At 62.9% G+C, this 57,671-nt stretch carries 36 protein-coding genes and 1 pseudogene (2 of these 37 only partly in view); 20 read left to right on the top strand and 17 right to left on the bottom strand.

The window, feature by feature from the left end; genetic code table 11:
• The 11 genes from EV664_RS03040 to EV664_RS02985 all read left to right on the top strand — a co-directional run.
• A protein-coding gene (locus EV664_RS03040; RefSeq protein WP_133494156.1) for a tryptophan halogenase family protein crosses the window boundary here: on the top strand, positions 1-666 show its 3' portion. 894 nt of this gene lie to the left of the window's left edge; 666 of the gene's 1,560 nt are visible here — the last part of the coding sequence; the start codon falls outside the window, past its left edge; its stop codon occupies positions 664-666.
• On the top strand, positions 663-1,376 hold the full coding sequence (locus tag EV664_RS03035; protein WP_133494155.1) for a SapC family protein: 714 nt from the start codon (positions 663-665) through the stop codon (positions 1,374-1,376). Before EV664_RS03040 ends, EV664_RS03035 begins: the two co-directional genes overlap by 4 nt.
• A 454-nt stretch (positions 1,377-1,830) precedes the next feature.
• Entirely contained in the window at positions 1,831-4,503 is a 2,673-nt protein-coding gene (locus EV664_RS03030) for a TonB-dependent receptor (protein ID WP_133494154.1), read from the top strand.
• A gap of 81 nt (positions 4,504-4,584) precedes the next feature.
• Complete coding sequence (locus EV664_RS03025; protein ID WP_211338451.1) at positions 4,585-6,084, top strand: tryptophan halogenase family protein; 1,500 nt, start codon at positions 4,585-4,587, stop codon at positions 6,082-6,084.
• A gap of 35 nt (positions 6,085-6,119) precedes the next feature.
• Entirely contained in the window at positions 6,120-7,910 is a 1,791-nt protein-coding gene (locus EV664_RS03020; RefSeq protein ID WP_133494251.1) for an alpha-amylase family glycosyl hydrolase, read from the top strand.
• Positions 7,911-7,975: 65 nt separating this feature from the next.
• Positions 7,976-10,495 carry a glycoside hydrolase family 31 protein gene (locus EV664_RS03015; RefSeq protein WP_229668058.1) on the top strand — a complete coding sequence of 840 codons (2,520 nt, stop codon included), beginning with the start codon at positions 7,976-7,978 and terminating at the stop codon, positions 10,493-10,495.
• 208 nt (positions 10,496-10,703) lie between these two features.
• A complete protein-coding gene (locus EV664_RS03010; RefSeq protein ID WP_133494152.1) occupies positions 10,704-11,717 on the top strand; it encodes a LacI family DNA-binding transcriptional regulator in 1,014 nt (337 codons plus the stop codon).
• Positions 11,718-12,220: 503 nt separating this feature from the next.
• Complete coding sequence (locus EV664_RS03000) at positions 12,221-12,703, top strand: MarR family winged helix-turn-helix transcriptional regulator (protein ID WP_133494151.1); 483 nt, start codon at positions 12,221-12,223, stop codon at positions 12,701-12,703.
• A 14-nt stretch (positions 12,704-12,717) separates the two neighbouring features.
• Complete coding sequence (locus tag EV664_RS02995) at positions 12,718-13,575, top strand: SDR family oxidoreductase (protein WP_133494150.1); 858 nt, start codon at positions 12,718-12,720, stop codon at positions 13,573-13,575.
• Positions 13,576-13,730: 155 nt separating this feature from the next.
• A complete protein-coding gene (locus EV664_RS02990; protein WP_133494149.1) occupies positions 13,731-15,533 on the top strand; it encodes a copper resistance system multicopper oxidase in 1,803 nt (600 codons plus the stop codon).
• Positions 15,533-16,513: a copper resistance protein B gene (locus tag EV664_RS02985; RefSeq protein WP_133494148.1), complete on the top strand. Its 981-nt coding sequence runs from the start codon at positions 15,533-15,535 to the stop codon at positions 16,511-16,513. Before EV664_RS02990 ends, EV664_RS02985 begins: the two co-directional genes overlap by 1 nt.
• A 201-nt stretch (positions 16,514-16,714) precedes the next feature.
• Here the strand turns inward: EV664_RS02985 and EV664_RS02980 are convergent, their stop codons facing one another.
• The 5 genes from EV664_RS02980 to EV664_RS02960 all read right to left on the bottom strand — a co-directional run bounded on the left by EV664_RS02980 (position 16,715) and on the right by EV664_RS02960 (position 33,543).
• Positions 16,715-18,850, bottom strand: coding sequence for a winged helix DNA-binding protein (locus EV664_RS02980; protein ID WP_133494147.1), 2,136 nt, complete (start codon positions 18,848-18,850; stop codon positions 16,715-16,717).
• On the bottom strand, positions 18,847-20,034 hold the full coding sequence (locus EV664_RS02975) for an HlyD family type I secretion periplasmic adaptor subunit (RefSeq protein WP_133494146.1): 1,188 nt from the start codon (positions 20,032-20,034) through the stop codon (positions 18,847-18,849). Before EV664_RS02975 ends, EV664_RS02980 begins: the two co-directional genes overlap by 4 nt.
• A complete protein-coding gene (locus tag EV664_RS02970) occupies positions 20,031-22,202 on the bottom strand; it encodes a type I secretion system permease/ATPase (RefSeq protein ID WP_229668056.1) in 2,172 nt (723 codons plus the stop codon). Before EV664_RS02970 ends, EV664_RS02975 begins: the two co-directional genes overlap by 4 nt.
• The gene (locus EV664_RS02965; RefSeq protein ID WP_133494145.1) at positions 22,199-23,533 is read right to left on the bottom strand and encodes a TolC family protein; all 1,335 of its coding nucleotides are present in this window, start codon (positions 23,531-23,533) and stop codon (positions 22,199-22,201) included. Before EV664_RS02965 ends, EV664_RS02970 begins: the two co-directional genes overlap by 4 nt.
• A gap of 110 nt (positions 23,534-23,643) precedes the next feature.
• A complete protein-coding gene (locus EV664_RS02960) occupies positions 23,644-33,543 on the bottom strand; it encodes a BapA/Bap/LapF family large adhesin (protein ID WP_133494144.1) in 9,900 nt (3,299 codons plus the stop codon).
• A gap of 623 nt (positions 33,544-34,166) precedes the next feature.
• On the opposite strand from EV664_RS02960, the gene EV664_RS02955 reads away from it, so the two are divergent.
• The 4 genes and pseudogenes from EV664_RS02955 to EV664_RS02935 all read left to right on the top strand — a co-directional run bounded on the left by EV664_RS02955 (position 34,167) and on the right by EV664_RS02935 (position 39,235).
• On the top strand, positions 34,167-34,457 hold the full coding sequence (locus tag EV664_RS02955) for a hypothetical protein (protein WP_133494143.1): 291 nt from the start codon (positions 34,167-34,169) through the stop codon (positions 34,455-34,457).
• Between the two features lie 350 nt (positions 34,458-34,807).
• Positions 34,808-35,355 (top strand): annotated as a pseudogene (locus EV664_RS02950) (IS5 family transposase); the annotation flags it as partial.
• Between the two features lie 371 nt (positions 35,356-35,726).
• On the top strand, positions 35,727-37,793 hold the full coding sequence (locus EV664_RS02940) for a phosphocholine-specific phospholipase C (protein WP_133494140.1): 2,067 nt from the start codon (positions 35,727-35,729) through the stop codon (positions 37,791-37,793).
• A 161-nt stretch (positions 37,794-37,954) separates the two neighbouring features.
• A complete protein-coding gene (locus tag EV664_RS02935) occupies positions 37,955-39,235 on the top strand; it encodes a POT-type proton-dependent oligopeptide transporter (RefSeq protein WP_229668055.1) in 1,281 nt (426 codons plus the stop codon).
• On the opposite strand, the gene EV664_RS02930 is transcribed toward EV664_RS02935, so the two are convergent.
• The 11 genes from EV664_RS02930 to EV664_RS02880 all read right to left on the bottom strand — a co-directional run bounded on the left by EV664_RS02930 (position 39,211) and on the right by EV664_RS02880 (position 52,915).
• Positions 39,211-39,966: a DeoR/GlpR family DNA-binding transcription regulator gene (locus EV664_RS02930; protein ID WP_268237611.1), complete on the bottom strand. Its 756-nt coding sequence runs from the start codon at positions 39,964-39,966 to the stop codon at positions 39,211-39,213. The genes EV664_RS02935 and EV664_RS02930 overlap by 25 nt on opposite strands.
• A 108-nt stretch (positions 39,967-40,074) precedes the next feature.
• Complete coding sequence (locus EV664_RS02925; RefSeq protein WP_229668054.1) at positions 40,075-43,011, bottom strand: TonB-dependent receptor; 2,937 nt, start codon at positions 43,009-43,011, stop codon at positions 40,075-40,077.
• A gap of 401 nt (positions 43,012-43,412) precedes the next feature.
• On the bottom strand, positions 43,413-44,516 hold the full coding sequence (locus EV664_RS02920; RefSeq protein ID WP_229668053.1) for a sensor histidine kinase: 1,104 nt from the start codon (positions 44,514-44,516) through the stop codon (positions 43,413-43,415).
• 462 nt (positions 44,517-44,978) lie between these two features.
• Positions 44,979-45,701 carry a response regulator transcription factor gene (locus tag EV664_RS02915; RefSeq protein ID WP_133494136.1) on the bottom strand — a complete coding sequence of 241 codons (723 nt, stop codon included), beginning with the start codon at positions 45,699-45,701 and terminating at the stop codon, positions 44,979-44,981.
• Positions 45,698-47,185 carry a DUF4153 domain-containing protein gene (locus tag EV664_RS02910; RefSeq protein ID WP_229668075.1) on the bottom strand — a complete coding sequence of 496 codons (1,488 nt, stop codon included), beginning with the start codon at positions 47,183-47,185 and terminating at the stop codon, positions 45,698-45,700. The genes EV664_RS02915 and EV664_RS02910 overlap by 4 nt, the downstream gene beginning before the upstream one ends.
• 193 nt (positions 47,186-47,378) lie before the next feature.
• Positions 47,379-47,576, bottom strand: a complete 198-nt coding sequence (locus tag EV664_RS02905; RefSeq protein WP_133494134.1) for a hypothetical protein — start codon at positions 47,574-47,576, stop codon at positions 47,379-47,381.
• A 133-nt stretch (positions 47,577-47,709) separates the two neighbouring features.
• On the bottom strand, positions 47,710-50,028 hold the full coding sequence (locus tag EV664_RS02900) for a xanthine dehydrogenase family protein molybdopterin-binding subunit (protein ID WP_133494133.1): 2,319 nt from the start codon (positions 50,026-50,028) through the stop codon (positions 47,710-47,712).
• Positions 50,025-51,008: an FAD binding domain-containing protein gene (locus EV664_RS02895; protein ID WP_133494132.1), complete on the bottom strand. Its 984-nt coding sequence runs from the start codon at positions 51,006-51,008 to the stop codon at positions 50,025-50,027. The genes EV664_RS02900 and EV664_RS02895 overlap by 4 nt, the downstream gene beginning before the upstream one ends.
• Complete coding sequence (locus EV664_RS02890; protein ID WP_133494131.1) at positions 51,005-51,514, bottom strand: (2Fe-2S)-binding protein; 510 nt, start codon at positions 51,512-51,514, stop codon at positions 51,005-51,007. Before EV664_RS02890 ends, EV664_RS02895 begins: the two co-directional genes overlap by 4 nt.
• A 72-nt stretch (positions 51,515-51,586) precedes the next feature.
• The gene (locus tag EV664_RS02885) at positions 51,587-52,024 is read right to left on the bottom strand and encodes a MarR family winged helix-turn-helix transcriptional regulator (protein WP_133494130.1); all 438 of its coding nucleotides are present in this window, start codon (positions 52,022-52,024) and stop codon (positions 51,587-51,589) included.
• A 141-nt stretch (positions 52,025-52,165) separates the two neighbouring features.
• Positions 52,166-52,915, bottom strand: a complete 750-nt coding sequence (locus tag EV664_RS02880) for an SDR family oxidoreductase (protein WP_133494129.1) — start codon at positions 52,913-52,915, stop codon at positions 52,166-52,168.
• Positions 52,916-52,973: 58 nt separating this feature from the next.
• Between EV664_RS02880 and EV664_RS02875 the strand changes: the two genes are divergently transcribed.
• Complete coding sequence (locus EV664_RS02875) at positions 52,974-53,918, top strand: AraC family transcriptional regulator (RefSeq protein ID WP_229668052.1); 945 nt, start codon at positions 52,974-52,976, stop codon at positions 53,916-53,918.
• Between the two features lie 236 nt (positions 53,919-54,154).
• Here EV664_RS02875 and EV664_RS02870 read toward each other — a convergent pair whose 3' ends face one another.
• Positions 54,155-54,937, bottom strand: coding sequence for an AraC family transcriptional regulator (locus tag EV664_RS02870; RefSeq protein ID WP_211338450.1), 783 nt, complete (start codon positions 54,935-54,937; stop codon positions 54,155-54,157).
• A 93-nt stretch (positions 54,938-55,030) separates the two neighbouring features.
• Here EV664_RS02870 and EV664_RS02865 point away from each other — a divergent pair, with 93 nt between their 5' ends.
• The 4 genes from EV664_RS02865 to EV664_RS02855 all read left to right on the top strand — a co-directional run.
• Entirely contained in the window at positions 55,031-55,486 is a 456-nt protein-coding gene (locus EV664_RS02865) for a pyridoxamine 5'-phosphate oxidase family protein (RefSeq protein WP_211338449.1), read from the top strand.
• Positions 55,483-55,641 carry a hypothetical protein gene (locus tag EV664_RS19390; protein ID WP_211338448.1) on the top strand — a complete coding sequence of 53 codons (159 nt, stop codon included), beginning with the start codon at positions 55,483-55,485 and terminating at the stop codon, positions 55,639-55,641. The genes EV664_RS02865 and EV664_RS19390 overlap by 4 nt, the downstream gene beginning before the upstream one ends.
• A gap of 494 nt (positions 55,642-56,135) precedes the next feature.
• Positions 56,136-57,326 carry a CobW family GTP-binding protein gene (locus EV664_RS02860; RefSeq protein WP_133494128.1) on the top strand — a complete coding sequence of 397 codons (1,191 nt, stop codon included), beginning with the start codon at positions 56,136-56,138 and terminating at the stop codon, positions 57,324-57,326.
• A gap of 62 nt (positions 57,327-57,388) precedes the next feature.
• Positions 57,389-57,671, top strand: partial view of a hypothetical protein gene (locus EV664_RS02855; protein WP_133494127.1) — the 5' portion only. Its footprint extends 86 nt past the window's final position; 283 of the gene's 369 nt are visible here — the first part of the coding sequence; the start codon lies at positions 57,389-57,391; its stop codon lies beyond the right edge, outside the window.

Below are 57,671 nucleotides of genomic sequence, written 5' to 3'. Positions count from 1 at the left end.
TGCGATGATGAGCGCGCGGAAAAAATGCTGCGCGACTATATCGGCCCGGCTGCGAAAGACCTCACGTCCCGCAGGATCGACATCGATGCAGGCTATCGCACCCGCTTCTGGCAGAATAATTGCGTGGCGGTCGGTCTGTCGGCGGGGTTTCTCGAACCGCTGGAGGCAAGCGCGCTGATGCTGGTCGAAACTTCGCTCGACGCCATTGCCGAACGCCTTCCGCAGAACCGGCAGGCGATGCGCATCGCGGCTCGCCAGTTCAACACGACGTTCCTGCACCACTGGGCGCGGATCATCGAATTTCTGAAGCTGCATTATGGCATTACCAGACGGCGCGATACCGATTTCTGGCGGGACAATGCCGATCCGGCGAGCTTTCCGGACGAACTGGCCGAGCGGCTGGAATTCTGGCGCCATCATTCCCCGAATGCGCAGGATTTCACTCATGCCCGTGAAGTATTCGGCTGGCCGAGCTATCAATATGTGCTGAACGGCATGGGATTTGCCGCAGATCGCAGCAGCCTTGGCGACGGTTCCCCGAATGCGGCGGTGGCGCGCGGGCTGCTGGAGCAGCTGGACCGGCTGCGCAGCGAAGCTTTAACGCGCCTGCCCGCGCATCGCGATCTGATCCGCGCGATCCGCGAACATGGGCTGCAGCGGATATGAGGGTGCGTCCGCTCGACCTTGCCGCCCATGGCGACCTCCGGTTCGATGCGAGGAAGGCAGGCGCTCTGCGCCGGATCGTGCCGCTGGGGATGGCTGAGATCGTCTATGCCGCGGCGGACATGCCGATCTGTCTGGCAAAGGATGAGCAGACCGGAAAATTCGACCTTGTCGGGCTGATGGGGCTTGTCGAGCCGGTGAGCCTGTTTGCTTTTCCCGAAGGGTTTCAGGCCACTTACATGCCGCGCGCCGCCCGGCTGAGCGGCTTCAGGCTCGACGGGCAGAGCGTGTCGGGCCTGGCCATCGATAGGGATGATCCGGCCTTCGGGGAAAGCGGAGAAGCGCTATTCGAAGGTCAGCGACCCGCTCCATGGCTCAGCAATATCGCTCTGGAGCTGAAGAACCTGATCGCCGATATCGAACGCGCCCGCGAGCTGGCAGCTGCCTATGCCGATCGCGCTGTGCTGCGCCCGCTGCGCATTCGGCTGGAGCGCCGCGGGGCGGGCGAGCATGAGGTGGAGGGGCTCTATACCTTCGATCAGGATGCGCTCGGCGCTCTTGATGACAAGGCGGTGCTGGCCATGCACCGGGCCGATCAACTCGCGCCTGCAGCCGTGATGAGCGCATCGCTGGCGCAGGTCGAGCGGTTGCGCCAGCTCCATAATGCCCGGTTCACGCCGGTAATCGAGAGTTTTGCGTTGCAGGTCCGATAGTCGCGGCCGGTCGGGCGGGAGCGATTGGCAAGACCATCTTTGTCCTCACCTTCGAAACAAGGACCGTGTACCCGAAGGGCGGCGGTTTCGCTCTCAGCCGCAAACCGCGTTTCGGTTCATCGCAGAACTTCTTTGTGAGGATATCTGAAAGTCGACAGGCTTGGCGGCACGCCGGAGCAGGTTGTTAAAGCGAAGCGCTGCCCGGCCTCTATGAGCAGGCGTCGTTGCGGGGAGCGGCGGCCGAAGCACGCATGCTGAAAATAATTCATGCAATCGATTGCGCGCGTAATCGATTGCACGTATGGCGCTGCTTCGAATCAATTCAATGAAGTCAATTAATTCCACCCGCGGCAAGGCGGGGGAGCATTTGGGGAGGAAGACGATGAAACGCGCAGCCGCGTCCAATATCCGTGCAAAACAGCTATTTTCTTTGGGTGTGAGCGCTATTGCCCTAATGATCGCACCGACGGTGCGGGCGCAGTCGGCGTCGTCTGATGGCGGGCAGGGGCAGCAAACCGATACTTCGAATCAGGACGGGGCAACGGCGCCGGGTGCAGTCGAAGACATTATCGTCACCGGCTTTCGCCAGTCGCTCGAAAATGCCGTAGCTGAAAAGCGGCTCAGCAATCAGGTGGTCGAATCAGTCAGCGCCGAAGACATCGGCAAGCTGCCCGACGCGTCGATCGCGGAATCGATTGCACGTCTGCCGGGTCTGACATCGCAGCGGGTGAGCGGCCGGTCGAACCAGATTTCGATCCGCGGCTTCGCGCCGGACTTTTCGACGACATTGCTCAATGGGCGCGAACAGACGTCGACCGGCGACAATCGTGCGGTAGAATATGATCAGTATCCATCCGAAGTCATCAATCAGGTGCTGGTGTACAAGACCGCCGACGCCTCGCTGATCGGTCAGGGGCTATCGGGTACGGTTGATCTTCGCACCATCCGTCCGCTGGAATATGGCAAGCGCGTTTTGTCGATCGGCGGGCGCGGCACCTATGCCGATCTGGGCAAGCTGAATGCCGGGTCGGACGATAAGGGCTATCGCGTCAACGCGACCTATGTCGATCAGTTCTTCAACGATACGCTGGGCGTGTCGCTCGCCGCATCCTATCTCCACGAACCCTATCAGATTCAGGAGTTCAACAGCTGGGGCTATGCCCAGACGGCTGACGATAATGACGTGATCGGCGGATCGAAATCCTATGTCACCTCAACCGTGCTGAAGCGTATGGGGCTTCAGGGAACGGTGGAATGGCAGCCGACCCCGCAGCTGAAGATGACGCTCGACGGCTTTTATTCGGACTTCAATGACGATCAGGTGAAGCGCGGTATTGAATTGCCGCTCGGCTATGGCGCGAACGGAACGTCGTTGCTGACCGGAGCAACGGTCGAGGACGGGCTGGTCACCAGCGGTACCTTCAACGACGTCGAAGGCGTGGTCCGCAACGACAGTTTCCAGCGCAAGGCGAAGCTGTATTCGTTCGGCTACAACACGACCTGGCACGACGACAATGGCTGGACCGCCCAGCTCGACCTCAGCTATTCGCGTACCGATCGTCAGGAAATCGTGCTGGAGAGCTATAGCGGCACCGGCTATGGTGCCGGCAATGGCGCGACTGACGATATCGGCTTCACGACCTCGCAAACCGGTACTGTCTTTACTCATACGCTCGATTATTCCGACCCGTCGCTTATCCTGCTCACCGACTCGCTTGGCTGGGGCGGCGATACTAAGCAGGCGGGCTATTATAACGACCGTGACATCAAGGATGAGATCAACCAGTATCGCCTTGAGGTAGAGAAAGAGACGTTCGGCAGCCCGATTTCCAAGGTCCGGTTCGGTATGAACTATACCAAGCGGACCAAGCGCCTCACCCCGACGCAATATTTCCTCACCCTCGCCGACGGTTCAAGCGAAGCGGTGCTGCCCGATCAGTACCGGCTTGATCCGACGAGCATCACCTATCTGGGGCTGGGGCCGATCCTCAGCTATGATCCGCGCGACCTGCTCTATGGTGGCATTTATTCGCGCGTCGTGAATAACAGCAACGACGTAGTATCGACCGCCTTCCGCGTGCAGGAAGACGTGATGACGACCTATTTGCAGGGCAATATCGATCAGCCGATCGGTGCATCGACACTGACCGGTAATATCGGTGTGCAGGCGGTGTTTACCGAGCAGAAATCGTCGGGTCTCGTGTATAACGGTACGACGTTCGGCGAAGTAATGCGCGGCGATAACTATGTCGACGTTCTGCCCAGCCTGAATCTGTCGCTTCGCCTGCCCACGCAATGGGTGTTCCGCGTCGCGGTTGCGCGGCAGATGCAGCGTCCGCGCATGGACGATATGCGGGCGGCGAACAAATACAGCTACAATGCGGCAGAAGGCATCCTGACGGGTGAGGGGGGCAACCCATATTTGCGTCCGATCCGTTCGAACTCCGCCGATTTCACGGTGGAGAAATATTTCGGCAATACCGGCTATCTGGCCATTCAGACCTTTTACAAGGATCTAAAGAGCTTTGTGTACACGCAGGAGGCGCCGTTCGACTTTTCCGGCTATCAGCTTCCTACCGGTATCACTGAAGATGACCTTGTCTCGCGCATCGGTCGTAACTCCGTTCCGGTTAACGGCGATGGCGGAAGCATCTACGGCGCTGAGCTTGCCGGTACCCTGCAATTCGGCGAACTGTTTGGTGAGCTGGACGGCTTCGGCGCGACCGGCGGTCTATCCTATACCAAGACCAAAATCCGGCCCAGCCCGGGCACGCCTGCGGAGGATATTCCCGGCTATTCGAAATGGGTAGCGAACGGCACGGTATTCTTTGAAAAATGGGGCCTGAACGTGCGCGGCAGCGTGCGCTATCGCTCCAGCTTTGTCGGCGAATTGTCGGGCTTCGGTGCGCAGCGCGTCCGTCGCCGGGCACGCGATGAAACGATCGTCGATGCGCAGATCGGCTATGACTTCAAGGCAGGGCCGTTCGAAAACGTGTCGGTGTTCCTGCAGGGCCAGAATCTGACCGACGAGCCGTTCGTCACGATCAACGGCGACAATCAGCGCGAAGTGATCGATTATCAGACCTATGGTCGTCGCTTCCTGGCGGGTGCAAGCCTGCGCTTCTGATCTCCCCCGAGGGTGAGGGAAGCAGGGGGTGCCCTGCCGACCTCACCCATTTTTACGAGGGAAACGACCATGGGCAGCCCCATGAACAGGCATATGGTGATCGCTGGCGGTGGCACCGCGGGGTGGATGGCGGCAGCTGCGCTCGCTCGCTTCCTACCCAACACGGTGCGGATCACGCTGGTCGAGTCCGAAGCGATCGGGACGGTCGGCGTGGGCGAAGCGACGATCCCGCAAATCCGGCTGTTCAATCAGCGATTGGGCATTGCCGAGGATCAGTTACTCGCCGCGACGCATGGCACCATCAAGCTGGGCATCGAGTTTGACGGGTGGAACGGACCTGAAAGCCGGTACATCCATGCATTCGGCACGATCGGCCGTCCGCTGGGCAATGTCCCCTTTCACCAGCATTGGCTGCGCCATTGCTGCACGGGCAGGGCGGGGGCGTTGCACGAATATTCCGTTGCGGCGTGCGCTGCGCACCAGAACCGTTTCGCACCCGATTTGGGACGACCCGAACTGCCGACCGGGCTCGCCTGGGCCTATCAGTTCGACGCTGCGCGCTATGCCGCCCTGTTGCGCGCTCATGCCGAGCAAGCCGGGGTTACGCGCCTTGAGGGGCGTATCAATCATGTTGCTGTCGATGATCGCGGCCATATCGCGTCGCTGCACCTTGACGATGGCCGTGCAGTTTCCGGCGGTTTCTTTATCGACTGCACGGGATTTTCCGCGCGCCTGATCGGGGACGCGCTGGGTGTCGGCCATGAAGACTGGAGCCGCTGGCTTCCCTGCGATCGCGCGCTAGCGGTGCAAAGCGCTGCCACCGCGCCGCTCGACCCCTATACCCGCGCCACCGCCCGCACGGCTGGCTGGCAATGGCGTATCCCGCTTCGTCATAGAACCGGCAACGGCATGGTGTGGTGCAGCGCCTATCAGGAGGAGCAGGATGCCGCCGATCTGTTGCTCGCCAATCTCGACGGCGCGCCGCTGACCGACCCGCGTCCGCTGCAGTTTGCTACCGGGCGCCGCAAGGCCGCGTGGCAGGCCAATTGCGTGGCGCTGGGGCTTGCCTCTGGGTTTCTCGAACCGCTTGAATCGACGAGCATTCATCTGATCCAGTCGGGCATCGACCGGTTGCTGCAACTGTTTCCGGCAGGCGATCCGATCCCGGCGGAGGTCGCGGAGTATAACCGGCAGACGGCGCGCGAATGGGAATGCGTCCGCGACTTTCTGATCCTGCATTACCATGCCGCGAACCGGCCTGAGCCCTTCTGGGCGGCATATCGCAATCAGCCCGCGCCTGATCGCCTTGCCCACCGCATCGAGCTGTTCCGCGCGACGGGGCGGCTGTTCCGCGACAGCGACGACCTGTTCACGGATGTGGGCTGGCTTCAGGTGCTGATGGGGCAAGGGATTATGCCCGAACGCCATGACCCGTTGGCCGACACGGTGCCGGAGCGCGATCTCGACGAATTCCTCACACTGGCGCGGCGGCATGTCGCCAATGTGGTTTCGCGCATGCCGGACCATCAGGCCTATCTGATGCGCGAAGCTGCCCCCGGAAAAAACGGAGAGCCGAATTGAAAAACCGTCTGATTTCGCTGCTCGCGTTCGGCGCGATGCTGGCTCCCGTCGGAGCGGCGGCGCGACAGCCGCAGGCAGCGCCGAGCGCTGATTATCGAACCCGCGTGCCGCAGGATGAGGTGATCTATTTCCTGCTGCCCGACCGCTTTGAAAATGGCGACCGGTCGAACGATCGCGGCGGCCTTTCAGGTTCGCGCGACGTGACCGGGTTCGACCCCGCAGAGACGGGCTATTATCATGGCGGAGACCTGAAAGGACTGACCGACCGGCTCGGCTATCTTCAGGACATGGGGATCACCGCCATATGGGTCGCGCCGATCTTCAAGAACAAGGCGGTTCAGCGCAGCGGAAAATACCAGTCGGCGGGATATCACGGCTATTGGATTACTGATTTCACGCAGGTCGATCCGCATTTCGGCACCAATGAAGATTTTGCGCGACTGGTGAATGCGGCGCATGCGCGCGGCATGAAGGTGTATATGGACATCGTCGTCAATCACACGGCGGATGTCATCCGGTATCGCGAATGTCCGGGGGGCGATTGCCCCTATCGAAGCATTGCCGATTATCCCTATCAGACGAAAGGCGACGTGACGGGCGAGAAGATCAACCCGGGCTTTGCGGGCGATGCCGTGGCCACCCGCGACAATTTCGCGAAACTGACCGATCCCGATTTCGCCTATATGCCCTTCGTCCCGCCCGCTGAAGCGAAGGTGAAGGTTCCGGCATGGCTGAACGATCCGATCTATTACCATAATCGCGGCAACACGACCTTTTCCAACGAAAGCTCGACCATGGGCGATTTCGCCGGGCTCGATGACGTGATGACCGAAAATCCGCGCGTGGTGGACGGGATGATCGACATTTTCGGCGGCTGGATCGACCGGTTCGGCGTGGACGGATTCCGTATCGATACGGCGCGCCATGTCGATAAGGGGTTCTGGAAGCGTTTCGTCCCCGCGATGCTGGAGCGCGCGAAAGCGAAAGGCATCCCGAATTTCCACATCTTCGGCGAAGTCGCGCTGTTTTCCACCGATCCGGGCGGACTGGCGCTCTACACCCGCTATGGCCTGCCCGCCGTGCTTGATTTCGCCTTTCGACAGGCAATTGTGGAAACGGTCGCGGGCGATGCCGGTACCGACAAATGGGAGAGGCTGTTCGACGGCGATGCGCTTTATGCGGACGGCTATGCGACCGCGATGACGCTGCCGACCTTTGGCGGCAATCATGACAATGGCCGGCTGCCGACGATGATCGCGCGCAATTTTCCCGATGCCGGTCCCGAAGAGGTGATGGCGCGGGTTCAGCTAGCAAATGCGATGCTGCTCACGCTGCGCGGCGTGCCCACCATCTATTCAGGCGACGAACAGGGATTTGTCGGCGATGGCGACGATCAGGGCGCGCGGGAGGATATGTTCCCGAGCAAGGTCGCAAGCTATAACGACAATCATCTGCTCGGCACCGATGCGACCACGGCGGTGAGCAATTTCGATGAAGACCACCCGCTTTACAGGCAAATCTCTCGCCTCGCGCATCTGCGCACATCGACACCCGCACTGACGCGGGGACGGCAAGTGCTGCGGCATCGGGGAGAGAAGCCGGGCCTGCTTGCCATATCGCGCTTCGATCCCTCTACGGACGACGAGATATTGCTGCTGTTCAATACCGCGCGCGCGCCCGTCGACCAGATGGTGCAGACCGAGGTCGCATCACGGCGCTGGCAGAGTCTCGCCGGAGAATGCGCGCCGCAATCGGCAGCACCCGGCAGCGTCCGCGCGCGCCTGCCTGCATTCGGCTACGCGGTATGCAAGGCAGTATCGGACTAATCCTAAACACGAACATCCGTTTTCCCGGCCAACGGGACATCATTCAGGCGAGGAAGGAAGCAACAATGACCATGAGCCGAAAGATCCGATTGCTGCAAGGCATCGCCGGTGCGGCAATGCTGTGCGTGCCGATGGCGGCACAGGCCGCGCCCAAACCGGCAGCCGCAGCTTTGCAGGCGCAAGGCACATTCGAGCATTTGGAAAACGGCATCGCGCTTCGCAAAGGCCAGATGGTCCTGCGCGTCACTGCGGTTACCGATGACATTTTGCGGGTACGCATCGCGCGCGACGGGACCTTCCCCGAAGACGCAAGCTGGGCGGTTTCGCCGGAAATGCGAAAGCAATCGATCAAGGTGTCCGCGACCGATACCGGCTTTGCGACGCCCACCATGCGCGTGCGGATCGATCCGGTCAGCGGGGCGATGACGATCACCGATTCCGCGGGCAAGGTCATCACCGCCGACCGATCCGACCCGATCAGCATGAACGGCACCCGCTTCACCCTGCGCAAGCAAATGCCGCAGTCGGAACATTATTTCGGCATGGGCGACAAAACCGGTCAGCTTGACCGGCGCGGCTATAGCTATGTCGACTGGAATACCGACGCCTTTGGCTTTTCGAGCAGCGCCGATCCGATCTACAAATCGATCCCCTTCTTCATCGGTGTCGGCGGGGAGGGCGGCAGCTATGGCATCTTCCTCGACAATACATGGCGCACCTGGTTCGATTTCGGGCATCGCGAAGAGAATGTGCTCGCATTCGGCGGGCCCGACGGGCCGATCGACTATTATGTCATCAACGGCCCCAGCACGGCCGAAGTCGTGCGCCGCTATACCGATCTGACCGGAAAGGCGCCGCTTACCCCGAAATGGGGGCTCGGCTATCAGCAGTCGCGCTACAGCTATATGAGCGCCAAGGAAGTGCGCGATGTCGCCGACCGGCTGCGCAAGGAGCAGATCCCGACTGACGTTATCTGGCTCGACATCGATTTTCAGGATCGCAACCGCCCCTTTACGGTGAACAGCGAAACCTTTCCCGACCTGAAGGGCCTCGCCGCCGATATGAAGGATGAGGGGATCAAGCTGGTCGCGATCACCGATCTGCATATCGCGAAGGTCGATGACGGCAGCTACGCACCCTATCGCACCAACGACCGGTGGGTGCGTAAGGCGGATGGCAGCACCTATGTCGCGCCGGTGTGGCCGGGCGATTCAGTCTTTCCCGATTTCACCACGAAGCAGGCGCGCAAATGGTGGGGCGGGCTGTACCGCGAATTTCTGGACGACGGCATTGCCGGTTTCTGGAACGACATGAACGAACCGGCGATTTTCGAAACGCCGACCAAGACCATGCCGCTCGACAATATTCACCGCATCGAAAGCGACGATTTTGCGAGCCGCGATGCAAGCCATGCCGAAATCCACAATGTCTATGGCATGGAAAATACCCGCGCGACGTTCGAGGGGCTGAAGGAATTGCGCCCCGATCTGCGACCCTTCGTCATGACGCGGGCCAGCTATGCGGGGGGACAGCGCTATTCGGTGACCTGGACGGGCGATAACAGTTCGACCTGGGACCATCTGAAACTGGCGGTCCACCAGCTCATCAATCTGGGCCTTTCCGGCTTTTCGTACAGCGCCGCCGATGCGGGTGGTTTTGCCGGTGGGCCGAGCGCCGATCTGCTCACCCGCTGGTTCGAAATCGGCGCGTTCATGCCGATTTTCCGCGACCATTCGGCAAAGGATACGCCGCGCGCCGAACCATGGGTCGACGGCGAAAAGCATCTCGCCATTCGCCGCCGGTTCGTCAACGAACGCTATCGGCTGATGCCCTATCTGTACGAGCTTGCCGAGCGCAATGCGCGCACCGGCGACCCGATCATGCGTCCGATCTTTTACGACTATCCCGCCGCGATCAACGCGCCGTGCGATCAGTCGATGGTGTTCACAATGGGTGCGAACCTGATGATCGCGCCGCCGCCCAATCCGGAATCGCCGCGAAGCTACGACGTCTGCCTGCCCGCCGGTGGCTGGTATGATTACTGGACGGGCAAACCCGCCGCTGGCGCAGACGGCGCGGAAGCACGGGCGCGGCTTGCGGCGGGCGACGTGCAGGGGCAGCAACAGGGGGTTACCCGGGTCGAGGAAACGCCGCGCATCGACTATCTGCCGGTCTTCGTTCGGGCAGGCACCATTCTGCCGCGGCAGCCGCTGGTGCAGAGCACAGCGCAGACGCCCGATGGTCCGCTATCGCTCGACATCTATCCGGGCGCGGACTGCAAGGGCACGATCTACGCCGATGACGGGGTGACGATGGGGTATGAGAAGGGCGAATTCTTCCGTCAGCAGGTGCGCTGCACACAGGCTGCGGACGGGTCGCTGACCATCGCCTTTGATGACCCGCAGGGCCGCTATACGCCCTGGTGGAAGGAGATCGCGGTCACCGTCCATGGCTGGAGCGGCAATGGCAAGGTGCTGGCCGCGAACGCTGCGCTCCCCGTCAGCAGTGATGCAGCGGCGCAGACGCTCAGCTTCACGCTTCCTGCGGATCAGGCGCGTGGTCGGGTGCAAGTCAGCCTGCGCTGACGATCCGGCACCCTGAATGTCCTCACAGCCTGCACCGCTGCGTCTTGAGAAAGGTCAGCGGTGCGGGCGGGGGGTTTTTCCGTGCGGAGCGATTTGCGCTTACCCCCGGTGCCGTTTTCATTATGCTGTGCCTTGCGAAACCGGTGGCGACGCCGCCCGGCAAATATCGGGAGCACGCTCGAACTCTTGAGGGCGGAACAGGGAAGCAATGTCCAAACCGGTTGAAACCCTTGCGGATATCGCGGCGCTTGCGGGAGTGACACCGGCAACGGTTTCCCGCGCGCTGGCCGACAGCCCGAGGATCAGCGAGAAGACGCGGGTCCGCATTCGCAGCCTTGCCGAACAGCATGGTTTTCACATCAACCAGACTGCGCGCAACCTTCGCATGGGGCGTACCCGTTCGATTGCCTGTGTCATTCCGCTGGGGCATGAGAGCGCCCAGCGGGTCTCGGACCCTTTTTACACCGCGCTGATCGGCAATCTCATGGACGGGCTCGCCCAGCGCGAGCACAATATGTTGCTCTCCGCCGTTGCCCCGGCGGATGAAAACTGGCTGACCAGTATTTGCCGCGGCGGCAGTGTCGATGGCGTCATTGTTCTCTGCCAGTCCAATCAGGAAGCGGTGCTCGAACGGGTCGGCGAACATTATCAACCGCTGGTAGTGTGGGGCGAAGCGTCGGCGCAAAGCAACTATTGCTGTGTCGGCACCGATAATATGCTTGGCGGCAAGCTGGCGACGAAGCATCTGCTGGATCAGGGGCGCCGACGGATCGCCTTCGCCGGAATGCACGACATTCCCGAACTGTCGGCGCGCTGGTCCGGCTATCTTTCTGCGCACCGTGACCATGGCGTCGAGCCCGGCCCGCATATTCCGGTCCCGCTCGCGCTCGATCAGGCATCGCCGGTGCTCGCTGAAATGCTGGCGGAGATGCTGAGCGATGAGGTCGCCCTCGACGCGATTTTCGCGGCTTCGGACGTGATCGCGATGAGCCTGTTGCGGGCACTGCAACAACTTGGGCGCCGTGTGCCGGAGGATGTTGCGGTGGTCGGTTATGACGATGTCTCGCTTGCCGCCTACAGCTTTCCGCCGCTGACAACGGTGCGGCAGGATCTGAAACTGGCGGCGGAAACTTTGCTCGACTGCCTGTTCGCGCGAATGGAGGGCGAACCGGCAGAGACTGTGAAGATTCCGCTCAGCCTGATCCGGCGCGCCAGCGCCTGAGCGAGCGAACCGGGGGAGATAACCATCGCTCACCCGCTTGCCGGGTGCCGTGCATGGGTGACGCTCCGAACATAGGGCGATATTCGCCTGCGAGCTGCGAAACACTCGCATATTCGACCGAGAATGTCGCCATATCGGCGGTAGCTTCGCCGGTCAGGAGCAGGCTTAAAGTCGCAGCGTCTTGTGATATTCACGGGCTTCATCCCGGTCGTTGCCCTGAATCCTCTCGCCGCGGCTGGCTACAGGCACTGTGCGCGATCCGAGCTTCAGGATCGTCCCCGCATCGATCGCCCGAGCGCAGACGAGATCATCGTCGATGAAGTGAAGCCGTTCCGGTTCGCCGAGCGCGACGGAACGGTGAGCGATCTTCTCTCAGCCATGACTCCTGCCGACTAGCCGGGCACCCCGGATCGTCAGGTCCGACACTTGCGCTCCGGCGTGGGAACCATTTGCCGTTGAGAAGATTTCGACAATATATTGTCCAATGGGTGATGTGCTGTCTTATGCCGAACCGGAAAACTGATGTACGCGAACTTGCCCTCACCGTCTTCGCAACCAGCGGAAGGCTGATCGCGACCGGAAATGAACTGGTCGCCCCGCTGGGGCTGACCAGCGCGTGGTGGCAGGTGCTGGGCGCGCTGCGCTACTCGCCCGTGCCGCTTCCTACCGCTTCGATCGCAAGGAATATGGGGCTGACGCGGCAGGCGGTGCAGCGCATCGTCGACCTGCTCGCCGAGCGCGGAATGGTCGAATTCCGGGACAATCCGCACCACCGCCGGGCCAAGCTCGTCCTCCTCACCGAAGCGGGAATCGAAGCCGTTATGGGTGCTGAGCAGGCGGTAGCGGCGCTCGACGAGGAGATTGCCGATCGCGTCGGCTCAGCGCGAATTCAGGAGGCGGTGCGAACTCTCGACGCGATGAACACCATTCTGGCCGAATGGCTGGACCGTGCCGCCGCGCCTTCCGACCCAAACCCCAACTCTTAAAAGGAGCTTCTGTTATGATTCTGGTATCAGGTGCAACCGGCGGCATTGGCGGCGAAATCTGTCGGATTTTCAAGGCTGCAGGAACGCCTTTCCGGGCGATGTGCCGCAAGGAAACGCAGATCACGAACTTCCGCAAGCAGGGCGTGGATGCTGTGCTGGGCGATTTCGACCGGCCGGAAACGCTGTCCTCCGCAATGCAGGGCATCGATACAATGTTCCTCATCACCCCGCCCACGCCGCAACAGGTCGAACAGGAAACCACGGCGATCGATGCGGCGAAGGAAGCCGGTATCGGTCGCATCGTGAAGATTTCCGCCTCGGACAGTAATGTCCGCTCGCCAGTGCCCTGGGCGAAGGCACATGCGCTGATCGACCATCATCTCCGCGCCTCCGGCGTCGACTGGACGATCCTGAAGCCCACCGCGTTCATGCAGAATTTCCTGTGGTTCAGGGATCCGATCGCCAAGGGCTTTTTGCCGCAGGTAACGGGTAGCGGCTCGGTCTCCTGGGTCGATACGCGCGACGTCGCTCGCGTTGCCGCAGCCGTGCTGACGCAGGATGGTCACAAAGGCGCGACCTATTTCCTGACCGGGCCGGAAACGATCGACATGAAGGAAGCCTCTGCCCGCCTGTCGAAAGCGCTGGGTCACAAGGTGCGCTATCTCGACCTGCCTTCGCCGGTGTTCCGGGCGATCCTGCGCCTGACGGGCAACTCGAAATGGATGGCAAACGGGCTCGTTGTGCAGTTCGACGATGTCGTCGTCGGGCACCACGACATCGACCCGACCTTCGAGATCGAACGCCTGACCGGCAAGCCGCCGCACGATTTCACCGATTTCATTCAGGACCATCTGAAGCAGTTTTCGCGATAGACCATTGGCCCGGACGAAGCGCTGTCACGCCAACCCTTTCAGGATGATGGTTGAATGCATGCCGTGATCGTCTTGGTTCATCTCTGGTCTGGCGCTCGTCGCAGGGCAATCGTTCCGTCCTTGAAATACCCATGGGGGGTATATATTCGGGAGATATGGGAAGACAGGAAATACATGATCAGCTTACGCTTTCCCGCCGTGGGCTGATTTCCGGGACCGCCGCCCTTGCCGCCGCCGTGTCATTGCCGATGCCTGCCTGGGCGCGCGGAGATCTGCGGCACGCCGCGAAGGGTTTCGACACGCTGCACGGCGACGACATCCGGCTGACGGTGTGTCGCAGCCATTTTGCCGCAGGCGGTCGCGCCGGCCACGCCGTCACCATCAACGGGACGATCCCCGGCCCGATGCTTCGGCTGCGCGAAGGACGGACGGTCCGGCTCCATGTCACCAACGAACTCGAAGAAGACACTTCGATCCACTGGCACGGATTGCTTGTACCGTTCCAGTTCGACGGCGTGCCCGGTGTGAGCTTCCCCGGAATCCGGCCGGGGGAGACCTTCACCTACGAAATTCCGGTGCGGCAGGCAGGGACGTACTGGTGGCACAGCCACTCGGGGCTACAGGAGCAGATGGGGCACTACGGACCACTGATCATCGATCCGGCGGAGCCGGAGGATCGCAGTTATGACCGCGAATATATCATCCTGCTGAGCGAGTTCACGCCGCTCCACCCGCATGAGGTGATGCGAAAGCTCAAGATTTCTGATGGGTATTTCAACTACAACCGGCAGACTGCAACGGCAGGCAAGCAGCCGTTGGCCGAGCGGATCCGCTGGGGCCGCATGCGCATGGATCCGCGCGACATTTCGGACGTCACCGGCTCGACCTATAGCTTCCTCGTCAACGGTCACGCCCCCTCAGACGATCTCGAGTTCCTGTTCGTACCCGGCGAGCGGGTGCGGCTGCGGATCATCAACGGCAGCGCGATGACCTTTTTCAACGTTCGCATTCCCGGCGTGCCGCTGACCGTCATTCAGTCCGACGGGCAGGACGTGCGCGATTTCGAGGTGGACGAGCTTCAGATCGGCGTCGCCGAAACCTACGATCTGATCGTGGAGCCCGACGCGGGCGCGCACACGATCGTTGCTGAGGCGATGGACCGGTCTGGCATGGCCGTAGCTTCGCTGACCTCTGCCACCGGCGAACGCGCTGCGATCCCGCCGCTGCGTGATCCGGTTACGCTCACCATGGCAGACATGGGCATGGGGAGCATGGACGGCGCGAACGGCGGCGCGATGCGCCCCGATGCCCGTGCGGAGGGGCCGGGAATCGGGCATGGTTCGGCTCCGGGTGCTCCGATGAACCGGGGGGCGACGGCCCGACACGGAATGCACCATTCGATGCGGGACCTGTCGAAACTTCCGCCTGATGCGAACGGGACAGGCGTGGACATGGTCGCGCCGATGCCGGTGGATCGCATGGACTTCCCGGGGCTGGGGCTCGATGCGGTGTCGCATCGCGTGCTGCGCTACACCGATCTCGTCGCGCGGCACCCACGAGCGGTTCGCGCGCCCGAACGCAGCCTTCAGATCCACCTCACCGGCAATATGGAACGCTATATGTGGTCGTTCGACGGCCGGAAGTTCTCCGCCGTGACCGAAGATCCGATCCGCTTCGGCTATGACGAGCGGGTGCGTGTGACCCTGGTGAACGACACGATGATGGCGCACCCCATTCACCTGCACGGACATTTTTTCGAGCTGGTCAACGGGGTCGATGCCGCGCGCCAGCCCCTGAAGCACACGCTGATCGTGCAGCCGGGCAGCAGGGCAAGCTTCGATCTCACCGCCAACGAGCCGGGTGACTGGGCCTTTCACTGCCATCTGCTGTACCACATGCATGCCGGCATGATGCAGGTGGTGACGGTGCGCCCGTTCCCCGAAGCGGGAAACCTCTGATGCGCGCGGTGCTCTTCGCCGCTGTGGCGCTGCTCGCGACGCCCGCCGCCGCGCAGGACCACGGGCATAGCGGCCATTCCGCACCGGCTGACGAGCGGGACGCTGCTGCCGCCATGGCAGAGCCCCCCTCGGCGCATATCGGGCATACCGGACATCATACGATGTCCCACGGCGCGATGGATGAGGGGGCGCACGGACCCATGGAGTATATGGACCATGACGGCGTGACGCCCGCGCCGCCGGCATCCGGTCCCCCGCCGCGCGCGCTGCAAGGGCCGCGACATGCTGCCGAGATGACCTACGGCGCGGCCGCCATGGCACCCTCGCGCGATGAACTCGCCACGATGGACGATTTCGCGCTCGCCACCATCATGTTCGAACGATTCGAAGTACGCAGCGGTGAGGGCGAGGATCTGTACCTGTGGGATGCGCAAGGATGGTACGGCAATGACGCTGACAAGCTCTGGGTCAAGAGCGAGGGCGAAGGCGTATTCGGCGGCGGTGTTGAAAGTGCGCAGATACAGGCCTTGTGGAGCCACGCGATCGGCCCATGGTTCGACTTGCAGTCCGGAGTGCGCTATGACTTCGAACCGGATAGCCGCGGCCACGCCGTGCTCGGGGTGCAGGGCCTCGCCCCTTATATGTTCGAGCTTGACGCCGCCGCATTCCTTTCGGACCGGGGCGACCTGACCGCACGGATCGAAGCGGAATATGACCAGCGCATCACGCAGCGCCTGATCCTGCAGCCCCGGGCGGAACTTTCCTTCGCGGCACAGGACATCCCCGAACGCAGGACCGGCGCGGGAATCACGACCGTCGAGACCGGATTGCGGCTGCGATACGAATTTGCGCGCGAGTTCGCGCCCTATATCGGCGTCGGATATGAGGCGAAGATCGGTGACACTGCCGACTTCGCACGGGCTGCCGGCGAAGACACGGACAGGGTCTCACTGCTGCTCGGCCTCAGGGCATGGTTCTGATGGCGCACGATCGCACGCAGTGCGGCGGCACAACACCGTTGCAGGTCCGGTGCGGCGATAGCTGCCGTTGAATTTGCGGCTGTCTTGTTCACGGCTCGTCGGCGAAACGCTCGTTGCGGCAGGGTCGTTTGCAGCATATGCGGGTAGACGCCACTCGTCCTCAGTCGGTGAGGGCAACGGCGCTGAGCGGAGGCTTGCGGTTCAGGTTCGATATTCATTTTCGGCACGGGAGCGTACCGCCTTTGCATCGACCGGGCCCAGCGAAAACATGTCGCGAAGCAATCCGGCGAAGGCGGCATGGCCTTTCGGGGTCAGCGATACGTGAATGCGGCGCTGATCCTGATTGTCGGCATGACGACGGACCAGACCGGCCTCGGTAAGGCCGTCGACCCGCCGCGCCGCACCGGCGGGCGTTTCACTCGCCGCCAGCATGACATCCTTCATGCAGAGACTGCGCCCCTCTTCATGCGCGATCATCAGCTCGATCATCATGTCCCAGGCGCTGTCGCGAAAGACGTTTTTCGGGAAATCGGCAGTATGCGCATCGCGCGCGGCGCGGACCTTCCTTGCAAAATCGAGCAGCGAGAACTGGGGGGAAAAGCCTTTTGGCGGCTGCGGTGACGCGAGAGCGCATCCTGCCTGCCGCGGCTGGGGACGAGGCGAGGATTCGGGACTGTCCGCGACCAGATGGCCGCGACAGGCGATTGCGCTCGATACATATTGCCCGACATCGTCGATCCGCACGCGAAACCCCTTGTTCCGAAGGAAAAAACTGCCCGTAATCTCGCCGGGGCTGGGGAAATACATCGCAAGTTCGGGCCAGAAATGAGCATTCATCAACGCCCGTTCGCAACGGTGCAGCCTTCGATCGAACATGGCGCGATCGACCATATCGACCAAATGGCGGTGTTCGGGCGTGGCGCTCAGCCGGTCCAGCAGGTCGCGCCCGGCCAGCAGCGTTTCCAGCAGCGCAGGCGAGGGGGACGCCGCGCGTTCCCCCGTATCCGGATGCGCAGCGATCATGTCGATGCCGAGGCGGAAATAGCGCTCCTCCGGGCGATAGCGTACCAGCTCCGCCAGGCAGCGGGAAAGGCATGGATCGGGTGCGCGCTGATATTCGGTGCGGATGAAATGGGCGCAGGCATGTTCCACCGCCGCGATCAGCCGCTTGTCGCCGGTCAGCGCATATAATCGCATGAGAGCTAGGGCCGCTGCTGAGTCCTCATCAGGATGGCGGGAACGCTGCTGTATCGCTGGTGAGCGATAATCGAGCATCCGGGTGAAATTGCCGGCCCCCGGGTCCTGCATCGAAAGAATGCTCTCGGCGAGGCGCACCATCAGCGCGCGATTTTGCGTCGATCCGGTCCGTTCGGCATGGCTGATCAGCGCAAGCAGGCAGGCAGCGGTGCCGCCAAGCTGCACCTCACCCTTTTCCCCGGTCAGAAACGCAACCTCGCTTCCCGATTCAAGTACAGCAGGGCGGACGAGCCGGTCGAGCAGATATTCCATCGCGCGATCGATCGCCGCGTGGCACAGCGGATCGCGGGTGAGGTCCCATGCCTCGACGAGTGCCTGCAGCGCCACGGCATGGTGGCAGGCATTATAGCTTGGCATTTCGCGCCCCGAACAGGGTTCGCGCCCATAGACGAAGCGACCGTCGCCGCTGACCTGCGCGGCGAGATAGCGCGCGCTTTTGGCGATCAGATCGCGCAGCAGGTCGGGCGTCGGCCCGGCGATATCGCGCCGCCCCGCATCGCGCCCTTGGGCGGCGATGGGATGGACCAGCCCGTCCTCTGCCGCGAAGACCGCTCTGGTCGAAAACAGCCAGAGCGGTGTCGAATCGCCGAAATCGACATGGCCCAGAATATGCCGGCGACAGGCATAGCGCGTAAAAGCGGCTTCGTTCACCTGCGCCGTTTCGCTGTCCGCGCCGCCGCACAGCATGGCATTGGCATTGAGCTCGGTTTCGAGGAAAGCATGTTCGAACCGGCTGTCGAGCGAAATGCCGAGCCGGAAATGGTTGCGCTGCACGCGGTTCAGTCGGGCGCGCAAGGCGTGCCAGCTGCTCTCGTCCACCGCCTGCACCATGTCGAGGCGAAGCCAGTCGAGCGGCGCGTCGATCTGTTCGATCCGGGTCATCGCCATGTGCCATGCGGAAGCGCCGTCAGGGCCGGTACCGGTGACTACGGTGGCGCGGGCGTGGCCGTTGCTTGCCGATACGAACAGGATGCAGCGCGGCTTCCCGGCGATGGTGAGGACGGGGCAGGCCAGAGCATGCGGGGCAAGCAGAGCGAGGCGGTCGGCCCCGATCCGGGTGGCGGAAACTATTCGGGTCATCGTTCGCGCAGCGCCTCATTCGCCCGGTTGAGCGGTTTCAGAAGATATTGGAGGACGGTCTTGTTGCCGGTGTGGATGTCGACGGTTGCCACCATGCCCGGAGCGATCGCGAATTTGCGTCCTTTGTCATTGACCAGCGCATCGCTGTCGGTGCGCACGAACACGCGATAATAAAAGATTTCCGGCTCCAGTTCGTCGCGGATCGTGTCGGGGGAGATGCTGGAAACCTCTCCCTCCAGTCCGCCATAGATCGAATAATCATAGGCCGAGATTTTGACGCTCGCCCGCTGACCCGGATGGATGAAGGCGATGTCGCGCGGCGAAATCCGCGCTTCGATCAGCAGGCGGTCGTCGCGCGGCACGATGCGCATCACCTCGCCATTGGGCGGGACGACGCCGCCCACGGTCGCGACCTCGACGCTTTTCACCACGCCGCGCACGGGCGAGCGCAGGGTGAGCCGGTTGAGCGTGTCCGAACGCCCGCGCACCACGGGGGCGAGCGATTCGACATCCTCGCTCACCTTCGCCAGATCCTGCCGCGCCTCGACCAGATATTGCGAGCGCAGATCGGCCTTTTTGAGCGCCATCTCGGCACGGTCGCGCTTCAGGCGAATGACCTCGACATCGCTCGCTGCGCCGACCTTGCTCAGCCGTTCGCCGATCGCGAGCTGATCGTTGATCAGCGCCAGCGACTGGTTGATGAGGTGGAGCGAATCCTCCAGCGCGGCACGGCGAGTGCGATAGAGCCGGGCTTCGCTCTGTTTGATCGCATCATAGCCGTTCAGTTCGTCGGGGAAACTGAGCGTCGTTCCGTTCACTTCGGCGGTGAGCCGCGCCTGTGCGGCAAGTGCTGCGCGATATTTGGCGGCGCTTTCATCGACGGTCGATCCCGCCTGCGTCGGGTCGAGCCGGGCGAGCACCTGCCCGCGCTGTACCAGATCGTCCTGACGGACGTTCATTTCGGCGACGATGCCGCCTTCGAGCGACTGGATGATCTGTTCATGGCTGGTCGGTACCACCTTGCCCGTGCCGGTCGCGACTTCGTCGAGCTGAGCGAAATAGGCCCAGCCAAGCGCGGCAGCGAACAGCGCGGCGAGCACCCAGATCAGCCTTTTGGTGCCGGTCAGCCGGTGGCGCTCGCCATCGCCGGGCAGGTCATCGTCGAAGGTCGCGGCCGCGCTCATGCCGCGCTACTCGCTTTTGCCTGCTGCCCCTTTGCCTGCTGCATGGTGCGCAGCGCGGCGTCGCGCGGCTGATCGAGGACGATCCGGCCCGAATCGATGACGATCACCCGATCGACCATATCGAGCACCCGCATGCGATGGGTGGCGAGGATGACAGTGCGCTCGGCTGCCCAGGGTTTGAACCGCTGAATGAACTGGCGCTCGGCTGTCTCATCCATCGCGGCGGTGGGTTCGTCGAGCAGCACAACGGCGGGATCGCGCAGCAACAGCCGGGCGAGGAGCAGCGTCTGCACCTGCCCGCCCGACAGCCCCTTGCCGCCTTCCAGCACGACATGTTCCAGCCCGTCGCGAAGCTGCTTCACGAACGGCGCGGCACCGACCATCGCGAGCGCCTGCCAGATCGCCTGCGCGCTTGCCTGCGGGGCGCCGAGCGTCAGATTTTCGCGCAAGGTGCCGTGGAACAGGCGGCTGTCCTGAGTCAGCACGCCGATATCGCGGCGCAGATCGGCAGGATCGACCTGATGCATGGCGAGATCGTCGATCAGCACTTCGCCCGCAACCGGGCGCATCAGTCCCGACAGCCCCTGCAACAGCGTCGATTTGCCCGCGCCGTTGCGGCCGAGCAGGCCGACCTTCTCCCCCTGCGCGATGTCGAGTGCGGCGATGGTCAGCGCCGGCGGCGCGTCCGGTTCGCCATATGCGAACGCCGCCTGACGCAGCGCGAAGCTGCCTGCAATGGCGGGAAGGGGGATGCGCTGCTCGGCCTCGGGCGCATCGACGGGCAGCGCCATAATCTCGTCCAGCCCCTGCGCGGCGATCCGTGCCTGCTGAAAGCGGCTGAGCAGCTGGCTGACCTGCGCCATCGGGGCCATCATGCGCGACCCCAGGATCGAAACCGCGACCAGCGCGCCGGTGGTGATATCGCCCGCAATGACCATCGGCGCGCCGACGAACACCACGCCCGCATAGACGCCGTTCTGCACATTGCGGGTCCAGATGGTCAGCCCGTTGGTCAGCCCTCGCAGCTTCAGCTGAGCCTCGCCCGAGACAGAATTATAGTGATTCCATTGCTGCTGGAACCGATCCTCGGCCTGCAGGGTCTTGATATCCTCAATCCCCTGCACCGATTCGACGAGCAGCGCGTTGCGCAACGAGGATTCGCGCATCGCCTCCGTCGCATAATTGCGCATTCGGCGCTGGGCGAGGATACCCGGCACGACCAGCAGCACCGCCGCGCCCAGCGGTACCAGCGCGAGCACGCCGCCGATGAACCATAAAATGGTGAGGAACAGCAGGAAAAAGGGCAGGTCAGCGATGGCCGCCACGGTAGTCGATGTCAGAAGATCGCGCACCTGATCGAGGTCGCGCAACTGCGCGATAAAGGTGCCGGTCGAGCGCGGCCGCGCGCTGGTCCGCACGCGCAGCGCATGGCCGAAAACGCGGTCCGACATGCGCAGATCGGCGCGCTTGCCCAGCACGTCGACGATTTCCATGCGCAGCCGCTGCAGCAGAAAGTCGAACCCGATCGCCAGCAGTACCCCGATAAAGAGGATATAGAGGGTCGGCATCGATTTGGCCGGAACGACCCGGTCATAGACCTGCATCGAAAACAGCACGGTCGCGAGCGCAAGGCAGTTGGCGATGATCGATGCGACCATGACATGCCCATAAGCAGGAGCATCGCGCAGCAGGATGCGGCGCAGCCAATGCTCCTCATAGGGGCGGATATAGGCATCGACGCGCGGATCGGGTGCGGAGCGCGCGGGGCGGGGGATCACGAAGAAAATCGTGCTTTCGAGCAGCTGGTCCACCGGCATCCGGCTTGCCATGCCGTCATCGCCCGACAGCGTGACGCTCGCCCCGCCTTCCGCTTCGAGGGCGGTAACGAGCGCCAGTTCGCCATCGTCGAGCCGCGCGATCAGCGGCAGGCGCCAGCGGGTGAGCCGCATCTCTTTCGCATCGGAAAACCGCACGCCGAGTCCGCTCGCGCGGGCGATGGCGCGGACCATTTTTTGCTCGCTCTCGCTGCTTTGCCATGCACCCGCATTGCGCGCGCTCTGTTCGGAAAGCGGCAGGCGATATTGCCGCGCCACGATCCGCAGCATGTCGACCCATCGGGTCAGGCTATCGCTTCGGGCCTCGCCGTCGCTTTGCACCGTAACTTTCAAGACGCCATCTCCGCAACCAGCGGGTCGAGATCGAAGGCGGTGCGCAGCGCGCCGTCATTATACAGGCAGTCGAGTTCGAGGCGGCGCAGATCGTGCGCGGTGTTCGCTGCGTCGAAACCGACCTGATGCAATTCCTGTTCGGCATTGAGCAGGTCGACCAGCGTTCGTGTCCCCATCTGAAGATATTGCATCCGATAGAGCCGTCCGGTTTCCGCCATATCGGCGCGGCGGGTTTCCAGCGTGGCGAGCAGATCACGCAGCAACGGCACCTGCGTGCGCGCTTCGGCAAGGTTGCGCCGCGCCTCCAGCTCGGCGCGCGCAATACCCGCATTGGCCGATCCCAGAGCATATTCGGCGCCGCGTGCCCGCGCCTTGCGCGCGCCGCCGCTGAAAATCTCGCTCGAAACGTTCAGGCCGACGCTGTAGATGCTACGGTCTGAGGTCGGCGAAAATATATCGGTCGAGGCATCGCCGCCGATCGACAGGGTCGGCAATTGATCGGCATGGGCGCGATGAAGGTCGGCGCGTGCGCGGTCGCGCCTGGCCCGCGCCACCATCACCGCCGGTATCTCGTCCGGATGGGTTCCCGTGATCGAGCAGGCGCGCTTCAGCCAGTCGGGCTCCTGCATCGCCACTCGCTCGACCGGCAGATCGCGCCCCATCAGATAGGCAAGCGCGCTCGCCCAGCGCTGATGCGTCGCTGATATCTGCGCCAGCGTGGCGCGCGCATCCTCGACCCGCGCCTTTGCCTGAAGTGCATCGGAACGGGTCGCGGCACCGGTCTGATAGCGATCGGTGACGAGGCGGCTGATATCGGTGACGCTTGCCAGCTGATCGAGCGCGACCTGACGCAGCGCCGCCGAACGCTGCAATTCGACCACGGCATAGGCGGTTTCGCGGACCAGATCGTCGATCGCCAGAAACAGTTGCGCGCGCCCCTCGCGCGTTCCCGCCCGCGCCGCCTCGACCGCGCTCGCCACCTTGCCGAAATCGTACAGCATCTGATCGGCGGAGATGGTGGGGCGGGGGCGCCATGAGGCACGGATGCGGCTGTCATACCCGCCGGTAAGTCCCGCGCTGATCCGCGGATAATAGCCCGCGCGCGCTTCGTCGATTTCCTCGCGGCGCGAAGCGAGCGTGCCGCTCGCCTCTGCGATGCGCGGATGCGATGTCAGCGCCGCCAGCGCCGCGCTGCGCAGGGTAACCATCGCGCCAGTCGGGGGCCGGGTATCGGGGGCCACCCGGGGACCGGCCTGCGCATTCGCCCCGTTGAGCGGGATCGATAATGCCAGGCCAGCCAGTATCAGGACGCCTCCAGCGCCTCTTATCATTGTCTAACTCCCCTTTTTTCCCAATGGGATGGCAGAGAAGCTAAGAATCTATTAAAATGCAAGAATTTCGTCCTAAAGTTGATCCATATCAGTCCTATTGATCTTGCCGGTCAGAATTGATGGTGAGAAACCAGATGCTGGTCGTCGTTAACCGTCATGGTGTCGAGATAGTCGAGCGGATCGGCGGACATATCGCTGGTGGCGCTCAGATCGGAGTCGCTGCTTTGCGTTACTGCAGCGCCGGTCGTTACACTATCGACATCCAGTGAATCGAGGTAATGAGACAATAGCGCATCGCCCTCATTGCTTTGACCGAACAGGTCAGCAAGCGATACCTCGGCCATACCGTTATCATATTGGAGTTGGTCGAAATTGAGGCTTTCGGTCGTCATGGCGACCGCTCCACTTTGGGGCGTGTCACTGTCGATCGTGATGTCCAGCGATGCGGTCACGCTTGTCCCGCCGGGCTGCACGATCTGATAGGTGAAGCTGTCCACCAGATCGGTCGACGAATGGGCAAGGCCGGGCGTCACTTCGTAGTGATAGGTCCCGGCATCGTCGATGGTCAGCGTGCCATATTGCCCGGTGATCGTACGGCCCGCATCGCCGACATCTTCGAACCCGGTGCCGGTATCGATGCGCAGCGTCACGAAGTCGGTGCCCGGCGCGTCATTGCCCAGCACATTGCCGTCAGCGCTGGTCGCTCCGGTAAAGTCATACTGGTCGAGATGGGTGACCGTCTCCCCCAGATAGACCGTCGTGCCATAGCCGGTTCCGACATTATTGGTGCTGGACACGGTATAGGTGTAATTGCCGGGTCCAAGATCCTCGATCGTCACCGATACGCCCGAACCGAGCGGCAGCCCCGCCACGGCAGTCTGAGTCACCGAACGGACGACATCGCCATCGGCTTCGCGGACCGTGATCGTGTAACTGGGCAGCAGCGACAATATGCCGCCGCGGATCGCGGTGATGGTTACATCGCTTACGGTGTCGGCCGCGACCGTAAAGCCGTCATTGCCCGACCGGGTCACCGAACCGATCAACGTGCCGGGTGTATTGAACGTGAATTCGGTCATCGGCGCGACGGTTTCGACCACATTGTCGTAATTCGCGGTGACCATGGCCATATCGTCGGTGGCGACCGGCATTGCCGTTACATCGTCGCTGCCGATGGTTACGGCCAGGGTCGCGCTTTCGGTCTCGCCATCGGCCCGATCGATCAGCGTATAGGTAAAGCTGTCGGTCCTGCCGATAGCATTCGGGTCGGCATCGGGCGTATAGCTATAGCTGCCGTCGAGATTGATGATGAGCGTGCCGTACTGGCCGTCGACAATGGTGCCGTCCGCATTGACCGCGACCACCGTTCCGTTGACCGTGACGCTTTGCACCACCGTATCGGGGCTGACGAAATCGAGCTCGCCGCCCGGTCCGGGATCAGTGATGACATTGCCGCTCGTCGCCTGCGGGTCCGCCCCGCCGATCGCGGTATAATCCGCATCCACTCCCGCAACGTCGAGATCGCCGAGCAGGCCGACGCCCGCTGCACCGTCGAAGGTCAGAAATGCCCGATAGGTGCCCGCATTGAGCTGCGCCCCCGCGACGAGATCGCCGTTCAGCAGGCCGAGTTCGAGCAGCGAACTGCTTCCCTGTCCGTCAAGGCCGACCCACTGCGTGCCGTTCCATTGCTGAACCACCACGCTGTAGCCGGCGGCTACGCCGATATTGGCAAGCGCGTCATAGGTGAAGCTGGCATCGAGCGTATGGCCTGGCTCGACCGTAAACCGGACATTGGGGACCGAAAGCACCTCCGCCTGAAGGTTGACCACGCCAAGCGATACGAGCGCGAGATAATTGGCGCTTCCGACCGTCACATTGCTCGTTTCCGGGGTCAGGTCGATCCCGGCGGTGGCCACGTTATCGAAGGCGGTGATGTCATAGGGCGCCGATACCATCGCCACGCCCGATTCATTGCCGGCAGGATCGGTCAGCAGGACATTCAGCGTTTCGCCGGCAGTCTGCGGCGGTATCAGCGTGACGGCAAAGCTGCCGTCCGTGCCGACGGTGCCGACGCCGATCACTTCGCCCAGCGCATCGGTGACTTCAACCGAGGCGCCTGCCTCGCCCGTGCCGGTCAGCGTCGTGCCGTCATCGGCAACTGCGAGATTATCGGCGGCATCCGGCGCGGTGATGTCCGGTGCGGGTGCATTGGTGACGGGCGAGACATTGCCCGCCGGATCGGCCTGAGTCACCGTCAGCAGCTCGCCATTGGCCTGTGCGCTGCTCAAGGAGACGGTGTAGCTGCCGTTCGGCTGCACCAATGCAGTGCCGATCGGATTGCCATCGGGATCGCGTACAGTGACGGTCGCGCCCGCCTCACCCGTGCCGGTAACCGTAAGCCCGTTCGCTCCAACGGTGGCGATCGGTGCATCAGGCGCAGTAAGATCGGGGGCGATCGCGGTGACCGGGGGCGAAGCGTTGCCGCCGGTATCGGTCTGGCTGACGGTCAGCCGCTCGCCGTCGAGCTGTGCCTCGGAAAGCGCGACCGTATAGGTGCCGTTCGCCGCCACGGTGGTCGAACCCAGCGCAACGCCTTCCGGATCAGTGACGGAAATGGTCGCACCTGCCTCGCCCGTTCCGCTGACCGAATTGCCGTCGCCTGCAACCACTGCCGTGGGGGCGGGCGGACCGGTATAATCGGGTGCGGTCACGTTCCGGTCGGGCGAGACATTGCCCGCCGCATCGGTCTGAAACAGATCAAGCGCTTCGCCATCGACCTGGGGCGGGCTGATCTGCGCGGTATAGCTGCCATCCGCCCCGACCTGCGCGGTGCCGAGGACGGTGCCGTCGGCTGCGCTGACCGTAACGGTCGCGCCCGCCTCGCCGGTGCCGGTGACCGATGCACCGTCGGCCGCCACGGTTCCGGTGGGAGCAGCGGGCGCCGTCAGATCGGGCGCGATGACATCGGCCGCGCCGGAGACGTTGTCCGAAGCATCCGCCTGAACCACGTCGAGCTGCTCGCCATTGCGCTGCGCAAGGGTCAGCGTCACGCTGTATGTGCCGTTCGCATCGACCTGACCGGAGCCGATCAGCCGGTCGTCGGGATCGAAGACGCGGATCGTGGCACCCGGCTCACCGGTTCCCGAAACGACTGCGCCATTGCCGTCGATCGCTGCGGTCGGCGCCGCCGGAGCGGTGATGTCGGGCGCGACGGCGACCGTGTCGGGCGAGACATTGCCCGCCGGGTCGCTCTGCACGACGCTCAGCATTTCACCGTTCGCCTGAGCCGGGGTCAGCGGCACGGTGTAGGTGCCGTTGCTGTCGACCAGCGCCGAACCCAGCGTATTGCCGTCCGCATCGGTCACGGTAACGGTTGCGCCCGCTTCGCCGGTACCGGTCACGGTCGTGCCGTCGGGAGCGACGGTCGCGACCGGAGCGGGAGGCGCGGTGAGATCGGGCGCGGTCAGCGCCGTGGTGCCCGAGACATTGCCAGCCGCGTCGCTCTGCCGGACGTTCAGCAGCTCGCCATCGGTTTGCGCCACGCTGAGCGGGGCGCTGAAATTGCCGTCGCTGCCGACCATGGCGGACCCGATGACATTGCCGTCCCCGTCGAGCACGCGCACCATCGCGCCCGCTTCGCCCGTCCCGGTTACCAGCGTGCCGTCACCCGAAATCGTTGCGACGGGCGCATCGGGGGCGGTGAGGTCCGGCGCGGCAGAATTGACCGCCGGTGACATATTGCCGCCCGCATCGGTCTGAACCACCTGAAGCACTTCGCCATCGGTCTGGGCGGTGGTGAGTTCGGCAGTATAGCGACCATCGGCGCCGACCGTCGCCATGCCGATGATCATACCGTCGGGATCGGTGATGCGGATCATCGCGCCCGGTTCACCGGTGCCGGTGACCTCGCTTCCGTCCGTTGAAACGGTTGCGGCGGGGGCGTCCGGCGCGACCAGATCGGGGGCAGCGACCGTCACGGCGGGCGAAACATTGCCGCCCGCATCGATCAGCGTGACGCTGACCGTTCCGCCATTATCCTGCACGGGGCTTAGCGGCACGCTATAGCTGCCGTCGCCGCCGACCATGCCGGTGCCCAGCAGATTGCCGTCATTATCGGTGATGCGCACTTCGGTACCGGGCTCGCCGGTTCCGGTAACCGCCGTACCGTCCGCCGCGATCGTTGCCTCTGGCGCATCGGGAGCGGTCAGATCGGGCGCGAGCACTGCCCTTGCCCCCGAAACATTGCCCGCGCCGTCGGCCTGAGTCACGGCAAGCGTCTCGCCATCGATCTGTGGCGGGGTGAGCGTCGCGCTATAGGTGCCGTCCTCCAGCACGATCGACGAACCGATTGGATTGCCTTGCGGATCAGTGATCGTAATGCGTGCGCCCGGTTCGCCGGTGCCGCTGACCGAATCGCCGTCACCGGTGATCGTCGCAGTCGGCGGCTGCGGCGCGGTACTGTCGGGCGCGGTGACCGGGGTCGCCGCCGACAGATTCCCGGCATTGTCGCGCTGGGTGATGCTCAGCGCTTCGCCGTCCTGCTGTGCCGGGGAGAGGGTGACGCTGTAAGTGCCGTCGCCGCCGATGGTGGCGGTGCCGATCGGAACGCCGTTCGCGTCGGTGACGCGCACAGTCGCACCGGGCTCACCCGTGCCGGTAATCGTATCGCCCGCCGCGTCGATCGTCGCAACCGGCGCATCGGGGGCAGTCAGATCGGGGGTGAGCGCGGCAGTGGCGGGCGAAACATTGCCGCCGCCATCGGTCTGAGTCACGCTCACCGGATCGCCGCTCACCTGAGGTGGGGAGAGGGGGATGCTGTACTGACCGTCAGGGCCGACGGTTCCGGTGGCGATGATCGTGCCGCCCGAATCGCGAACCGTGATTGCCGCGCCCGCCTCGCCCGATCCGGCGATCAGCGTTCCGTCCGGCGATACCGACGCGTCCGGCGCTGCCGGCGCGGTGAGGTCGGGTGCCGTTGCGGAGGTCTGGGGCGAGACATTGCCCGCATCGTCGGTCTGGGTAGCCGTCAGCGTTTCGCCATTGGTCTGCGCGTCGGCAAGCGCTGCGCTGTACGTTCCGTCGCCGCCGACCAGTGCGGTGCCGATCACCGTACCGTCGGTATCGCGCACCGTGACGGTCGCTCCCGCCTCGCCAGTGCCGGTGACCGTGGTTCCGTCGGGACCCACCGCAAGACCCGGCGCATCGGGCGCCGTCAGATCGGGTGCGGTGAGCACCGCCTGCGGAGAGACATTGCCAGCAGCATCGATCTGCACGATCGACAGCGTCTCGCCATTCGTCTGCGCCGTGGAAAGGGCGAGAGCGTAATTGCCGTTTTCTTCCACCGTGCCCGTGCCGATCAGCGTTCCGCCGGCGGTGCGGATCTCCACCGTGGCTCCGGGCTCGCCGGTGCCGGTAACGATCGTTCCGGTCGCATCGAGCGTCGCGACCGGCGCGTCCGGCGCGGTCAGGTCGGGGGCGATCGCAACGGCGGGGGCGGAGTTCGGGCCGCCGGGCCGCGCCTGTGCGACGCTCAGCACTTCGCCGTCGCGCTGCGGCGTATCGAGCGTGATCGCATAATTGCCGTCACTGCCGACCAGGCCGCTGCCGATCATCACGCCGTCCGGATCGGTCACGGTGACGCTCGCTCCGACCTCGCCGGTGCCGGTCACCGTCTCTCCGTTCGGACCTACGGCGGCGGTGGGGGCGTCCGGCGTGTCGTTCAACACCAGATCGGGCGCCGCCGCGGCGGTAGCGGGCGACACATTGCCAGCGGCGTCGGTCAGCGTGACGCGCAGCGTTTCGCCATTGGTCTGCACCGGGGTGATGCTGACCGCATAATTGCCGTCGATCCCCACCGTGCCCGTTCCGACCGTCCGGCCCAGCGGGTCGGTGATCGTCACATCAGTCCCCGGTTCGCCGGTCCCGATAATTGCCGCGCCGTCGCCCGAAACCGCCGCGTCCGGAGCATCGGGTGCGGTCAGATCGGGGGCGGTCAGCGCGATCGTGTCGGAGAGGTTCCCGGCAATATCGGTCTGCGATACCGTCACGGTTTCGCTATCCACCTGTGCCGGGGTCAGCATCGCGGCATAATCGCCCGCCGCGTCGACGGTGGCGGTGCCGATAATGCTGTTGTCCGGCCCGCGAACCGTGATCGTCGCGCCTGCTTCGCCGGTGCCCGTCACCATCGTTCCGGTGGCGTCGATAACAGCTGTCGGCGCATCGGGCGCGGTCAGATCGGGCGCCTCGGCGCTTGCCTGAGGCGAGATATTGCCCGCTGCATCGCTTTGCGTAATGCCGAGCGTTTCGCCGTCCACCTGTGCCGGGGTCAGCGGTGCCGTGTAATTGCCGTCCGCTCCCACCTGCGCCGCGCCGATCTGATTGCCGTCGGCATCGAAGATCCGCACGGTCGCGCCCGCTTCCCCGCTTCCGGTGACGCTCGATCCGTCGCCCGAAACACTGGCGGTCGGAATATCGGGAGCGGTAAGGTCGGGTGCCGTCACCGCGATTGCGGGCGAATCGTTCCCGGCATCGTCGGCCTGCGTCACCTGAAGCAGTTCGCCATTGCGCTGATCGGGCGTCAGATCGGCGGTATAGCTCCCGTCGCTTCCGACGATCGCGGTGCCCAGCACCGTCCCGTCGGGATCGGTGACGGTGATCGATGCGCCGGGGTCGCCGGTGCCGGTGACCTGGCTGCCGTCGGCCGCAATGATCGCGGTCGGTGCATCGGGCGCGGTCAGATCGGGGGCGAGTGCACTGGTCGCGGGCGATACATTGCCGCCCGCATCGGTCAGCGTCACGCGCACCGTTTCGCCGTCACTCTGCGCCGGGGACAAAGTGACGCTATAGCTCCCGTCGCCATTGACCTGACCGGTGCCCAGCAGCGTGCCGCCGGAACCGGTCACGCGAACTTCGGTTCCCGGCTCACCGGTGCCGGTGACTGCGCTGCCATCGGCAGTAACGCTTGCGGCGGGGGCATCGGGCGCACTCAGGTCCGGCGCGGTCAGGGACGTCGGTGCAGACGCATTGCCCGCCGCATCGCGCTGCGTCACGCCGAGCGCTTCGCCATCGGTTTCGGCGGGGACCAGCGCGACGCTGTAATTGCCGTCCGGGTCGATCATAGCAGTGCCGATGACCTTGCCGTCGGCATCGGTAACGCGAACCGTTGCGCCCGCTTCACCGGTGCCGGTAATCGTGTCGCCGCTCGCATTGATCGTCGCTGCGGGTGCATCAGGGGCGGTAAGGTCGGGCGTCGGGGCGGAAGTTGCCGGGGATATATTGCCGGCGCCATCGCTCTGGGTGACGGAGAGCGAAATGCCGGTGATCTGCGGCGGGGACAGCGCGATGCTGAACTCGCCCTCCGGGCCTGCCGCACCGGTGGCAAGGACCGTACCGCCGGAATCGCGAACGGTGATCGTGGCGCCGGGTTCGCCGCTGCCGCTGATCAACGCCCCGTCAGGCGATACCGATGCGTCGGGCGCGGGGGGCGTGACCAGATCGGGCGCACTGGCGAGCGTCGATGGCGAGACATTGCCCGCAGCATCGCTCTGCACGACGCTCAGCGCTTCGCCATTGGTCTGGGCGGTGCGAAGCGTGGCGCTATAGCTGCCGTCCGACCCGACAATGGCGGTACCGATCGGCACGCCCGCAGGATCGCTGATCGTGATCGTCGCGCCTGCCTCGCCGGTGCCGGTCACGACCGTACCATCATTGCTGACCGTGGCGGTCGGGGCATCGGGCGCGGTCAAATCGGGTGCGATGGCACTGGCGGGCGGCGAGACATTGCCTGCCGCATCGCTCTGCGTGATGCCGAGCGTCTCGCTGGCAATCTGCGCGGGCGAAAGCGCCACGCTGAACGCGCCATCGGCTCCGACAATCGCTGACCCGATGGCAGTGCCGTCAGGATCGGTGACGGTTATTGTGGCACCGGGTTCGCCGGTGCCGGTGACGACGGTGCCGTCATCGCCAACGGTCGCGATCGGCGCGTCCGGTGCGGTAAGGTCTGGCGCGGTCACGTCGATCGCAGCGGAGCTGTTGCCCGCAGAGTCGGTCTGGGTGACCTGAAGTGCCTCGCCGTTGCGCTGAGCCGGGGTCAGGTCGGCGCTATAGGTGCCGTCACCCCCGACGATGGCCGTACCGATCGCAGCGCCGTCGGGGCCGCGAATCGTGATCCGCGCGCCGGGTTCGCCCGTGCCGCTGATCTCGCCGCCATCGGCGGAAATGATCGCATCGGGCGTCGCGGGGGCGGTGACATCCGGGGCCACAAGGTTGACCGCAGGCGAGCTGTTGCCTGCTGAATCGGTCTGCACGACGCCGATCGTTTCGCCATTCGCTACGGGCGGGGAAAGGGTGAGGGTATAGGTGCCGTCGCCGCCTACCGTAGCGCTGCCGAGCGGATTGCCGTCGGCATCGGTCACCGTCACGGTCGCGCCGGGTTCACCGGTACCCGTAACCGCGCTGCCGTCGGGCGCAACGCTTGCCTCCGGCGCGTCGGGTGCGGTGGTGTCCGGCGCGACGGCACTGGAGGCAGCGGACACATTCCCCGCCGCATCGCTCTGCACGACGCTCAGCGTTTCGCCATTGGTAAGTGGCGGATCGAGCGGCACGGTGAAGCTGCCATCGGCCGCGACCACGGCGGTACCAATCACCGTGCCGTTGCTGTCGCGTATTTCGACGGTGGCGCCGGGTTCGCCCGTACCCGTAACGGCGCTGCCGTCGGTCGCAACCGTAGCATCGGGTGCCTCGGGGGCGGTGACATCCGGGGCCGCAAGATTGACCGCAGGCGAGCTGTTGCCTGCTGAATCGGTCTGCACGATGCCGATCGTCTCGCCATTCGCTACGGGCGGGGAGAGGGTGAGGGTATAGGTTCCGTCGCTGCCTACCGTAGCGCTGCCGATCGGATTGCCGTCGGCATCGGTGACGGTCACAGTCGCGCCGGGTTCACCGGTACCCGTAACCGCGCTGCCGTCGGGCGCAATGCTTGCTTCGGGCGCGTCAGGCGCGGTGGTGTCCGGCGCGACGGCGGTCACGGCAGCGGACACATTCCCCGCCGCATCGCTCTGCACGACGCTCAGCGTTTCGCCATTGGTAAGTGGCGGATCGAGCGGCACGGTAAAGCTGCCATCGGCCGCGACCACGGCGGTACCGATCACCGTGCCGTTGCCGTCGCGTATCTCGACGGTGGCACCGGGTTCGCCCGTGCCGGTAACGGCACTGCCGTTCGCCACGACCGTGGCATCGGGCGCATCGGGTGCGGTCAGATCAGGGGCGGCGAGCGCGAGTGCATCCGAGACATTGCCCGCTGCATCGCTTTGCGAGACGGCGAGCGTTTCACCATCGACCTGTGGAGGGTTCAGGGAAACCGTATAGGTGCCATCGGCAGCGACGGTTGCTGTCCCGATCACGGTTCCGTCAGGGTCGGTTACCCGGATCACTGCGCCGGGTTCACCCGTTCCGGAAATGCTCGATCCGTCGCCGTTGATCGTTCCGGTCGGAGCCGCCGGCGCGACGGTGTCGTCATCGCCATCCGCGCCGCCGACGGTTCCGCCGTCCCCGGCGTCGCCGTCGGTGCCGGCGCCCGTATTATCGTCATTGCCGCCGCCGGAAGCCGCCGCCGCGATCCCGCCGATCCCCGCTACGCCGCCGATGATACCGGGCACCAGCAGCGACGATCCGCCGCTCGCTGCGCTCGTCGCGGTCATCAGTTCGTCGAGATCGTTGAGCAGCGTATAGCGCGGCGTTCCGCCTTCCGTAGCGGCAAGCCATTGCGTGCCGTCCTGCTCCTCAAATACCAGATCGTTGGCAAGCTCACCCGGCGTATTGAAAAAATCGGCGATCCGGATCGTGTCGCCGTCCTTCAGCTGGACAATCAGATCATCACCCTGACGCTGCATCCCCTCTACTGCCGTGCGGGGAATGTCGAGGCGAACGATGCTAGGTGCGTCGAGATCGATGGCATCGATCGGTACTTGCTGTTCGGCGCCGTTCGATTTCAGGATGATGTCCGCAGGCATTGTCTTCCCCTTTTCGATCCCGTGAACCGGGCTCGTCAGGTACGAAGCAGCAGGGACGCTGTGGCATCGATAAACCGACGATCACGGTACGCGACTGTTAATGGAGAGAAAACTGACGGGCTTATTAAGACGTTGCAAATGTTTCGTTTTCGAAAACAATTACTTAGCTTAATCATAATGCAAATTTATTTAAGCGTTAGTGGATCGTCGGTTCCGGCCATTTCAGAACGAGCGCGTCAGGTCCGGAGAAAACATTGCCAGAGTAGTTACCCTGGAATTGAAAAAGCCCGTCGTCGACCCGATCGTCCAGTGTCCGGTCTGACCGGTTAAGCTGACGCGTCGCCGAGTATTTCCGCATACGCATGAAGCGCATTTTTGAGGATGTGCTTCCTGGAGAGCAAAAGTGCGGGCCGGGCACCACGAGGAAGCCGCGGTTCAGCATCTGGCGCGCAATATCACGTGCGTCGGTCTCTTTCCTGCAATCGGCTCAGAGGAATGTCCCTCGGACCGCTGGCGCCACGACCAGCTGATTTGCTCCTGCCGAGTGGCCCGACTGGTTTGTTATACAAAGGAGCGCGAAGTCTGACTCACGGTTCGCTGGCGCGAGCGGAAGGAGGCTCGCGATGGCAGCGGCGATCGAGGTTCGAAGGCATATCGCGGCGGCGCAGTTGGGCGGGATGAAGCGGCGATGCGCCGATGGCGATCAGGTTCGGCGCCTGATGGCGATCGCCCTGATCCTGAACGACGAACAGCGCGCTCAGCTCGTCGATCAGCTCGGGGCAGGGCCGATCGCGGAGGTGCAGGGTGTGGTGCGCTGGCGGTTGATCGACCTGACGCAACGGGTGTGGGCCGAGTTCGGCCTGTCGCTCACCCGCTATACCCTGAGCCGTGCGCTTCGAGCGCGGGTGGGCTGAGCGTCGATAGAATGGACCTAAATCCGCCAAATTCGGCCAAAAAGGCTCGAAAATGGTGACCCCTACGGGAGGGGTAAGCCGCAAGATAATCTATGCAATGTCAGCGTGTTAACTGCATGTCATTATCGCGTTTTGTGCCACTCTTGTGTCACGTAACACGGCCTTTCTGGCACGCTCTCGCCTGACCGCCAAGGGCTAATTATTTTTGCCGTAACCAACCGAGCTCAACACCTTTTGCCAAGGCGCTGGGTTCTGCACTGCACAAGGTGACTTCTAGGCTCCGGACCGATTAAATCGCTTCCACGAGAGGCGATTGGTTGAGTCAATTACGGCGCGAGGAGGCGCTGCTGTTGTCCGAAGTCTGGTTGCTGAGCGAGGCGCAGATGCGTCGGATCGAGCCCTATTTCCCGTTGTCGCACGGCATCCCGCGGGTCGATGATCGCCGGATCGTGAGCGGCATCATTTTCGTGATCAGGGACGGGCTGCGCTGGCGCGATGCGCCGGCCGCCTATGGTCCGCACAAAACGATCTACAATCGCTTCATCCGCTGGAGCCGCCTGGGTGTGTTCAACCGCATCTTCGCCGAGCTCGCTGCCAAGGGCGGGAAGCCGGACCGACTGATGGTCGATGCCACCCATCTCAAGGCGCACCGGACGGCGGCGAGCCTGCTAAAAAAGGGGCTCTACCCCGAAGTATCGGGCGCACCAAAGGCGGGTTGAACTCCAAGCTCCACGCCGTCTGCGACGGCCAAGGCCGCCCGTTGACCATGCTGCTCAGCGAAGGGCAGATGAGCGACTACAAAAGGGCGGCGCTGATGATTGATGCCTTCCCCAAGGCCAGGGCATTGCTCGCCGACCGGAGCTATGATGCCGACTGGTTCCGTCGCGCCCTGGCCGATGGCTCGTCAACCGGTTGGTCACTGCCCATGCCGGCCACTGGGGCCAGACCAATTTCGAGCCAATCACCAGATTGTCTTAAGCTGCCCTACATTCATGCAACTGAAAATTGATCAGGGAATGACCGAGCGGTCGGCTATATGGAGCGGCAGCTTTCAATTCTGCAAAACGTTCAGGCCTTCCGTGAAGTGCTGACAATGCACCGTCGCCGACATCGCCAATGTTGCGACCTTACGGCGAAACGTACTCTGATTTAATCAACTGTGTGCAAAATGACCGATTCCGTCAAAATAACGTATGATTTTTCGTCCTGTCACGGATTCTGAACATTTCAGGCTTAGCCGTGCGATCATCACAGGATGATTGGGCGGACATGAGCGTAGATCGACGAACTTTCCTTGCAAGCGCCTCCGCAATGGTTGCCACTCAGGGCGGAACGACGAGCGCGTTTGCGCATCCATCACAGCGCGGCTCGATTCAAGATATCGAACATGTTGTGATCCTGATGCAGGAGAATCGTTCGTTCGATCATTACTTCGGTGCGTTGCGCGGGGTTCGTGGCTTTGGTGACCCACGACCGATCATGTTGCCTACGGGGCGAACGGTATGGGGGCAGCGCCGTGCCGATCGCGATGGCGGACAGGTCGCATGGCCGTTTCGGCTGGATTACAACCACAGCAATGCGCGTTGTTTCACTGGGCTTGACCATAGCTGGAAGGACAGTCAGGCGCGCTGGCGCAACTGGGATTGCTGGGCGGCGCAAAAGGGGCCGCTTACGATGGGACATCTGACGCGGGCGGACCTTCCTTATTACTACGCACTCGCCGATCAGTTTACGATCTGCGATTCCTATCATTGCTCGCTACAGGGTCCGACCGGGCCCAACCGCCTGTATCATTTCACCGGCACCAACGGCCTGAGTGTTGGGCTGGAAGGCGAATATTGCGTCACCAACGGCGGCAGCGATCCCAATCCGGGCGCCGATATGGCGCTGGACGACGATAGCGAAGGACTGCCCTGGCGTACCTATGCCGGAAGGCTGGAAGAGGCCGGTATATCCTGGCGTGTCTATCAGGAACTGGCCAACTATTCGGACAACCCGCTCGGCTATTTCAGCGAATTTCGCAAGCTCGACCGCGATTCATCGCGCTACAAGCGTGGTCGCGCATATGTCGATTGGATCGACGGAAAACGCCCCGAAGATCCCGAAAAGACGCAGGCCCGCCATCTGATTGCCGCGTTCGCCGAAGATGTGGCCGCCGATCGCCTTCCTCAGGTGTCGTGGATCGTGCCCATGATGCAGATGAGCGAGCATCCCGATGCGCCCGTTCCGTTCGGCGAAGTGATGATCGGTCGCCTCGTCGCTGCGCTTGCCGCTAATCCTAAAGTCTGGGCGAAGACCGCGTTCATCCTCAATTATGATGAGAATGACGGGTTTTTCGACCATGTCCCGGCTCCGATGCCGGGGATTTCGCCGCAATATGGTGCGAGCAATGTCGACGTTCGCAGCGAAACCTATCAGGGCGAACCGGTCGGCCTTGGCCCCCGCGTGCCCATGATCGTGATCTCGCCCTGGACGCGGGGCGGGTGGGTGAATTCGGAACTTTTCGACCACACATCGGTGCTCCGCTTTCTCGAGAAGCGGTTCGGCGTGGCGGAGCCGAATATTTCTCCCTGGCGACGCGCGACGTGCGGTGACCTGACCTCGATATTTGATTTCGATATTCCGTATGAAGCGCGGTTGGACACGCGCTGGGCTGCTGCGCTTCCGTCGGTTGCCGATTATATCGAGGAAACTGAGGAGTTGTGTGCACACGCGCCGCCGCCCGCCATCGCGACCAGCGAGGGGGTGCCGGAGCAGGAGCATGGCACCCGGCCTGCGCGCCCGCTTCCCTATCGCTTTTCGGTCGAACCTGTCTGGGGCGAGGGCGAATTAACGCTGCGTTTCGTCAATGACGGACCGGTTGGCGTGATATTCGGCGTTCAGGACGAAATTGCCTTTCCCGGCTGGCGCTATTTCACCGTGGCGGCACGATCGCGACTGGAGGAGGCATGGCCGCTCCGCGAGGACGCTCCCCATGCGATCGTGGTGCGTGGACCCAATGGTTTTCAGCGCGATTTTCGTGGGAAGGCGGGACCTGGCCGAATCGAGGCTATGCTGATCTGGTACGATTCCGGGCGCAGCGCTGTACTCCGGCTCCGTAACCAAAGCGGCTCGGCGAGCGAGGTTTCGGTCCATTGCGCCCATACCGGCAAGGTCCTGAAGCAGCGTGTCGAGTCAGCAACAAGTGCGAGCTTCCCGATCACGGTTGCCGGGCATCGCTGGTATGATCTTCAGGTCGATGGGAATACCGGCACGCGGCTTCGCCTTGCAGGCCATATCGAGAACGGGCAGCCGGGGGTCAGCGAGCCAGCGGCGGCATTCCCGCATCCGGTCTAACATTGTTGACGCCGCGCGCGGTTGCCCCGCCAGACCGTCAGCATTGTCATTTCGCTGTTGCGAAAGGGGGATAGCACCGGCGCGCAATGGCCGCGCCCGATTCTCTCTCTGCGATGAAGCGCTCCCCCCTACGCTCGCGGCGTTTTCTTGCGGTCGCGGCGATGGAGTTCTGGGAACGGTTCGCCATGTACGGCGTGAAGTCGCTGCTGGCGCTTATCCTGATCGACCATGTTCTTGCCGGGAACCTCAGCCATGTCGCCGGCGCAGCCATGGTGCGCGAGCTCAGCGCGTCATTGTTCGGCCCGGTATCGACCACAGGCCTTGCGTCTCAGCTTTACGGCTATGCGAACGCGCTGATCTATCTTTCCATCCCACTTGGCGGCCTGTTCGGTGATCTTCTCGATAACCGGCGGGTGATGGTGCTTTTCGGCGGCATCGCGATGCTGGCGGGGCTGGGGATGATGCTCCAGGAGAGCAGTTTTCTGATCGGACTCATTCCATTTGCGGCGGGAACGGGCCTGATGAAGGGGAATCTTTCCGTGCAGATCGGTCTGCTGTTCAGCGACGAGGCGGAGCGGCAACGCGGCTATACGATCTATCTGGGATTTCTGAATGCGGGTGCGATAGGCGGACCACTGATCTGCGGCGCGGTTGCGCTGTATGCGGGGCCCATGGCAGCTATTGGCGTTGCGGCGTTAGCGGTATTGATCGGCCTTGTTCTGTATGGACGATATGGTGAGCGCGACCAAGCTGGCCGTATCGTTTCAACGCCGGGTACCACGGTCCGCGCCGCCCCCGTCATCAACACCGCGCTGCTGATTGCGGCGCTGGGGGCGGTTTATCTATGCTTCGCCGCTTATGAGCAGATCGGGAACATCTTTCTGGTCTGGGCGCGACGCCATGTCGACCTCGATCTGCATGGCTGGCGGATGCCGGTGGCCTGGTTTCTGTCGCTCGACGGACTTGCGACGCTGACCCTGATCGCCGGATGGCAGGCGCTGCTGCGCATGTTCGATCGGCGCGGCGTGGCCATCGAGCCGCTGGTTCAGATCATGGTCGGTACCATCCTGTGCGCTGCCGGATATCTGGTACTCACTATCGCGAGTGCGCTGGACGGCGCGACTCATATCGGCTGGGCGCTTGCCTATCTGCTTTTGGTGGATGCCGCGATCGTGCTGGTCTGGCCTTCCGGGCTCAGCCTGATCGCAGGGCTGGCACCGCGCAATATGGTGGGGTGGTGGACCGGGCTGTTTTACCTGCACGGTTTTTTCGCCAATATCTGTGTCGGCCTGATTGGCGTATATTATGACCGAATGCCGACGCCTGCCTTCTGGCTGTTCCACGCCATGATGGCGACCTTCGGCGGATTTGTGGCGCTCGGCGCCGGTGTCTTGCTGGTCCCGGCACTGCGCTCGCGTCAGGCCACGACCACTTCTGCATGAGCGAAGGCACTCGCATATTCGTCGGTTAGCGGTTCGTCGGTTACAAGAATATCGACGTCACTCAGCTGCGCGGTCTGGATCAGGGCATAGCGGCCAAATTTCGACGCATCGGCACCCAGCAAGACCCGCTTCGACGTTGCATAGGCGATGCGGCTCATGGTCGCTTCGCCGGGGTGAAAGTCCATCAACCCCTGATCGGTGCTGATCCCGCCGACCGAAAGAATGGCGAGATGCGGGGTGAAGCCGCGAACATATTCCTGTGCGGCATGGTCGGAAAATGCTCGATATTCGTAATCCATCTGGCCTGCAGCCAGGAACAGGCGATTGTTGTTGATCCCTCCAAGATCATTCGCGACACCAAGCGAGTTTGTGATCACGGTAAGCGATTTGCGCTCCACCAGCTGGCGCGCGATGAACAGGCTCGTCGTGCCGGAATCGATGAACACAATGGCACCGTCAGGGATCATTTCGGCTGCCGCACGGGCAATTCGCAGCTTGGCATCGGCATTTTCGCCGAGCCGCTGAAGCAACGGGCCTTCCAAAGTGGGTGCGGCAAGCCGGGCGCCGCCATGTTCGCGGATGATGGCACCGTGATCTTCTAACGCGCGCAATTCCCGTCGGATTGTTTCATCCGACACCGAAAGATCGCTGGCCAGCGCATTGACCGACAATGTCCGGCCGCTGCGCAGACGCGACATGATTTCCCGTTGGCGCTTTGACCGCTTATCCATCTTTTCCTTCCCTGTTCCTCGGCACCCATGCCGAAGCGGTGCTGCCTTATGCAAGCAGCTATGTGCCGGGACCCCAGATTTAAGTCCCGGCGCACGACGAAGGAGTGATTAAAAGCCGATGCTTGCTGTCAGACGAACGTAGCGCGGCGTCTGATATGCATTTGGAGAGCGATAATCGGAGTTTGTCGACCCGTCGCTTAACTCTCCAAAATTGTTATAGTTCGTCACCGCCTGACTGTTCAGGATGTTGAATACGTCCAGTCGGATCGATGCATCGACAAAGTCGAGCGGCAACCGCGCTGCGGCGCTGAAGTTGAACTCGGTCCGCCAGTCGCCCTTGAAGGCCGTGCCGCGCGGGACCAGCTTGCCCTGGCAGTAAAAGCCGTAGCCGTGATAGGTATTCGCATAGGCGTCGACATCAACCGGCACCGCGCCGATACAGCTGTAATGCGCCGGTGACTGGACCAATGCGTTCAGACCCAGATCGAGAACATCGAACAGGCGATAACTGCCATAGGCGCGGAAGCTGTGGCGGCGATCATTGGGCAGATAGCCATAAGCACCGTTTACGAAACCGGGCGAATCGAAATCCGCCGATCGGTTGATCGACAGCTGCCCGTTTTCCGATCGCACGCCGCCTTCATAATTACCCTTGTTAAAGGCGAGCGTATAGGATGCCGACAGGCTCCATTTCTGATCAAAGCTGCGGTCGAACGTCAGGGTCAGCGCATCGTAATTGCGCTTCGGATCGGGATATTGCAAATCCGAGGCCTTCAGCGTCGCTGTCGGTGTGCTCCCATCGGGCAATGGATTTAGCTGTACCGTGACATCGCGCCCCGGATTAGCGATGACAAACTGGCTGCCGCCGGGATAGGCGCTTTGGCACGCCTCGGCAGTGAAGCCCTGACCAATGCAATAAGCGCGCGCGCCTGCATCGATCGATATATCCTCGATCACATTGCCGAGGCGGCGATGCGTGAAAGAGGCACCGATGCGGACCTTATCAGCAATCTGGCGCTCTACGCCCAGAATAATCTCGCTGGATGATTGCGGCTTGATGTTGCGATCAATGACACCATCGGGGTTGAACGGCGATCCGTCGGCCGACACTTCGCAATTGGCGATGCCGGTATCGGGACAGTCCCTGGTGTTGACCACCGACAAAATGGGATCGCCGGGATTCGGTATATTGCCTTCCCCGCTGACCCCGTTGAACAGGTTGTAGCGGGTGTAGGTGACCAGGCTGCCTGCGACGTTCAGGTTAATATCGCCTGCCATCGGCAGATAATATTTGCTGTACGAGCCGAAGATACGGGTCCCGCCATCACCGATGGGATCGAATGCAGCGCCAAGACGCGGTGCCCACAGATTGCCGGATTCAAAGAAGGATTCGCCGTTAACGCCCTGATTGCTGAACCGATCGTCGCGAAGCCCGAGGTCGAGGCGAAGCCGGTTGTCGAGCAGCGACCATTGGTCCTGAATGTAAAAGGCTTCGTTGCGGACGTGCGCGGTACCGTTCTGAGCATATACGCGGGTCGTGTAATAGGTCGTGCCGACCGGAAGGCCGATCCGTTCGGCGGATTCGGGCGTCACATTGTAGATTTTGAACGCACCTTCGCCGATCGTCTCGAAGGTTTGCACCTGCGTATCTTTTTCATGATCGTACCCGATGCGCACATGGTGTGCGCCCAGAAGGTGGAATTGCAGGTCCGTGTCGAAGCGATAGAATTCGCGCTCGTTGTTGGTCTTGCTGTACGCATCCGTCACCTTGTTCAGGCCGATCTGAACGCCCGCCGGGTCGGTTCGATAATCTACAACCTGCGGATTGGTGACATCGAGCGGCAGATTGCCCGAGCGCAGCTTGTTGACGCCATAGGCCCCCGAAACCGTCAGCCAGGGTGTGAACGTACCGGTGTAGCGGCCCACATAGTTCTTACCGCCCGCGCGTGCGTTGGTTCCGCCGGTCACTTCGCCCAGTTTATAGGTGTCTCGGTTCCACTCGCGGCTGCGATTTTCGGTTTCGTTACTGGTGTCGAAATAAGTGAATTCGAAATGATGGTCGCCGGTAATATAGCCGTCGATCTTCCCGCCCCAGAACGGGCTGTCGTTGCGCACGCTTGTCGCATTGTCCTGATTGGCCTGCGGCGTCATCGAACGGATGTCCCGCAGATTGTACAGCCCATATACGAACAGATGATCCTTGATGACCGGCCCGCTCGCCTGAAAGATTAGTTCCTCGCGGCTTGCGGTGGCATGGGCATAATCGGTTGTCCGGGTCGACGGCGCATGGTCGCGCAGATCCTTAGGCTCCCAGATGCCGGTCACGCTGGCATGATATTCGTTCGAACCGGATTTGGTGGTGGCAACGACATAGCCGCCAGTAGCACGTCCGAATTCAGCAGGGGCGCCGCCGGTTTTGACTTCGACACTTTGGTAGAAATCGAACGGCACCTCAGTCGGCTGACCACCAGAAACAAAGTCGGTGACATTCAGGCCGTTGATGTAAAAGGCGTTTTCGGTAAAGGCTGCGCCAGCGATCGATACCTGATTGGCGAACCCGGCATTCGACGACGACCCCTGGACCGTGCCTGGGGTGAGCAGCATGACATCGCGCAAGGTGCGACCGATAGGAACCCGATCTTTCAACGTGCCGATATCGATCGTGCTACCGATCGTCGTGTCCTGAAAGTCGGCCACCCGCTCGCGCGAGCCGGTAACGACGATATCGCCCGCTGTGGCTTCTGCCGACACCAGACGAAAGCTGTTCGCGCCGCCAGCCTGGCGGGTAAGCGGAATCGCCGCTTCCGAATAGGTGGCATAGCCCGGCGCTGAAACCGCAAAGTTGTAGTTGCCTGGCGCGAGCTGCGGGATGGTGTAAGCGCCGGTGCTGTCGGTCGTCACTGTACGACTGACGCCGCGGTCGGATGAGGTGAGCTGAACCGTAGCACCCGCGATCGGTGCTCCGTTCTCGCTCGTAACGCGACCGGACGCTGCGATATTGGTGTAATCCTGTGCGCTGGCATAGGGAGCCGAAATCGTAACCACGGGTATTGCGGAAGTAAGCATCAACAACGCGCGCAGCGATGCGCGCGACGAACGTCGCGAAATGCGAATCATCAGAAAAAATCCCCAATATGAGCACGATCGACGCCGTATGCGGCGTTAAGGGAAGCCGATAGAGACCCCTCGTTTATCTTTTGTGACACATCAACATAATATCAACATTTCATCGCCCGCATGCTGGCGAAGGTCTACCAACAGGCGCCATGATTGGCCGCATGAACGAACGGAGGCTTTCGATCGTCGAATTGGGCCCGGGAATGGCCGCTTAGTTCGCGAAAAGCGCCGATTTCGCGCAACCAGCAAATGGCGAATCGCATCTCATTCGTCTTGAATGCCGGGCGTTCCCATCTTGAGCCGGGGGACTCTCGGACGGCCTTAAATCGTCAGGCAAGGAAAATCGGCAATTTCACTTCAAAAACGGCACCGGTTTCCGACACGGCGAGCGAAACCTCGCCCTCGGACGCTCCCAGCAGCGAGCGGGCGATGGCAAGGCCGAGGCCGCTGCCGCCAATTGCGCGATGCGTGGTGAAAAACGGTTCGAATATCCGCTCGCGATCGGCGGCAGGAATGCCGGGACCGTTGTCGGAAATGCGTAAGGCCAGATTGCCTTGCACGTTCGTTGCTTCAAACCGGATCATGCTCGCCCCGGCCTGACGGCTGTTGCCGATAAAGGTGGAAAGCACCGCATCCAGCGACGCTTCGGGGATGACGACGGTGCAAAGATCATCGGGCAGGTCGAACAACACGCGGAAGCTGTCGTCGCTGTGCGCGTCTGCCAGACGGTCGAGGACAGCGCGAAGGTTGGTCGCGACGTTTGGATCGACCGGGCTCATATCGGCGCGCGCGAGATCGAGCAGGCGGCTGACAAGCAGCGACAGGCGCGCTGCGTCAGCATCGGCATTGTTCAGGAACCGCCGACGCTCCTCTGCCGACATCTCATCTGCATGGTCGGACAGGATTTCGAGTGCGCCGCGAATGCCGGTGAGCGGCGTCTTGAATTCGTGGCTCATCGCATGGGCGAAGTCGCGCAGATAGCGGGACCGCCGGTCGATCGCCGTCGCCATGCGGCCGAAATCGGCATAGAGGCCCTGAATTTCCACAGCTGCCGTTTGCGGCGTTTCGGGGATGGTTCCCCGTCCCGTTGCTAGTGAGCGCGTTGCGCGGCCAAGCGCTTCGATCGGCCGGACGATACCGCGCGACAGCACGCCGCTGAGCACGATCAGGATCGCGAGGATACCGAATATGCCGATCAGGATCTTGCCGCGATCCTCGTACAGCCCCTTGAACAGGCTGCGCGCCGAACGCGACAGCAACAGCACCCCGACCACATGACCCTTGACGACGATCGGCCTCGCATGATCGACCGCGCACCGCGGCGGCGCGCGATAGCCATTCGAAGCGATAGACCGCGCGATAGTCAGCGTTCCTTCGAAGAACGGCGCGCGGCTTGCCGGAAAGCGCCGAACGCACTTCGGGCAACGCGGCATAGCTGCTGCCGCGATCCGGGCCGGCAACGATGCGACCTTGCCGGTCGAGCAGCAGGATCGAGGAAAGGGTGGTTTGCTTGGTGCGGGCAAGGATCGGCGCCACCCGCGCAAGGGCCGCGACGGCGTTGGGGGCCGGGCTTTGCCCCGTCTTTGCAGGTGGCGGCCGGTCGGGAAGGATCGGCGTGCTGCTAAGGTCGATGGTTGGCGGTTCCGGATGCACCGCGCCCGCCTCGACCGCCTGAGGCTGCGCGCCGGGCCATAAAGCTTGTGCGGTCGCTGTGAGCGCCGCGCCCTGCGCCACCAGTTCCGCCTCTGTCTGGCGAACCAGCGTGTTTTCATAGACGCGAAGGAACATCGCCGCGATGCCGGGCAGGGCCGCGACGGTGAACAAAGTGGCGAAGACGATGGTGCGCAGCCGCATCCTTGGCCAGCGGCGCTTGATCGCTTCCTTGATGCCAGCGATCATGGCGTTGCGCGTTCGCACGACCCCAGCACATATCCCACGCCCGACCGCGTCTCGATCACGGTGTCGCATCCCAGTGCGGCGAATTTGGCGCGCAGGTTGCGAATATGGCTGTCGATCGTCCGGTCGGTCACCGCAAAGCCGGGGCCGTGCAGTCGGTCGATGATCGCATCGCGGCTGAACACCTTGGACGGCATCGACGCAAGCGTGCGCAGGATCGTGAATTCAGTGACGGTAAGCGCGACTTCCTCGCCATCCCACTGCGCGCGCCAGCCGTCGAGGTCGAGCGTCAGCCGCCCCTGCGCCACATGGTTGCGGCAATGATCGGCTGCCGGTGGGCGCCCGGCGACACGGCGCAGGATTGCTTGCGATCGGGCGACGACCTCGCGCGGGGAGAAGGGTTTGACGACATAATCGTCGCCGCCAAGCTCGATACCGAGGATACGGTCGATCTCGTCATCGCGCGACGAAAGAAACAGGATCGGCACCTCGCTCGATGCACGAAGGCGGCGGCATACCTCCAGCCCGTCCATGCGTGGCATGTTGATGTCGAGGATCACGAGATCGGGATGGTGCGCCTGTGCGCTTGCGAGCGCCGCTTCGCCATCGCCTGCTTCGACCGTGTCGAACGCTGCCTTGCCCAGCGCGAAGGTCAGGAGCTGACGGATATGGGGATCGTCATCGACGATAAGGATGGTTCGCGGCATGGGGCACAGGATCATTGCCGGGCCCCTTTCGTCAACGGTTCTAGTGGTGACGGCGCCGGTTCCGGTTCTGACGGCGGATAGATTGCACCGTCGCACGCCCGGCCATTTGGTGCCGCGATCGGTTTGCGCGGCGAAGGACCGAGCAGCGTTTCGGCACGGGAAAGCCGCCGCGCGCCGCGCCAGGTCCAGTTTCGCCAGTCGTCCTGACGCCAGCGCAGGTCATTCATCGCCTGATCGCTCAGATAGGTTGCCCGGTCGCGAAGTTCGGCGGTTCCGGCGCGGCGTTCCAGTTCGATCAGCGGCAGGAGCGCAGCGCTGCCCAGCCGGTTGAGATAGCAAAGATCGAGGTCCGAGGCGTCCCGCGCATGGCGAACGTTCCAGCTTGCAGCGACTGCGCCAAGGTCAACGACACTTGCAGCGAGCAGCACGAGTGCCGCTGCCAAAGCGTTGGCGTTGATCAGCCATGATGTTGATCGCCCGGTGACCAGCCGCCAGCATATGAGGATCAGACCCACGGCGACCAGTGCCATCCACGCCAGTGCCGACAGCCGCAAAACGGTCATCGAATACGCCTGGATATAGTCGGACAGGCGCAGCACGCTGGATGCGACGAGCAGCACATTTTGTGCGATCCACAGAATAACCAGCGTGCGCACACGCTTATCTTCAGCCGCAGGGCCGCCGGGGCGAAGCGCGACCAGCACGAACAGCGCCGCGAGCAAAGCGGTTGCGATCAGCGTATAGGCGCCGCGGTGCGCATAGTCCGCAAGGGTCACACCATCGGGAAGCGGCGCATTGCTCCACAGGAACACGATGTCGAGCAGGTTTTCGATCGCGAACAGCGCGTTGAATGTCGCGAGCGTGAGCACCAACGTTCCGACGGGAAGTTCGCGGACATTGCGGGGGATCGCTTCCCGCGCACTGCCGAGCCGGATCGAGCGCGGGCGCAAGGTCGGCCAGAGGATGGCCAGCATGAAGCTCCAGAAGATCAGATGGGCGAACACGGACCAGTTGTCGGGCAAGCGGACAAACGCGAATGCGCGCGCAAGCAATGGGTTGGCGCTCGCAAACAGTGCGATGAAAATGGCCCCGCCGATCAATGCCGGAGCGAGTGCTGCTGCAACATTTCGAAGCGTGACGCCGTCGCGTGTCGGCAGGGTGACGATGCGCCGGGCGTCGGCGAACGGCCTCACCACGCCGATCAGGGCGAACGCCGCCAGTCGCAAAAACCACCGGACTGCATCGTCATAGACATGGCGCGGCAACAGCACCGCAGTTCCGATCGCGATCATGCACAGAACCACCGCAAGAAAGCTGGGATCATCGATCAGGATCAGCCCAAGCAGAAAAGCGCTTCCCAGCGCGATCCGAGGTCCCGGGTGCTGGCGAAGCTTAGGATGAACCCATGCAAGTGACGCCACCCACGCAAGCGCAAATACGCCGAGCACAGCGCCGAAGCCTCCCCAATAGAAGAAGATGTCGGCGGTGGTCACGAGCATCACCGCCACTATGACCTTTCGTGCGAAGCTGTGGCATGACCTACAAATGGTCGTCATTGGCAAAACCCCTGAAGATGATCGTTGCTCGGGGTTTTCACGCACGCAGATGAAGCGGCGTCGTGCGATTAATCGAGAGTCTGACCGCTCTTTGTGCAGATTATGTGCAGGCGCACCGACGTCAGTGCTGCAAACATCACGTCAAGCGCGTTTTGGAAATACCGACAGTCGAGAAGCCTACGCTGAGCGGGCGGAGCAGGAAATTCGTGGTGCCCCCGATGAAGCGATAGACGCCGACTTTGAAGTGAATCGTGAGGGCGGCCGCGCTGACGGCTTTGTTGGCGGTTTCCGCCTTCCGAGTTGTGTCCGCTGCCGAGCAAACCGCGTCCTTCATTCTGACCGATGCGAAGATGAATGAAAGGCCGCTTTTGTCGGCCCAGCCTTGCTCGGTGAACGTCGGCTATGTCGGCGGGAACCGCCGAGCGCATACGCATTGCTAATCCGAGTTTCTATCTCGCTCGGGTCAGCTAGCCAAGATTCAGCTTGTCGAGCGTTATCGGCAGGTCCCGCACGCGGATGCCGGTGGCGTTGAAGATGGCATTGGCAACCGCCGCGGCCACGCCTGTCGTGCCGATCTCGCCGATGCCGCGCGCGCCCATCGGCGTTCGCGGATCGGGGATGTCGGTCCACATTACATCGATATCCGGCACGTCGAGATGCACCGGCACATGGTATTCGGCCAGCGAGGTGCTCATGATCCGGCCGCTGCGCTCGTCGAGCAGCGTCTCTTCGGCCAACGCCATGCCGAGACCCATGATCATGCCTCCCTTAAACTGGCTGGCGGCGGTTTGCGCGTTGAGGATGCGACCGCAATCGAAGGCGCCGACCAGCCGGGCGACCCGAATCTCGCCGGTCACCTCGCTCACCCGCACTTCGCAGAAAATGGCCGATGTGCTGTGCATCGAGAATTTGAGCATTTCGAGCGGGGCCGTGCTTTCGCCGATGACGCTCACTTCCTCGCGCCCCGCACGCTTCAGGATCGAGGCGAAGCTTTCGTACCGGGCCGGATCGTCGATTTTTCGCAAGCCGCCGTCGGCAAATCTGACCTCGCCAGGCTTGAGACCCGCCAGCGGCGTGTCGTTGCCCGCGAGACGCAGCAATTGCGCCGCGAGCTTGTCACTTGCCGCGCTGATCGCAGCGCCCAGAGAGGCCGTTTGCGAGGAGCCCCCCGCAAAGCTGGCGAAAGGCAGGCGGGAATCGCCGATCGTCACCGATACGCTGTCGAGCGGCAGGCCGAGGCGGTCCGCCGCATGCTGGCGTTGCACCGTTGCGGTCCCCATGCCCATTTCATGCGCCGCGCTGGCGACATGGGCGTGTCCGCCGGAGTCCAGCGTGATCCGCGCGGAGGTGCCGGGCATGCGGATGAAAGGGAATGTGCCGCTAGCGCAACCCATGCCGATCAGCCATTCGCCGTCCGATCGTGTGCGCGGTTCCGCCGCGCGCCGGCCCCAGCCAATACGCTGCGCGCCCATGTCGTAGGCGGCCATTATGTCGCTCTGCGAATGTGGTGCCCCGCTGACGGGGTCGCAGGTCGCCACGTTGCGGCGACGCAGTTCGACCGGGTCCATCTTCAACGCATGCGCAAGCTCGTCCATTGCGCATTCTATAGCGAAGGTTCCGGGCGCCTCGCCCGGGCCGCGCATGAAGGAATTGGCCAGCAGGTCGAGATCGACATAATGCTGGACGATGTCGAAGCTTTCGCACGCATAGAGCGACCGGCCGGTCAGGCCGAACCCTTCGTCGCAGATGCTGTGGAGCGGCTTGGTGGCATAGCCGTGATGCAGCAGCGCCTTGAGCTTGCCATTGGCGTCGGAGCCCAGCGCCACGCGCTGCTCGGTCTGCGTCCTGCCGCCGACCAGTCGATGCATGCTGGCGCGCGAGAGCCGGACGCGCACCGGCCGGCCAGCCAGTTTCGCGGCGGCGGCGCCCAATATCTGGTGGTCCCACAGCCCCTTGGCGCCGAACCCGCCGCCCACGAAGGGTGAGCTGACGAAAACGTCCTCTTCCTTGATACCGAACACCTTGGCCAGCGAGCCGGCCGTCGCGTTGATCATCTGGGTCGCGTCATGAACGATCAGCTTCTCGCCTTGCCAGGCGATGGTTGCAGCATGCGGTTCGATCGGATTTTGGCTCAGCCACGGCGTATTGTAGGTGGCATCGATCGAGACTGCCGCCTCGGCCAGCTTCCTGGCGGGATTGCCCTTTTCCAGTCGATTACGCTCCATCAGCATGGAGTCCGGCGTGCGGGCGTGGGCCTTTCCTTCCTCGAACCGGGTGCGCGAAGGAGCGGCATCGTAACTCATGCGAACCAGTGTGGCGGCATGATCGGCCTGCTCGCGGGTCTCGGCCAGTATGACCGCCATGACCTGGCCGTTCCACCGGATCTCCGCATCCTGCATCACCGGCAGAGTGTGGTTGCCTGCCGCCTTGAGATTGGTCAGGCCGATCGTGGGCGGCACCTTCATTCTTGGGGCATTGTGGTGCGTCATCACCAGCGCCACTCCGGGCGCTGCTTCGGCCGCGGTAACATCCAGCTCGGCGATCGTGCCGCGGGCAATCGTGGAATGGACGAACGCGGCGTGGAGCAGGTCGTCCATCGGCACCTCGGCGGCGAAGCGCGCGGTGCCGCGCACCTTTTCGGGACCGTCGATGCGCGGCTGCTGAGTGCCGAGCGTAACCCGCTTATCGGCCAGTTGATCGGGCGAGGCACCGGGCAGCCATGCCGCAGGAAGATGGCCGAGCACGGTACGGACGCCGCCGATCAGCGCGTTTTGCAGCTTGCTCATGCGCGCTCTCCTGCCAGCGATGTAAGGACAGCGGCGATGGTCCGCTGCGTCAGTCCGACCTTGAACGCATTGCCGTCCAGCGGCCGTGCTGCCGTCAGTTCCTCGGCTGCTGCGGCGAGGAAGTTCTCGCGGGTTGCTGGCAATCCTTTGAGCGCCGCTTCCGCGCGCGTGGCGCGCCACGGTTTCGCCGCCACGCCGCCCAGCGCGATTCGGACATCAGCGACCTTGCCGTCCACGACCTCCAGCCCGCCGGCCACCGAGATCAGCGCGAAGGCGTAGCTGGAGCGGTCGCGGACCTTGCGATATTCGGAGTGGGTTGCCGACGCACCGGCGGGCGGAAGTTCGACCGCAGTGATCAGTTCGCCCGGCTTCAGCAACGTCTCGATATGCGGCGTTGCGCCAGGGAGCTGGTGAAATTCGGTCAGTGCAACGGTGCGTTCGCCGTCTGGCCCGGCAATATGCACCACGGCATCAAGCGCGGTAAGCGCGACGCACATGTCGGAAGGGTGGGTGGCCACGCAGTCCTCGCTGGCGCCGAGTATCGCGTGATAGCGGTTGAACCCGCCGATTGCATCGCAACCGCTGCCCGGTTGGCGCTTGTTGCACCGCGCGCCCTCGGCATCGTAGAAATAGACGCAGCGGGTACGCTGCATGATATTGCCGCCCACCGTCGCCATGTTGCGGATTTGCGCCGAAGCGCCAGCCAGCAGTGCGCGTGACAGCATGGGGTAGCGGCTGCGGACGAGCGGGTGCGCGGCCAGAGCGCTGTTCTTCACCGACGCGCCGACCAGCAAGCCGCCATTTACGGTCTCGCTGATCGAACCGGGGAGGCGGCTGACATCGACCAGCTCAGCCGCGCTTTCGACATTCTGGCGCAGCAGATCGACCAGATTGGTCCCGCCGCCCAGAAAGCGTGCGCCGCTGTGGGCGCTCAGGGCGTCCGCCCGATCCGAAGCGGTGCGATAGGCGAACGGCGTCATAGCGCTTCTCGCGCCAGCATTTGCTCGATCGCCTCGACGATCCCGTTATGCGCGCCGCAGCGGCACAGATTGCCGCTCATGCGTTCGCGGATTTCCTCGCGCGTAGGGCCGTTGGGGCCGCTGGCGAGATCGGCGGTGACATGGCTCGGGTCGCCGCGTCGCAGTTCCTGCGCCATCGCAATGGCCGAGCAGATCTGGCCAGGCGTGCAATAGCCGCACTGGAATCCGTCATGATCGATAAAGGCCTGTTGCAGCGGATGGAGCGCGCCATCTGGTCCTTCGAGCCCTTCGATCGTGCGCACCTCACGCCCGTCCGCCTGTACCGCCAGCGTCAGGCACGACAGCACCCGTTCCCCGTCCAGCAGCACCGTGCAGGCGCCGCAGGCACCTTGGTTACAGCCAAGCTTGGTGCCGGTGAGGCCCTCCCGCTCGCGCAGCAGGTCGAGCAGCGAAACGCGGGGATCGTCTGGCAGGGGATGGTCGGCACCGTTGATCGAGATGGGCATAAACGCCTCCGTGCTGAGGCCGGCGCGTAAAGCCCGTGCCGGCCATGCCGACAGAATAATACGAAAATCGTATTATTCAACTTTCGTATCGGCTATTTTTTCTGTAAGTCGGATCAGTTGCGTTTGTTCCCCGCTGTCGAGCGCCCGCAACATTGCCGCGCAGGCGTTGCGATAACCAGCCTTGTGATCGTCGACCGCCTGCAAACCTTTCACGGTCGCGGTCAGTGCCACGGACCGGCGGTTTTCTTCCGGCCGGCGCCGCTCGATCAGCCCCTTGCGCACGAGCCGCTCGATCGCCGAGGACATGGTGGTTGGCACGACGTCGAGATAGCGCGCAATTTCGCCAGCGTTACACCCCGTGTTTTCGCTGATGAAGACGAGCGACTGCGCGTCAAGCGCGTTCAGTGCGTTCTCGGCCGCGGCCGCCGCCTCCGCCACTTTGAAGCGGCGCGTAAAACGTTCGAATGCCAGCGAGAGTTGATCAATCTGTTCTTGGGTTGGTTCGGCCATGACCGTAGAAAAAGCACGTCTTCCGCTCCGAAGCCAGCGCAACGATGATGGCCGGGCTGCGCGATCTACGCAGCCCGGCTTTTACAGGTGTCTTCGGACGGACTTGCGGTGTTCAGCCGTCCCAACGCATCGGCAGCGCGATCACCTGGCCTCAGCCATCCACTGCACGGCGTCCTCGCCTGCCGGAATCCAGAGCGGTGCATTCGGGTCAGTGGCCGCATGCCAGATTGCCTGCGCGACATCGCCCGCAAGGGTGACCGGGCCGCTCGCTTCGCGGAAATTGGCGATCATACCCTCGATCATGGGTTTGTAATCGGGATCATCCAGCCCACGAAGATGCGGCATGGCACTCTCGCCGAAGCGGGTTTCTGGCGCACGACCGGGAAGAACCATATGCACGCGCACGCCAAAGGGCTCCATCTCGACAGCCAGCGACTCCGTGAGCGCATTCACCGCCGCCTTACTCGCGCGGTAGACGCTGACCAGTGGGAGCGGCTTGAGCGTTGCCGAGGACGTGACGTTGATAACCGTTCCATTGCGGCGCTTACGGAAACCGGGCAGAACCGCCTGAAGCATCGCCAGCGTGCCGAGCATATTGGTCTCGAATAATTGGCGCGCCGTCTCGGGTTCGATCAGTTCGATGGGCACGGCGGCGCCAAACCCTGCATTGTTGACTAGAACGTCGATCTCGCCGGCCTGTTCGAGCGCGCTCGCAATGCTGGCGGCATCGGTAACGTCCAGCGGCAGCACTGTGAGATTGTCGGACGTCGGCAGAATGTCCGGCTGAGGCTTGCGCATCGTGGCTATGACCCGCCAGCCTTTCCCTAGAAACAGTTTCGCGGTTTCGAGGCCGAAGCCTGAGGAACATCCGGTGATGAGAACAGTGGGCATGGAAAACTCCAGAATCGTGGCTGTCCCCCGGAAGTGGCTATTTCACGCGGGACGTTCTATGCATGATCGTCCCGAATTAATTGGTAATAGTCCTGATATGTCCGTTGACCCGCTTTCCGAGATCGTGACCTTGCTGCAGCCGTCGGCCAGCTATTCGAAGCTGGTGGAATATGCCGGGCGCTGGCGCATCCGCCCCGAGCTCGCCGGCAAGCCCGTCTATTTTGCGGTTCTGGAAGGCGAATGCCGCGTGGTTGGCGCGGGTAAGTCCCCCATCATCGTGCGTGCCGGCGATTTCGTTTTGACCCCCACGTCAAGCGAGCAGGCTCTCGAAAGCATCGAGGCTCCGCGCCATGGGATCGACATGGTGCCTCGGGAGCTCGGCGAGGGTCGGTTTCGAGTGGGGCCAGCAGATGCGCCGGTCAATCTTAGGATGCAGGTCGGTTTGTGCAGCTTCGCCTCACCCGATGCGGCATTACTCGTCTCACTCCTTCCAGCAATAGTCGTCGCCCGCGGCGAGTCCAGGCTGGCGCAACTGCTGGCTCTGGTCGGCGACGAGACCCGCGCTGTGCGGCCTGGGCGGGAACTGATCCTGGAGCGGCTACTGGAAGTGCTGTTGATCGAGGCGCTGCGTTGCGGAAGCGATTCCGCTTCTTTCCCCAGCGTCGCACGCGGCCTGTCCGACGACCGTCTGGTTGGGGCATTGCGTGCCATGCATGAGCAGCCGGCGCATGGCTGGACGGTCGCCGAGCTGGCGGCCGAAGCGGCAATGTCGCGCTCGGCGTTCTTCGCGCGCTTCAGCCGTATCGTCGGATTGCCGCCGATGGAATATCTCCTGACCTGGCGCATGGCACTCGCCAAGCGCATGCTGCGTACCCGCGATCTGGCGATCGAACAGGTCGCGGCTCGGATCGGCTATAGCTCGGCCAGCACCTTCAGCACCGCCTTCACGCGCCACGTTGGGATGCCGCCATTGCGTTATGCGCGAGCGGGTGTCGAGATGTGACATGACGGCCGACTATCAGGAAGATTTCCAAGGCAGAAAAGGAGCAATAGCTTCCCGGCTGCCCCTATTCGCCGGGATGACGGTAGGCCCAGCTACCGAAACTAAGCGGCGCGTAGCGGTATCGCGGAAGCGGACACTCGTTTATGCGTACAAGCTGCAATTACGTGCCATGAGGAAATCGCGGCCAGAGGTTGCGGCTCTTAGCTAGAAGTAAACGGTCTTCGGCGGGAGCCCGCTTATTGCGCACGCCCGATTGGATGGGCCGCTGGCGTGACGCCAAAGGTGCGACGGAAGAGCGCAATGAAACCGCTGACGCTGCTGTATCCGAGGTCGATCGCGATGGTGGTGACAGGCGTTCCTTCTGCGAGCATTTCAAGCGCGCGCATCAGGCGCGCCCGCTGACGCCAGTCGACGAAAGTCAGGCCGGTCTCCTGAGGAAAGCGCCGGCTGAGCGTTCGTGCCGTGGTCCCCGCCCAAGCTGCCCACTGATGGACTGAACGACCATCGGCCGGTTGCTCCAGCAGGGCCCGGGCGATCCGCCGCAGGCGAGGATCGTGCGGGATGGGCAGGCCGAGCGCCTCGGCGGGGAGCATACCTATCTCGTGAATAATGAGGTCGGCGATCCGCTGGCGCGCTTCGTCCATCGCCTCGTCTGGCCAGGAGGCCGCGCGAAGGATCGCCTCGCGCAACAGCGGTGGAACGGCCACCGTGCGCGGTGTCGGCGGGAGCGTCTGGCACGCGGCAGGTGACAGATAGAGGCTCCAGCCGGCCCCGGGCCCGAAGCTCTGGCCGCCATGCACCTGGTAGGGCGGCAGCCAGATTGCATGACCGGCCGGAACGATCCAGGATCCGGCATCGGTCACGATCGTCACAACACCCCTGCTGCAGCCGATCATCTGCCCGCGGGTATGGCTGTGGGGTGGCGTCGCGAACTCCGTCCTCAGTTCCACGGCGAAGGCAACGACCGATGGTCCTTCGACGTCGTTGCCGATTTGATCGGGTGGGGGACGCGACATCATGGCGTAAATCTACTATAGAATGGCATGAGTGGCTTAGCGCCGCCAGTGCTGAAATGCTACAGGGGCGACATTCCTTCCAGAGAGTTACCCACTATGTCCGAAGTCACCGGCGACGATCTCGATCGCCTCTATGCGCAGCCAGCCGAGGCCATTCAGCGCGCCGTGCTGCCATATCTGGTGCCGTTCCATGAAGCCTATATCGGCGCAGCCACCTTCTTCTGCCTGGCAAGCGGGCGAGAACAGGGCCTCGACGCTTCTCCCCGCGGAGGGCCGGCCGGCTTCGTGAAGGTCCTGGACCCACATCACGTCGCCTTTGCCGACTGGCCCGGCAACAACCGTATCGAGACGATGCGCAATCTGGTGGAGGATCCCAGGCTCGCCATGTTGTTCCTGTTTCCCGGACTGGAGGTGTTCCTCCGCATCAACGGAAAGGGCCGCATCTCCACCAATCCCGATCTGCTGGGATCGTTGAAGGAAGGGCAGAAGGCTCCGAAGACGGCCATCGTCGTGACGATCGATCAAGCCTCTTCCACTGCGGCAAGGCTGTGAACCGAGCGCGGCTCTGGCAGCCGGAGGCCCGCATCGACCGCAAGAGCCTGCCGTCGATCGGTGAGATGAAGGTCGCGATGGCGGGCGGGTCGCCCGCCGATGCTGAGGCCGTGGATGCCCACTACCAGCACAGCGTCAGGAACGATCTTTACTGAGACCGATCGTAGCGCATTCCGCCTCTGAACGAAAATTACATTCTTACGAGGCGTTGCCTTAAACAGGCGGGGTCCACGGGCGATGCCGGTAGTCGCCAGAAGGCGGCGATTCACCGGCTATCTCCGCTAACATAGCCGCCGTTCAGTCGTTCGAATCGGCTTCTCTAAACCTTCCGTTCGTTCATCAAGTTCTCAGGGCGGACCGACCGACCAGATCTGGGACTTATCTGCCGCTGTGGCGCCTATCAGGTCATCAAATCCAGCAACGCATCGGCGGCCTTTGAGCGCTAACGCTCCTTGTGCCGCCTTTTCAAGAGCCGTAGCCTGACCCCGTAGCATGCGATGCAGCCCGACGCTTTGCTCCTTGCAATTAATGATACAATATATCATTAAGCTAGCCATCAAAGTCCCAACGGTTTTTGCGAAGGATTGATGGTAGTTACCCGGCAACGCTCCAGCACGCTCGTCCTTGTCACAAGTCCTGGATCTGAACGATGACCGCGCTGTTTGGCGGGGCGCAATCGTTGCTCCCGGTGTCGGTGCTGACCGGGTTTCTGGGCAGCGGCAAAACGACGCTGCTCAACCGGCTGGTACGTTCGCCGCAAATGGATCGGGCGCTCGTTATCATCAACGAATTCGGCGCGGTCAGCCTTGATCATGACCTGATCGTCAGGTCCGACGACAATCTGGTGATGGAGATGATGGGCGGCTGTCTGTGCTGCACCATTCGCGGCGATCTGCGCGCCACGTTGCGTGATGCGCCCTGGCGGTTTGCGCGCGATGGGAAGTGCTGGTTCGACCGGGTGGTGATCGAGACCACCGGTCTCGCCGATCCCGCGCCAGTCCTGCACACGTTGCTCACCGATCCCGATCTGATCAATGTCTATCGGCTCGATGCAGTGATCGCGACGGTCGATGCCGCAGCAGGCATGGCGACGATGGACCGGCAGGAAGAGGCGGTGAAGCAGGCTGCGATGGCCGACCGCATCCTGCTGACCAAGACCGATCTGGCATCAGCGGACGAACGCAGTGCGATCGAACGACGCCTGCGCGGCCTGAATCCAGCCGCGCCGATCCTTCCGGTGGTGGACGGCGAGGTTGATCCAGCCGCGTTGTTCGATGCCGGTCTGTACAACCCTGAAACCAAATCGAACGATGTGCAGCGCTGGCTTCAGCTCGAAGCGTATGAAGCGCCGCACGATCATGATCATGATCACAAACATCATGGGCATCACGATCACGGGCATGATCATTCGCATGACCATGACCATCATCATGACGTGAACCGGCATGACGATCGCATCCATGCGACATGCCTTACCTTTGACGATCCGCTCCAGCCCGAAGCGTTTGAGCGCTGGATCGACATTCTGACGATGCTCAAAGGCCCGGATATCCTGCGGGTCAAGGGCATCGTCAATCTGATCGGCGAAGACCGCCCGGTGGTTATTCACGGCGTACAGCACATTTTCCACCCGCCGGTGCTGCTGGATGCCTGGCCCTCGGACGACCGGCGCACGCGGCTGGTTCTCATAACGCGTGACATCAGCGAAGACGAACTTCGCTCGACGCTTGCCCTGATGACGAACGGGATCGAGCGGTTCGGCCTGCAAGGGATCTCCGGCTATGATCCGGGCGAAGGCCTGCTGCCGCAATCCGGTATCGGTGCGCCCCAATGGCGATAGCCGGCGACGAAGATGCTCTTCGCCCGCCTACGCGGCGAACCGCGTGTGAGAATGAGGAAATCGTGATGCGCGTACTGGACCGTGTGGATCGCCCGGTCAGTGCGTACGATATCGCGCAACTCGCCGCAGTAGAAGGCGCTCGCCTGTGCGCCAATCAGGTCTATCGAACGACAGCCCGGCTGATCGAAAAGCATCAGGTGCGCCGCGTCCACACGGTCAATGCGTATCTCGCATCGAGCGCCACCGCAGAGCTCTGCATGATTTGCGAACAATGCCGCTGCGTTGAATGGAAAGCGATGCCGTTGCTGGTCGGAGCGCTTCGCGAGCTTGCCGACGCACGCCAGA

The organism is Stakelama pacifica, assembly GCF_004361835.1.
Lineage (GTDB): Bacteria > Pseudomonadota > Alphaproteobacteria > Sphingomonadales > Sphingomonadaceae > Sphingomonas > Sphingomonas pacifica.
Note: the sequence above shows the minus strand (reverse complement) of the source record. Positions and strands in the feature narration are given on the sequence as shown.

Excerpts from the sequence above, each read along its gene's own strand:
- EV664_RS03035 (WP_133494155.1), top strand. The coding sequence starts at position 663 with ATGAGGGTGCGTCCGCTCGACCTTGCCGCCCATGGCGACCTCCGGTTC.
- EV664_RS03030 (WP_133494154.1), top strand. The coding sequence starts at position 1,831 with ATGATCGCACCGACGGTGCGGGCGCAGTCGGCGTCGTCTGATGGCGGG.
- EV664_RS03025 (WP_211338451.1), top strand. The coding sequence starts at position 4,585 with ATGAACAGGCATATGGTGATCGCTGGCGGTGGCACCGCGGGGTGGATG.
- EV664_RS03020 (WP_133494251.1), top strand. The coding sequence starts at position 6,120 with ATGCTGGCTCCCGTCGGAGCGGCGGCGCGACAGCCGCAGGCAGCGCCG.
- EV664_RS03015 (WP_229668058.1), top strand. The coding sequence starts at position 7,976 with ATGACCATGAGCCGAAAGATCCGATTGCTGCAAGGCATCGCCGGTGCG.
- EV664_RS03010 (WP_133494152.1), top strand. The coding sequence starts at position 10,704 with ATGTCCAAACCGGTTGAAACCCTTGCGGATATCGCGGCGCTTGCGGGA.
- EV664_RS03000 (WP_133494151.1), top strand. The coding sequence starts at position 12,221 with ATGCCGAACCGGAAAACTGATGTACGCGAACTTGCCCTCACCGTCTTC.
- EV664_RS02995 (WP_133494150.1), top strand. The coding sequence starts at position 12,718 with ATGATTCTGGTATCAGGTGCAACCGGCGGCATTGGCGGCGAAATCTGT.
- EV664_RS02990 (WP_133494149.1), top strand. The coding sequence starts at position 13,731 with ATGGGAAGACAGGAAATACATGATCAGCTTACGCTTTCCCGCCGTGGG.
- EV664_RS02985 (WP_133494148.1), top strand. The coding sequence starts at position 15,533 with ATGCGCGCGGTGCTCTTCGCCGCTGTGGCGCTGCTCGCGACGCCCGCC.
- EV664_RS02980 (WP_133494147.1), bottom strand. The coding sequence starts at position 18,850 with ATGACCCGAATAGTTTCCGCCACCCGGATCGGGGCCGACCGCCTCGCT.
- EV664_RS02975 (WP_133494146.1), bottom strand. The coding sequence starts at position 20,034 with ATGAGCGCGGCCGCGACCTTCGACGATGACCTGCCCGGCGATGGCGAG.
- EV664_RS02965 (WP_133494145.1), bottom strand. The coding sequence starts at position 23,533 with ATGATAAGAGGCGCTGGAGGCGTCCTGATACTGGCTGGCCTGGCATTA.
- EV664_RS02960 (WP_133494144.1), bottom strand. The coding sequence starts at position 33,543 with ATGCCTGCGGACATCATCCTGAAATCGAACGGCGCCGAACAGCAAGTA.
- EV664_RS02955 (WP_133494143.1), top strand. The coding sequence starts at position 34,167 with ATGGCAGCGGCGATCGAGGTTCGAAGGCATATCGCGGCGGCGCAGTTG.
- EV664_RS02940 (WP_133494140.1), top strand. The coding sequence starts at position 35,727 with ATGAGCGTAGATCGACGAACTTTCCTTGCAAGCGCCTCCGCAATGGTT.
- EV664_RS02935 (WP_229668055.1), top strand. The coding sequence starts at position 37,955 with ATGGAGTTCTGGGAACGGTTCGCCATGTACGGCGTGAAGTCGCTGCTG.
- EV664_RS02930 (WP_268237611.1), bottom strand. The coding sequence starts at position 39,966 with ATGGATAAGCGGTCAAAGCGCCAACGGGAAATCATGTCGCGTCTGCGC.
- EV664_RS02920 (WP_229668053.1), bottom strand. The coding sequence starts at position 44,516 with ATGCCGCGTTGCCCGAAGTGCGTTCGGCGCTTTCCGGCAAGCCGCGCG.
- EV664_RS02915 (WP_133494136.1), bottom strand. The coding sequence starts at position 45,701 with ATGATCCTGTGCCCCATGCCGCGAACCATCCTTATCGTCGATGACGAT.
- EV664_RS02910 (WP_229668075.1), bottom strand. The coding sequence starts at position 47,185 with ATGCTCGTGACCACCGCCGACATCTTCTTCTATTGGGGAGGCTTCGGC.
- EV664_RS02905 (WP_133494134.1), bottom strand. The coding sequence starts at position 47,576 with ATGAAGGACGCGGTTTGCTCGGCAGCGGACACAACTCGGAAGGCGGAA.
- EV664_RS02900 (WP_133494133.1), bottom strand. The coding sequence starts at position 50,028 with ATGAGCAAGCTGCAAAACGCGCTGATCGGCGGCGTCCGTACCGTGCTC.
- EV664_RS02895 (WP_133494132.1), bottom strand. The coding sequence starts at position 51,008 with ATGACGCCGTTCGCCTATCGCACCGCTTCGGATCGGGCGGACGCCCTG.
- EV664_RS02890 (WP_133494131.1), bottom strand. The coding sequence starts at position 51,514 with ATGCCCATCTCGATCAACGGTGCCGACCATCCCCTGCCAGACGATCCC.
- EV664_RS02885 (WP_133494130.1), bottom strand. The coding sequence starts at position 52,024 with ATGGCCGAACCAACCCAAGAACAGATTGATCAACTCTCGCTGGCATTC.
- EV664_RS02880 (WP_133494129.1), bottom strand. The coding sequence starts at position 52,915 with ATGCCCACTGTTCTCATCACCGGATGTTCCTCAGGCTTCGGCCTCGAA.
- EV664_RS02875 (WP_229668052.1), top strand. The coding sequence starts at position 52,974 with ATGCATGATCGTCCCGAATTAATTGGTAATAGTCCTGATATGTCCGTT.
- EV664_RS02870 (WP_211338450.1), bottom strand. The coding sequence starts at position 54,937 with ATGATGTCGCGTCCCCCACCCGATCAAATCGGCAACGACGTCGAAGGA.
- EV664_RS02865 (WP_211338449.1), top strand. The coding sequence starts at position 55,031 with ATGTCCGAAGTCACCGGCGACGATCTCGATCGCCTCTATGCGCAGCCA.
- EV664_RS02860 (WP_133494128.1), top strand. The coding sequence starts at position 56,136 with ATGACCGCGCTGTTTGGCGGGGCGCAATCGTTGCTCCCGGTGTCGGTG.